Source organism: Bacillus sp. FG16, assembly GCF_057809515.1.
Genome location: NZ_JBMDKC010000023.1, coordinates 1 through 57,671, shown reverse-complemented (window position 1 = coordinate 57,671; position 57,671 = coordinate 1). Strand labels below are relative to the sequence as shown.

58 protein-coding genes, 1 pseudogene and 2 other annotated features (1 of these 61 running past the window's edge) are annotated in these 57,671 nt (G+C 34.1%); of the genes and pseudogenes, 10 read left to right on the top strand and 49 right to left on the bottom strand.

The genetic code is table 11. The features are described from left to right. The 5 genes from ACODS7_RS11200 to ACODS7_RS11180 all read right to left on the bottom strand — a co-directional run. A protein-coding gene (locus ACODS7_RS11200) for a DUF6366 family protein (RefSeq protein ID WP_016081995.1) crosses the window boundary here: on the bottom strand, positions 1-72 show its beginning. 138 nt of this gene lie to the left of the window's left edge; 72 of the gene's 210 nt are visible here — the first part of the coding sequence; the start codon lies at positions 70-72; the stop codon falls past the left edge of the window. Between the two features lie 131 nt (positions 73-203). Next, positions 204-1,097 carry a homoserine kinase gene (thrB, locus tag ACODS7_RS11195; RefSeq protein ID WP_016081996.1) on the bottom strand — a complete coding sequence of 298 codons (894 nt, stop codon included), beginning with the start codon at positions 1,095-1,097 and terminating at the stop codon, positions 204-206. Continuing rightward, complete coding sequence (gene thrC, locus ACODS7_RS11190) at positions 1,094-2,152, bottom strand: threonine synthase (RefSeq protein WP_016081997.1); 1,059 nt, start codon at positions 2,150-2,152, stop codon at positions 1,094-1,096. Before thrC ends, thrB begins: the two co-directional genes overlap by 4 nt. Then, positions 2,145-3,440: a homoserine dehydrogenase gene (locus ACODS7_RS11185; protein WP_016081998.1), complete on the bottom strand. Its 1,296-nt coding sequence runs from the start codon at positions 3,438-3,440 to the stop codon at positions 2,145-2,147. Before ACODS7_RS11185 ends, thrC begins: the two co-directional genes overlap by 8 nt. Before the next feature lie 155 nt (positions 3,441-3,595). Continuing rightward, positions 3,596-3,827 (bottom strand) — a binding site (T-box leader). Between the two features lie 115 nt (positions 3,828-3,942). Further along, positions 3,943-4,174 (bottom strand) — a binding site (T-box leader). Between the two features lie 382 nt (positions 4,175-4,556). Then, positions 4,557-5,195 carry a pyridoxamine 5'-phosphate oxidase family protein gene (locus ACODS7_RS11180; protein WP_016081999.1) on the bottom strand — a complete coding sequence of 213 codons (639 nt, stop codon included), beginning with the start codon at positions 5,193-5,195 and terminating at the stop codon, positions 4,557-4,559. Positions 5,196-5,276: 81 nt separating this feature from the next. Here ACODS7_RS11180 and ACODS7_RS11175 point away from each other — a divergent pair, with 81 nt between their 5' ends. Further along, a complete protein-coding gene (locus ACODS7_RS11175; RefSeq protein WP_016082000.1) occupies positions 5,277-5,885 on the top strand; it encodes an NUDIX hydrolase in 609 nt (202 codons plus the stop codon). A gap of 47 nt (positions 5,886-5,932) precedes the next feature. Here ACODS7_RS11175 and ACODS7_RS11170 read toward each other — a convergent pair whose 3' ends face one another. From ACODS7_RS11170 to ACODS7_RS11145, 6 genes and pseudogenes are all read right to left on the bottom strand, one after another. Next, the gene (locus ACODS7_RS11170; RefSeq protein ID WP_000638559.1) at positions 5,933-6,274 is read right to left on the bottom strand and encodes an SdpI family protein; all 342 of its coding nucleotides are present in this window, start codon (positions 6,272-6,274) and stop codon (positions 5,933-5,935) included. 68 nt (positions 6,275-6,342) lie between these two features. Then, positions 6,343-7,170, bottom strand: a complete 828-nt coding sequence (locus ACODS7_RS11165) for a peptidoglycan-N-acetylglucosamine deacetylase (protein ID WP_098630043.1) — start codon at positions 7,168-7,170, stop codon at positions 6,343-6,345. Between the two features lie 117 nt (positions 7,171-7,287). Then, the gene (locus ACODS7_RS11160) at positions 7,288-8,160 is read right to left on the bottom strand and encodes an aminoglycoside 6-adenylyltransferase (RefSeq protein WP_243168373.1); all 873 of its coding nucleotides are present in this window, start codon (positions 8,158-8,160) and stop codon (positions 7,288-7,290) included. Positions 8,161-8,304: 144 nt separating this feature from the next. Next, positions 8,305-8,562: pseudogene (locus tag ACODS7_RS11155) on the bottom strand (ASCH domain-containing protein); the annotation flags it as partial. 104 nt (positions 8,563-8,666) lie between these two features. Further along, on the bottom strand, positions 8,667-9,338 hold the full coding sequence (locus ACODS7_RS11150; protein WP_000579239.1) for an O-methyltransferase: 672 nt from the start codon (positions 9,336-9,338) through the stop codon (positions 8,667-8,669). 148 nt (positions 9,339-9,486) lie between these two features. Then, positions 9,487-10,206 carry a 3-ketoacyl-ACP reductase gene (locus ACODS7_RS11145; protein WP_000818985.1) on the bottom strand — a complete coding sequence of 240 codons (720 nt, stop codon included), beginning with the start codon at positions 10,204-10,206 and terminating at the stop codon, positions 9,487-9,489. A 190-nt stretch (positions 10,207-10,396) separates the two neighbouring features. Here ACODS7_RS11145 and ACODS7_RS11140 point away from each other — a divergent pair, with 190 nt between their 5' ends. Further along, complete coding sequence (locus ACODS7_RS11140; RefSeq protein WP_002162839.1) at positions 10,397-10,987, top strand: DUF3139 domain-containing protein; 591 nt, start codon at positions 10,397-10,399, stop codon at positions 10,985-10,987. Positions 10,988-11,010: 23 nt separating this feature from the next. On the opposite strand, the gene hitS is transcribed toward ACODS7_RS11140, so the two are convergent. From hitS to ACODS7_RS11125, 3 genes are all read right to left on the bottom strand, one after another. Then, positions 11,011-12,084 carry an envelope stress sensor histidine kinase HitS gene (gene hitS, locus ACODS7_RS11135; protein ID WP_001225395.1) on the bottom strand — a complete coding sequence of 358 codons (1,074 nt, stop codon included), beginning with the start codon at positions 12,082-12,084 and terminating at the stop codon, positions 11,011-11,013. Then, complete coding sequence (gene hitR / locus ACODS7_RS11130; protein ID WP_000612415.1) at positions 12,081-12,758, bottom strand: envelope stress response regulator transcription factor HitR; 678 nt, start codon at positions 12,756-12,758, stop codon at positions 12,081-12,083. Before hitR ends, hitS begins: the two co-directional genes overlap by 4 nt. 85 nt (positions 12,759-12,843) lie before the next feature. Beyond that, entirely contained in the window at positions 12,844-14,604 is a 1,761-nt protein-coding gene (locus ACODS7_RS11125) for an ABC transporter ATP-binding protein (RefSeq protein WP_016082006.1), read from the bottom strand. 240 nt (positions 14,605-14,844) lie between these two features. Between ACODS7_RS11125 and ACODS7_RS11120 the strand changes: the two genes are divergently transcribed. Continuing rightward, complete coding sequence (locus ACODS7_RS11120) at positions 14,845-15,609, top strand: alpha/beta fold hydrolase (RefSeq protein ID WP_001194305.1); 765 nt, start codon at positions 14,845-14,847, stop codon at positions 15,607-15,609. A 98-nt stretch (positions 15,610-15,707) separates the two neighbouring features. Here the strand turns inward: ACODS7_RS11120 and entFM are convergent, their stop codons facing one another. Continuing rightward, entirely contained in the window at positions 15,708-16,994 is a 1,287-nt protein-coding gene (gene entFM, locus ACODS7_RS11115; protein WP_063675233.1) for an enterotoxin EntFM, read from the bottom strand. Positions 16,995-17,672: 678 nt separating this feature from the next. Between entFM and ACODS7_RS11110 the strand changes: the two genes are divergently transcribed. After that, entirely contained in the window at positions 17,673-17,843 is a 171-nt protein-coding gene (locus ACODS7_RS11110; RefSeq protein WP_001244280.1) for a hypothetical protein, read from the top strand. Between the two features lie 39 nt (positions 17,844-17,882). On the opposite strand, the gene ACODS7_RS11105 is transcribed toward ACODS7_RS11110, so the two are convergent. After that, entirely contained in the window at positions 17,883-18,485 is a 603-nt protein-coding gene (locus ACODS7_RS11105; RefSeq protein WP_103629770.1) for a nitroreductase family protein, read from the bottom strand. A 246-nt stretch (positions 18,486-18,731) separates the two neighbouring features. Continuing rightward, the gene (locus ACODS7_RS11100; RefSeq protein ID WP_001080878.1) at positions 18,732-19,685 is read right to left on the bottom strand and encodes a D-alanyl-D-alanine carboxypeptidase family protein; all 954 of its coding nucleotides are present in this window, start codon (positions 19,683-19,685) and stop codon (positions 18,732-18,734) included. 206 nt (positions 19,686-19,891) lie between these two features. Between ACODS7_RS11100 and ACODS7_RS11095 the strand changes: the two genes are divergently transcribed. From ACODS7_RS11095 to ACODS7_RS11085, 3 genes are all read left to right on the top strand, one after another. Beyond that, entirely contained in the window at positions 19,892-20,893 is a 1,002-nt protein-coding gene (locus tag ACODS7_RS11095; RefSeq protein WP_243168371.1) for a S66 family peptidase, read from the top strand. 142 nt (positions 20,894-21,035) lie between these two features. Next, positions 21,036-21,377 carry an EamA family transporter gene (locus ACODS7_RS11090; protein WP_000805130.1) on the top strand — a complete coding sequence of 114 codons (342 nt, stop codon included), beginning with the start codon at positions 21,036-21,038 and terminating at the stop codon, positions 21,375-21,377. Further along, the gene (locus ACODS7_RS11085; protein ID WP_001089874.1) at positions 21,370-21,708 is read left to right on the top strand and encodes an EamA family transporter; all 339 of its coding nucleotides are present in this window, start codon (positions 21,370-21,372) and stop codon (positions 21,706-21,708) included. The genes ACODS7_RS11090 and ACODS7_RS11085 overlap by 8 nt, the downstream gene beginning before the upstream one ends. A gap of 35 nt (positions 21,709-21,743) precedes the next feature. Here ACODS7_RS11085 and ACODS7_RS11080 read toward each other — a convergent pair whose 3' ends face one another. The 15 genes from ACODS7_RS11080 to ACODS7_RS11010 all read right to left on the bottom strand — a co-directional run bounded on the left by ACODS7_RS11080 (position 21,744) and on the right by ACODS7_RS11010 (position 37,910). Continuing rightward, complete coding sequence (locus ACODS7_RS11080; protein ID WP_000695205.1) at positions 21,744-22,190, bottom strand: DUF6376 family protein; 447 nt, start codon at positions 22,188-22,190, stop codon at positions 21,744-21,746. A gap of 90 nt (positions 22,191-22,280) precedes the next feature. After that, the gene (locus tag ACODS7_RS11075; RefSeq protein WP_000459105.1) at positions 22,281-22,502 is read right to left on the bottom strand and encodes a hypothetical protein; all 222 of its coding nucleotides are present in this window, start codon (positions 22,500-22,502) and stop codon (positions 22,281-22,283) included. 215 nt (positions 22,503-22,717) lie between these two features. Beyond that, a complete protein-coding gene (locus ACODS7_RS11070; RefSeq protein WP_029442030.1) occupies positions 22,718-23,284 on the bottom strand; it encodes an acyltransferase in 567 nt (188 codons plus the stop codon). Continuing rightward, on the bottom strand, positions 23,277-24,407 hold the full coding sequence (locus ACODS7_RS11065; protein ID WP_029442029.1) for a DegT/DnrJ/EryC1/StrS aminotransferase family protein: 1,131 nt from the start codon (positions 24,405-24,407) through the stop codon (positions 23,277-23,279). Before ACODS7_RS11065 ends, ACODS7_RS11070 begins: the two co-directional genes overlap by 8 nt. A 19-nt stretch (positions 24,408-24,426) precedes the next feature. Beyond that, complete coding sequence (locus tag ACODS7_RS11060; protein WP_016082014.1) at positions 24,427-26,988, bottom strand: glycosyltransferase; 2,562 nt, start codon at positions 26,986-26,988, stop codon at positions 24,427-24,429. 107 nt (positions 26,989-27,095) lie between these two features. Beyond that, positions 27,096-28,244, bottom strand: coding sequence for a hypothetical protein (locus ACODS7_RS11055; protein WP_029442027.1), 1,149 nt, complete (start codon positions 28,242-28,244; stop codon positions 27,096-27,098). A gap of 132 nt (positions 28,245-28,376) precedes the next feature. Next, on the bottom strand, positions 28,377-30,101 hold the full coding sequence (gene cydC / locus ACODS7_RS11050; protein ID WP_048563982.1) for a thiol reductant ABC exporter subunit CydC: 1,725 nt from the start codon (positions 30,099-30,101) through the stop codon (positions 28,377-28,379). Then, positions 30,098-31,819, bottom strand: a complete 1,722-nt coding sequence (cydD, locus tag ACODS7_RS11045; RefSeq protein ID WP_043935023.1) for a thiol reductant ABC exporter subunit CydD — start codon at positions 31,817-31,819, stop codon at positions 30,098-30,100. Before cydD ends, cydC begins: the two co-directional genes overlap by 4 nt. After that, complete coding sequence (cydB, locus tag ACODS7_RS11040; RefSeq protein ID WP_000950083.1) at positions 31,819-32,835, bottom strand: cytochrome d ubiquinol oxidase subunit II; 1,017 nt, start codon at positions 32,833-32,835, stop codon at positions 31,819-31,821. Before cydB ends, cydD begins: the two co-directional genes overlap by 1 nt. Then, positions 32,822-34,225: a cytochrome ubiquinol oxidase subunit I gene (gene cydA / locus ACODS7_RS11035; RefSeq protein WP_000448870.1), complete on the bottom strand. Its 1,404-nt coding sequence runs from the start codon at positions 34,223-34,225 to the stop codon at positions 32,822-32,824. Before cydA ends, cydB begins: the two co-directional genes overlap by 14 nt. A 592-nt stretch (positions 34,226-34,817) precedes the next feature. After that, positions 34,818-35,873 carry an LLM class flavin-dependent oxidoreductase gene (locus ACODS7_RS11030; protein WP_098630041.1) on the bottom strand — a complete coding sequence of 352 codons (1,056 nt, stop codon included), beginning with the start codon at positions 35,871-35,873 and terminating at the stop codon, positions 34,818-34,820. A 120-nt stretch (positions 35,874-35,993) separates the two neighbouring features. Beyond that, the gene (locus tag ACODS7_RS11025) at positions 35,994-36,437 is read right to left on the bottom strand and encodes a MarR family winged helix-turn-helix transcriptional regulator (RefSeq protein ID WP_098630040.1); all 444 of its coding nucleotides are present in this window, start codon (positions 36,435-36,437) and stop codon (positions 35,994-35,996) included. Positions 36,438-36,598: 161 nt separating this feature from the next. Then, complete coding sequence (locus tag ACODS7_RS11020; RefSeq protein WP_048563984.1) at positions 36,599-36,910, bottom strand: carboxymuconolactone decarboxylase family protein; 312 nt, start codon at positions 36,908-36,910, stop codon at positions 36,599-36,601. After that, on the bottom strand, positions 36,900-37,319 hold the full coding sequence (locus tag ACODS7_RS11015) for a tautomerase family protein (RefSeq protein ID WP_088115747.1): 420 nt from the start codon (positions 37,317-37,319) through the stop codon (positions 36,900-36,902). Before ACODS7_RS11015 ends, ACODS7_RS11020 begins: the two co-directional genes overlap by 11 nt. A 42-nt stretch (positions 37,320-37,361) precedes the next feature. Further along, complete coding sequence (locus ACODS7_RS11010; protein ID WP_088115746.1) at positions 37,362-37,910, bottom strand: DUF4865 family protein; 549 nt, start codon at positions 37,908-37,910, stop codon at positions 37,362-37,364. Between the two features lie 120 nt (positions 37,911-38,030). On the opposite strand from ACODS7_RS11010, the gene ACODS7_RS11005 reads away from it, so the two are divergent. Beyond that, positions 38,031-38,819: a LysR family transcriptional regulator gene (locus tag ACODS7_RS11005; RefSeq protein ID WP_088115745.1), complete on the top strand. Its 789-nt coding sequence runs from the start codon at positions 38,031-38,033 to the stop codon at positions 38,817-38,819. Between the two features lie 93 nt (positions 38,820-38,912). On the opposite strand, the gene ACODS7_RS11000 is transcribed toward ACODS7_RS11005, so the two are convergent. From ACODS7_RS11000 to ACODS7_RS10970, 7 genes are all read right to left on the bottom strand, one after another. Beyond that, complete coding sequence (locus tag ACODS7_RS11000) at positions 38,913-39,866, bottom strand: branched-chain amino acid ABC transporter permease (RefSeq protein ID WP_016082023.1); 954 nt, start codon at positions 39,864-39,866, stop codon at positions 38,913-38,915. 49 nt (positions 39,867-39,915) lie between these two features. Beyond that, entirely contained in the window at positions 39,916-40,776 is an 861-nt protein-coding gene (locus ACODS7_RS10995) for a branched-chain amino acid ABC transporter permease (RefSeq protein WP_000382788.1), read from the bottom strand. 21 nt (positions 40,777-40,797) lie between these two features. Next, a complete protein-coding gene (locus tag ACODS7_RS10990) occupies positions 40,798-41,499 on the bottom strand; it encodes an ABC transporter ATP-binding protein (RefSeq protein WP_088115742.1) in 702 nt (233 codons plus the stop codon). Continuing rightward, positions 41,477-42,250, bottom strand: coding sequence for an ABC transporter ATP-binding protein (locus ACODS7_RS10985; RefSeq protein WP_029442018.1), 774 nt, complete (start codon positions 42,248-42,250; stop codon positions 41,477-41,479). The genes ACODS7_RS10990 and ACODS7_RS10985 overlap by 23 nt, the downstream gene beginning before the upstream one ends. Positions 42,251-42,341: 91 nt before the next feature. Continuing rightward, entirely contained in the window at positions 42,342-43,559 is a 1,218-nt protein-coding gene (locus tag ACODS7_RS10980) for a substrate-binding domain-containing protein (RefSeq protein WP_029442017.1), read from the bottom strand. 262 nt (positions 43,560-43,821) lie between these two features. After that, positions 43,822-44,745 carry a CobW family GTP-binding protein gene (locus ACODS7_RS10975; RefSeq protein ID WP_029442016.1) on the bottom strand — a complete coding sequence of 308 codons (924 nt, stop codon included), beginning with the start codon at positions 44,743-44,745 and terminating at the stop codon, positions 43,822-43,824. A 106-nt stretch (positions 44,746-44,851) separates the two neighbouring features. Beyond that, positions 44,852-46,288 (bottom strand): flavin monoamine oxidase family protein, encoded by a 1,437-nt coding sequence (locus tag ACODS7_RS10970; RefSeq protein WP_016082028.1) that lies wholly within the window; start codon positions 46,286-46,288, stop codon positions 44,852-44,854. Positions 46,289-46,489: 201 nt separating this feature from the next. On the opposite strand from ACODS7_RS10970, the gene ACODS7_RS10965 reads away from it, so the two are divergent. Further along, entirely contained in the window at positions 46,490-47,434 is a 945-nt protein-coding gene (locus ACODS7_RS10965) for an L-lactate dehydrogenase (protein ID WP_000715327.1), read from the top strand. Positions 47,435-47,523: 89 nt separating this feature from the next. Here ACODS7_RS10965 and ACODS7_RS10960 read toward each other — a convergent pair whose 3' ends face one another. The 7 genes from ACODS7_RS10960 to ACODS7_RS10930 all read right to left on the bottom strand — a co-directional run bounded on the left by ACODS7_RS10960 (position 47,524) and on the right by ACODS7_RS10930 (position 53,504). Beyond that, positions 47,524-48,537 carry an AI-2E family transporter gene (locus tag ACODS7_RS10960; RefSeq protein WP_016082029.1) on the bottom strand — a complete coding sequence of 338 codons (1,014 nt, stop codon included), beginning with the start codon at positions 48,535-48,537 and terminating at the stop codon, positions 47,524-47,526. Between the two features lie 182 nt (positions 48,538-48,719). Then, a complete protein-coding gene (locus ACODS7_RS10955; RefSeq protein WP_098138257.1) occupies positions 48,720-50,330 on the bottom strand; it encodes an amidase family protein in 1,611 nt (536 codons plus the stop codon). Between the two features lie 111 nt (positions 50,331-50,441). Continuing rightward, positions 50,442-50,573 (bottom strand): hypothetical protein, encoded by a 132-nt coding sequence (locus tag ACODS7_RS10950; RefSeq protein ID WP_000997344.1) that lies wholly within the window; start codon positions 50,571-50,573, stop codon positions 50,442-50,444. Between the two features lie 126 nt (positions 50,574-50,699). Next, on the bottom strand, positions 50,700-51,302 hold the full coding sequence (locus tag ACODS7_RS10945) for a nitroreductase family protein (protein ID WP_001277021.1): 603 nt from the start codon (positions 51,300-51,302) through the stop codon (positions 50,700-50,702). A 57-nt stretch (positions 51,303-51,359) separates the two neighbouring features. Next, positions 51,360-52,010 (bottom strand): DsbA family oxidoreductase, encoded by a 651-nt coding sequence (locus ACODS7_RS10940; protein WP_016082031.1) that lies wholly within the window; start codon positions 52,008-52,010, stop codon positions 51,360-51,362. A 71-nt stretch (positions 52,011-52,081) separates the two neighbouring features. Next, on the bottom strand, positions 52,082-52,513 hold the full coding sequence (locus ACODS7_RS10935; RefSeq protein ID WP_098630039.1) for an Rrf2 family transcriptional regulator: 432 nt from the start codon (positions 52,511-52,513) through the stop codon (positions 52,082-52,084). Between the two features lie 121 nt (positions 52,514-52,634). Then, a complete protein-coding gene (locus tag ACODS7_RS10930; RefSeq protein ID WP_016082033.1) occupies positions 52,635-53,504 on the bottom strand; it encodes a LysR family transcriptional regulator in 870 nt (289 codons plus the stop codon). A 97-nt stretch (positions 53,505-53,601) separates the two neighbouring features. On the opposite strand from ACODS7_RS10930, the gene ACODS7_RS10925 reads away from it, so the two are divergent. Further along, positions 53,602-54,507 (top strand): DMT family transporter, encoded by a 906-nt coding sequence (locus ACODS7_RS10925; RefSeq protein WP_098630038.1) that lies wholly within the window; start codon positions 53,602-53,604, stop codon positions 54,505-54,507. Between the two features lie 42 nt (positions 54,508-54,549). Here ACODS7_RS10925 and ACODS7_RS10920 read toward each other — a convergent pair whose 3' ends face one another. The 3 genes from ACODS7_RS10920 to ACODS7_RS10910 all read right to left on the bottom strand — a co-directional run bounded on the left by ACODS7_RS10920 (position 54,550) and on the right by ACODS7_RS10910 (position 57,603). Beyond that, complete coding sequence (locus ACODS7_RS10920; RefSeq protein WP_098630037.1) at positions 54,550-55,170, bottom strand: YcnI family copper-binding membrane protein; 621 nt, start codon at positions 55,168-55,170, stop codon at positions 54,550-54,552. 34 nt (positions 55,171-55,204) lie between these two features. Beyond that, a complete protein-coding gene (locus ACODS7_RS10915) occupies positions 55,205-56,854 on the bottom strand; it encodes a copper resistance CopC/CopD family protein (protein WP_105433881.1) in 1,650 nt (549 codons plus the stop codon). Positions 56,855-57,183: 329 nt separating this feature from the next. After that, the gene (locus ACODS7_RS10910) at positions 57,184-57,603 is read right to left on the bottom strand and encodes a VOC family protein (RefSeq protein WP_000750855.1); all 420 of its coding nucleotides are present in this window, start codon (positions 57,601-57,603) and stop codon (positions 57,184-57,186) included. Positions 57,604-57,671: the final 68 nt, after the last annotated feature.

Below are 57,671 nucleotides of genomic sequence, written 5' to 3'. Positions count from 1 at the left end.
ACCAGTAAGATTACTTTTTAATTCACTTTGTCTCATACGCTCTCTTTTTTCTTCTGGTGAATCTTTATTCATTTAATCACCCCCAAAATGAATGCACTCTTTGCTACATTATTCAAAATTAACATTTGTTTTATATTTTTCCCGAAAAAACCTAATTTAAAATAGGTTTGCAACGTAAAGAAAGCTAGCCATGCCAGCTTTCTTTATAATCCAATATGCTCTTCCTTATTTACAATAATACCTTTATGGTCGATTTCAAGCTCACATACTTTCATATCTGTAAATACTCTCGCTAATTGCTCAGCGATTTCTTGACGTTTCTCATACGGCGTTAAAATAAAAATAGATGGTCCCGCACCGCTAAGTGCTGTGCCGTATGCACCAAATTCTTTTGCACATTTACGAATAGATGGTAATAACGGTACGAGTTCTAAACGATACGGCTCGTGAAAATGATCTCTTTCCATCATTTCACCTACAACTTCCCACTTCTTTTGACAAAACGCAGCTACTAATACGTTGCTGATTGCACTAGCCTTAACTGCTTCATGAAACGGAAACACATCTGGTAATACAGATCGGCTTTCCTCTGTATTTAACTCTTCATTCGGAATAAGAGAAATTACACCTAATTCCTTACTTTCAATTCTTACAACCGAAACATTCTTTCCATCAAGTGCTCCGATTACAGTTCCTCCTAGAATGGAGGCAGCAACATTATCAGGATGTCCTTCAAAATTTGTAGCAATTTGAACTTTTTGATCAGCAGTTAAGTTCAAATTGCCTAGTTGATTCGCAACCTCTATCCCAGCTACAATCGCTGATGCACTACTTCCTAGCCCTCTTGTTAATGGAATATTACTAGTAACTTCTATTATATGGGGTGATATAGAAGGACATACTTTACATGCCGTGCTAACGATTAAATTTTTATCGTCTGTCGGAATTGATTCTTCAAAGGAATGGATTACTTGCCATTTATCAGCTTTTTCTTTGACCACCACATCTAAATACAATGACAAAGCTATTCCAACTGAATCAAATCCAGGACCAACATTTGCCGTACTAGCAGGGACACGAACGCTTAATGGTATCACGACATAATCACCCCTTTAATATGATCTTTAATTTGTTCTATATCATTTGACAAACTTGCGATGTCTAGTTGATTTGAAGAAATAGCGATATCAGGATCCTTCAAACCATTTCCAGTTAATACTGCAACAACTGTTTCTCCCTTTTTGATTTTTCCAGATTTAACATGTTTAATTACGCCGGCTAATGAAGCATTTGATCCCGGTTCAGCGAAAACTCCTTCAGTTTTTGCCAATAACCTATACGCATGTAAAATTTCTTCATCTGATACCATATCTATTTCACCACAAGACTGCTCGGCAGCCTCTACTGCATACGACCAACTTGCTGGGTTACCAATGCGAATTGCTGTTGCAATTGTTTCAGGCTCTTCAATTACATGCCCTTTTACAATTGCCGCTGCTCCTTCTGCTTCAAAGCCATGAATTCTTGGCTTCTTATAACCTTTTTCTTTCTCATATTCACAGAAGCCTTTCCAATATGCTGTAATATTCCCTGCGTTCCCAACAGGGATAGCTAGAACATCTGGTGCATTTTGCAATTGGTCACAAATTTCAAATGCTGCTGTTTTTTGTCCTTCAATTCGATAAGGATTCACTGAATTTACTAATGTAATCGGCTCTTCTGCAGCAATATTTCTTACAGCCTTAAGTGCATCATCGAAATTCCCTTCTATTGAAATAATTTCAGCTCCATAAGCGACCGCTTGCGCTAATTTTCCATGCGCAATCTTTCCTTCAGGGATGACGATTATACATTTCATCCCAAGGCGTGCCGCATATGCTGCAGCTGATGCTGATGTATTACCTGTTGATGCACAAATGATTGCTTCTGAACCTTCTTCTTTCGCCTTAGCAACTGCCATCACCATACCACGATCTTTAAAAGAACCTGTCGGATTCGCTCCTTCGTACTTACCATATAGCTGAATCCCTAATTGCTTTGATATATTTAACAACGGAATAAGAGGTGTGTTTCCTTCCATTAAGCTGACATTAGGTGTGTTTTCATTCACCGGTAAATAAGAAGCATACTGTTTTAATAGTCCTTTATACATATTGTTTTTCCTCCTCGATAATGTAGTAACTGTTTATTTCACTTGCGACATCTTCTATCGCTCCTAAAACTCGTTCGAATTGATACTTTGAAGTTCGATGTGTCACAACAACAACTTCTGCCAGTTCACGGTTTAAAGGTAATTGAATAACTTCTTTTAAACTTACAGAGTAATTAACGAAACATTCTGTTATTTTTTGCAACATCCCAGGCTCATCTCGTAATGAAATACGCAAGAAATATTTCGAAACTACTTCTTCATCACCTTGTAATTCATAAGGAACTGGTTCTTTTAACGCACTTTTATTTTTCGGCACTTGATTCATATTTTTAACGATGGAAATAATATCACTTACTACAGCAGAACCAGTTGGCAACTTTCCAGCTCCAGGTCCGTAAAACATTACTTCTCCTACCGCTTGACCGTGAACATATACTGCATTAAATTCATTATTTACATTCGATAATGGATGACGACTTGGTAAAAGTGTCGGTTCTACACTTAAATGAATGGCTGATCCTTGTTTTTCTGCTTTCCCAATTAACTTCATAGTAAATCCTAACTTTTCAGCCATTTGTAAATCTTCTTTTTCAACCTTTCGAATCCCTCTTACTTGCACATCATCTAATGAAACATTCATCGAAAAACCTAAGTTTGCAAGAATTGCTACCTTTCGCGCCGCATCTAGTCCATCTACATCTGCTGTCGGATCCGATTCTGCAAAACCTAATTTTTGAGCTTCCTGTAAAGCCTCTTCATAAGACCACCCATTTTGACTCATTTTTGTTAACATATAATTTGTTGTACCATTTACAATTCCCATTATTTTTTCAATTTGATCTGATGCTAGCCCGTCAGTTAGTCCTCTTAACACTGGAATACCACCTGCTACGCTCGCTTCATAACATAAATCACAATCATTATCGTTCGCCAGTTGAAGAAGCTCCGCACCATATACAGCCATTAAATCTTTATTTGCTGTTACGACATGTTTTTTATTTCGTAAAGCCTTAACAATATGCTGTTTTGCTTCTTCAATTCCGCCCATTACCTCTACTACAATATCAATATTTGAATCATTTAGAACTTCATCTGCATGACTTGTTACTGCAATTCCATCAATACAAACATCGCGTTCTTTTTCCAAATCACGTACAACGACTGTTTTCACTTTCACTTCGTATCCTGTATCAAGAGCGATTTTTTTATAATGTTCTTTCAAAATATGAACAACACCACTTCCGACCGTACCTAAACCTAATACCCCAACATTTATAACGTTATTCATCTTCTAATCTCCTCCTAAAAGTTTAATTGTTACACCTATAAATCACCTTATCCTGCTCTTTGGCCATGCAGGTGGTGGTTATTTCCGTACGTACAAATTGTTTCATGTTACAAGCACCTCCTTTCAAAGTAATAAAAAAACACACTCATCCCTAGGAAAGGGACGAATGTGTTTTCGTGGTTCCACCCTTGTTCCAACCTAGACGTATCTCCTTCTAGATTGCTCAAGTTCAGATAACGGCTGATACCGTCAATAATTACTAGATTACTCGTTCACTATTGAAGTTCAAAGGTGGTAAAATCATTTCTCGTGTTAGGAAGCTCACACCCTAGACTTCCCTCTCTGTAAACCGTAAAAATGATTTCTTGTCCTTATCGTTACTTTTTCGTTCATGTTTATTTGTTAACTCATTATACTCGCATAAAAAACAAAATCAATACTATTTTTTAATCATTTTAAATTTTCAATCTCTAAGGTCGTAAAAAAACACACTCACCCCTAGGAAAGGGACGAATGTGTTTTCGTGGTTCCACCCTTGTTCCAATCTAGACGTATCTCCTTCTAGATTGCTCAAGTTCAGATAACGGCTGATACCGTCAATAATTACTAGATTACTCGTTCACTATTGAAGTTCAAAGGTGGTAAAATCATTTCTCGTGTTAGGAAGCTCACACCCTAGACTTCCCTCTCTGTAAACCGTAAAAATGATTTCTTGTCCTTATCGTTACTTTTTCGTTCATGTCTATTTGTTAACTTATTATAGTTATCAACTTTTTAAAAAGCAAGCCTATTTTTACTAACTATTTTCAAGAATTTTTTTATTATATTTTACAATAGCATTATGCAACCGCCACTCAATTTACCTATTTTGTTACTTCTCCAGTTTATAAATCAACGGTTCATATATAAAGTGAAACTTTAATCAGTGGGGATTTTGTTCATCCCCACTGATTATTAGTCGAACCAATCGGGCTTTTACGGGCAGTTGATACCCACCTAACTTCTTTACTTACGCTGAATTTTAAGGTAGGGGTCTTACTGCCCGTTAATGCGGGATAAGTTCCCCATTCTAAAACCCGTACATATCCACCTTACAAAACTATATCAATAAAATTTTCAATACAATCTTTTTGTATAACTTTCCTCTAAAGAACGAGCAACATCTTCTTCTGAAGTATTCACTTTCGCATGCTCCAGCAACATTTTTGCTGCTGAAGGTAACTCTTTTTTATTTAACCAAGATTCTGAATCCCACATCTTAGAACGAATAAAAGCTTTTGCACAATGAATATAACACTCTTCTATTTCAACAACAATTCCAAGCAACGGATTACGTCCATTCGCCTGCATTTCTTTCAAAACTTCTTCGTCGTTTGTAATATACGCTCGGCCATTTATCCGGAGCGTCTCCCCAAGACCTGGAATAAAAAAGATTAGTCCTACACGTGGATTTGAAATAATATTCAAAATGGAGTCTATACGACGATTGCCCGGTCTTTCTGGAATGATAATTTTATTATTATTTAATACGTATACAAATCCAGGTGCATCTCCTCTCGGCGAAGCATCACACTCTCCTAATTTATTTGCAGTAGATAATACTAGAAAAGGAGATTTAGACAGAAAATCTACGCAATGGTGGTCTAATGATGAAATAACTTTCTTTAACGCTCGCTCACTTGGTTGCCCCAATATTTTCCGTAGCTCTTCCTCTGTTGAAATAATCGATTTTATTTCCGCACGCTCTATCCCCACTTATAACCACTCCTTTTTCTTTATTTTCCCAAAATTCAATACAAATATTGTATAATGAAATTTGCAGAAAGGGGAATTAAAATGACAGAGTGGTTAACAATATTTGATCCTGAAAGAAATACACTTGGGAAGAAATTACGTGATGAAGTGCATCGTGACGGTGATTGGCACGAAACATTTCATTGTTGGTTTGTAGAAAAAGATGCTGAAGATATGTTCTTATATTTCCAATTACGCTCTAAAAATAAAAAAGAAGCTCCATGTATATGGGATATTACTTCAGCTGGACATATTATGCATGATGAAGATGTACAAATTGGTGGCCTTCGTGAAATCGAAGAAGAATTGGGGCTTTCCTTTCAAACTACTGATTTAATATACAAAGGCATCTTTAAAATAGATTATGAAATTTCAAATCTTACTGATCGTGAATTTTGTCATATGTATTTTCACAATGTTATCAATCCACTTCCATTCGCACCAGGTGAAGAAGTAGACGATGTGATGAAAGTACATGCAACTTCTTTTCTACAACTATTAAAAAGAGAAATTTCATCTTTAAAGACTATTTCAGTCTTAAACAATACACCGATTACGATAACATTTGAAGATATTTATCCGTATGATCTTGCATACTATGAATTTGTTATAGAGCAAGGAAAAGAAGTATTAAAAAATAATAGTTTATAAATAAAATAGGACTCTCAGCATCATATTGCGTGGAGTCCTATTTTTCATTATTGCTCAAGTACTTTTAATCTACTCTCTACTTGTATAAATAAACGCATAATTAATAACAGCATAACCACCATAATCGCTATCATTGTATGTGGATATCTAAACAGTATACTAATAACACTCCCAATTAACATCATGATGAATCCATTTTGCTTCATCACTGCTGCACTATACCTATTACCCGCATCCCATAATTCCTTATTTTTCATAGATCGTTTCGTACGATAACCATATGCCGCATTAATATCTGTCGGTGGATTTTTTTGAAGGATAAGTGCGGCAAGTATAAATATAATTCCAATCAATATGCTTATTCCTATGTTTACTAGTGCATAAATCAATTATATCCCTCCTAAACTTACACTTTCATTATACGGCATAACCCTATTTTTTCCAATTCATAACACATTCACTTTCTTTCTTTTGATGTCTGAAACATACTTGGAAGTGTTACAAAACGTGCCCCTTTCGTTTTTAACTGCGGAATGATTTTGTCTAGTGCATCTACAGATCCTTGTAAATGCCCACCTGGTGTTGAATGCTGGAGGATGACACTTCCAGGAAATGAATTCCCTAACACATTATTTGTAATCGTATCAGTGCTTACACCTTTCCAATCAACCGTATCAACACTCCACTGTACGATCATAAAATTTTGCTCTGTTGCCCATTTTAATTGATTTTCAAGTATTTCACCGTATGGCGGACGTATAAACTTTGGTGCGTAACCAGCTAAACGATTTAATATTTCTTCCGTTTTTATTATTTGATTATGGTACTCAACGTCATTTACTTTTGCTAAATTCGGATGACTATACGTATGATTACCAATTACATGCCCTTCATTTGCAATACGCTTTACTACGTTTGGATACTTTTCTGCGTTTTCACCAAGCAGGAAGAAAGTCGCTTTCACATTATGTTGTTTTAACTTATCTAATATTTTTGGCGTAAAGACTAAATCTGGCCCATCATCAAATGTAAGGGCTACTTCCGCTTTATTGTAAGAACCTGAAAATGCATACGCATATTTTTCGACCCACGAAAATGGTGTCCATGATCCACGCTCATATGCTTTCATTGGTACTTCATAATTTTGAGGGGTATATACGTAAGGTAATGAGCTTTTATAGTCTCCATAATAAAATGAGTTATATGGCATATAAGCATACGAAACATCTCGTTCTAGTCCCCATTGATATGGAACGAACATTTCTGGCGAATAAAAATAATACATGATAAAAACCTCCCTAAATTTTCATATGTGATTCATCTGCACTTTGTTAGAGAAATTGTTATTCATAAGCAAAAATAAGACTGTCCGTTAACAGGACAGTCTTACTGCTTTATATTATTAATAAATCAATGTACTATCTTTTGGCAAAGCTTTCACATGTTTTAAATAGTTCGTCACTTTATCATCATCATCTTGCGGATATTGATATCCATATGTGTTAGCAATTTCATTCGCCACTTCTCTAAATAAATCACCCATGACAAAGAATGAGCCCCATATGTTTTCGTATTCTGCATTAGAAAATGTCTTTTTAAATTGCTTCCACATATCTTCTTCAACATATTGCTCGAAATTCTTTCCAAACTTACCTGCATTAACTGTAAAATCTGTTTTCATACCAACATGCCATTCTAGCATTACGATGAACATATCTCGTACTGGACCATCAAGCATCCCTTTCGCATAAGAAAGTTCTTCTCTCCATAGTCCTTTCCCTACATTCGTACTACACCACCAAAATTCATTACAGCAATCTAAAAACTCTTTTTCTGTAGGCTTTTTTATTAAGTAGTCTTTATCGCTTGCTGGTGGAAATTCAACAATACAATTATCTTTATCAAGAAGCAGCTTACTTAAACTATCTTGTCCAACGAACTTATTTATCAAATCAAATGGAACGAGCGTTAAATCAATTCGATTTCCATCCATAAACTGCATTAAATACGGAAATTTCCCGTCTTCGTCCGCTGGAATTAATGACATTTCTTCTGGCATTTGTACAATCATTATTTCTCCAAATCTATGAATCCAATTATGATTAGACGTAAAAGATTGTATATCATGTACAACATACATAATATCGTAGTCTTGAAAACAATCTCTCTTCACATTTGAATTTACACGTGATCCATTCATGATAACTGCTCGGATTCTTTCATCCTCTTTTGCTGTATTTATAATTAAGTCTAACATTTCTTTTTCAGTTCTCATCTATTCCTAACCTCCAATTTTTATATAAACTTATATTTCCAAGTATGTTGGAGGTCCACGAGGTAGCTGCGTTGTACAAGATACATGTTATAATTTTTGAAATTTCTTTTTCATTTTCTCTCCTCCTATTTTTTTATATCTTTCATCCCCTTCAGCAATTGCAAACTCTTCTGTAATTTCATTCATAGGTACTATTGTTACTTCAATTGTTTTTACAATTGCTACCGGATTTTCATCGTAATCCAAAATAACAGAGTAGTCCTCTGTAGTTGGTAACGGTACATTCTTTAATTCATAGAAGAGATATGCAGAACAAGTTGCCGTTTTCGTTCCGTCAACTACTTGCTTAGCAAGACGATTTGCGGTATCACCAAATTTCCAAGCACTCACCGTTTTTGGTATCTAAGCATCTTTCCAATACTCCGCCCAGTATTGGAAAGATGCTTCATTCATTATCTCTCACTCCCCTAAAGTCTACTATAAATATAATAGACTTTCGAACGGTATCACTCTTTTACTACTGCCATTACAAACCCATCGTATCCTTTACTTCCGACAGTTTGAAGCGCTGTAGCACTAACACGTGGCTCATCAGCTATTAATTCATAGAAACGACGTATCCCTTGTACACGAGGATCGGTACTAGTATTGTCAATAACTTCTCCTTCACGTACTACGTTATCCCCAATAATTACAGTACCCGGTCGTGATAGTTTTAGTGCCCATTCAAAATAAGCAGGGTTATTTTGTTTATCAGCATCTATAAAAATAAAATCAAACGGTTCATACTTCTCGTTTTCTATTTGTTGTAAAGAATCTAACGCTAATCCTGTTCGTATTTCAATTTTATCAGTCAAATTAGCACGCTCAATATTGCTACGTGCAATTTCTGCATGTTTTTCACTTGCTTCCAATGTAACAACTCGGCCTCCAGATGGCAATGCTCTAGCAATCCATATCGTGCTATATCCGCCTAGCGTACCAATTTCTAAAACATTACGGGCCCCTTGAATTTGTACTAATAGTTGTAAAAACTTACCTTGCGTTGGTGATACATCATGTGCTGGCAAATTAGCTGCAGCATTAGTTTGAAGAACCCCTTCTAATGTAGAATCTTTCGGTATTAATACATCACTCATATATTGATCAACAGCCGTCCATTTCTCAATTCCAATCATGCAAATACCACCCCTTTCAATTTTCCAATGCTTTCTACCATTCACTTTTGATTATACAGAAAATTCTTTCTTAAACACAAAAAATAAAGAAGGGACATCTATCCCATTACAGAATAGATATCCCTTCTTTTATTAATAAATGTAATTCTTATGGATTAGTAGACCAAAGTCCAGCTGATTTAATAAATGTACGTTTATTTAATTTCAGCTGTGCTACGATAAATTCTGCAATATCTTCAGCTTGCATAACTTTATCAGGATTTCCGTCAGTTAATCCTAAATCAACAGCCATATCAGTTGCTACTGTACTTGGTGTTAAAGCCGTTACACGAATGTTATGCTTACGAACTTCCATCGCTAACGATTCTGTTAAACCAAGAACACCAAATTTAGAAGCACTATATGCACTTGTTACAGGTGCACCTTTTTGTCCTGCTGTAGATGAAATGTTAATGATATCACCAGATTGTTGTTCAATCATGCTTGGTAAAGCAGCACGAGTTGCATAATATACACCCATTAAGTTTACTTGAATGATTTTTTCCCAATCAGCAACATCTAATTCTAAAAACTTACCGAACTTAGAAATACCAGCGTTATTAATTAAAATATCGATAGATCCTAAACCATTTTTTAACGTTTCAATCGCAGTAGTCACTTCTTCGTATGAAGAAACATCAGCAGTTGCAATAACAGCTTTTACACCTTCTGCTTCTACTTCTTTCGCTACTGCTTTTAAGTTTTCTTCTGAACGAGCTAATAGTCCTACATTTACGCCTTCTTTCGCTAATGCGATTGCGACAGCGCGACCAATCCCTCTACCTGCTCCTGTAATTAAAGCATTTTTGCCTTGTAATAATTCTGCCAAGTATAACACTCCTTAATCATCTCAGTTATGTATTATATTAAAATTGTATCTATGTTTATGTAAAAAGGCAATGATGCACTTTCATGTGCGTAGGTTACTTGTAGGTAACTATAAAAAGTTTTTATTTATAAGTATCATGTTTTTTCCATTATTCATATAAAATAAAAATAAATCCAGCATAGGAGCGTGTATGTGTATGAAAAGAAAAAAATGGTTCTTATCACTAACTGCAGTCGGACTATGTATCATATTTTTGGCTATGTATTTTATATTTGGTAATCCACTACATTATAAAGTAATAGAAAAAGATACTAGCGACTATCTCCATACTATAAAAGGATATAAGCAAAAAGAAATACAAAGCATAACCGGAAAATATACTCCCCTTTATAATATCGGCTATTATGCAACAGTAGTATATAAAGACGAACCCTATTTTACATACTCTTATACATACGATAATAATAAAATAATACAAGACGAAGGCATTTTAGGAAGACATACTGAGTCATTTGAAAATCTTAATTTAAACTGGTCATTGTTTGACGAGTTAGTAGACAGTATACATAAAAATTTGCAAGAAAAGGGATTAAGTGAAAAGGAAGATTATTCTATACGATCCGTTCAATTCATTGATATAGATGATGATAAAAACGGTGCAGAAGCGTACGTTGACTTTAAGAAAGATAAAGAATCAGATTACTCATACCGTATGAATAGCGAAGGAAGAGCTTATCAATATAGCTGCAACAATGGTAAATGTATTTATAAAGAGAAATAGTGTTAGAAGATATCACCCTAACACTATTTCTCTTTATATTTAGGAATACACACAATAAATTCAGTACCATTCCCTTCCTCACTCTCAACTTTTATTTCCCCATGATGAAGATCGAGTACTTTTTTTACAATAGCTAAACCTAAGCCACTTCCTCCATAAGCACGATTTCGTGAAGAATCCGCTTTATAAAAACGCTCAAAAATATGTTGTTTCTGTTCTTCAGATATACCAATTCCTGAATCACGGATACGCACTTCCACTACTGTTTCATGTTCCTTTAACTGAATAATAATCGTACCACCGCTTGGAGTAAATTTAATACTATTATGAATTAAATTAATCCACACTTGACTCATACTTTCTTGATCAGCAATAACATGTACTTTTTCTAAATCTAGTTCTAACTCAATTTCTTTTTCAGCCCAGAGTGGTTCACTATTTAACACAATTTGCTTTAACTGCTGATCTAATCGATAACTCACTCTTTCTGGTATATACTCTTCTGATTCTAAAAGAGTTAGCTTTAATAAGTTTTGACTTAGTTTAGATAATCTCGTTGTTTCAGTTTCAATAATGGTAAGATAATGCTTTCTTTTTTTCTCAGAAAGATTATCGTCTTGTAGTGCTCTAGCAAATCCTTTTATAGAAGTTAATGGTGACTGTATTTCATGAGAAACATTCGATACAAATTCTTGTCTCATTTTCTCCATCGTATTCAGTTCATCTGTCATATCATTTATACTTTTTACGAGCACGCCAATTTCTCCATCATACTTTTCTTCATTTCGTATTTTTACGGAGAAATCTCCTTTTGCAATTTTTTGTATCGGTTCAATAATAGTCCAAATCATTGCCTCTCGTTTTGGCCTCATTAATATTCCAATTAATGTCCAAATAAGAATAATAAATACAAAACCGACCATATCACTAATTAGAAAGGCAACAAATGGCGATACGTTTACGTCAAAAGCATTCAATATACTAGTTGCTACATAAAATGCGATAGACCAAATGATAGTAAGAAAAGAAAAGAGCGCTAATACCGCTCCAAATACTTTCAGCATCTTCAACTTACTCATTCGTTTTCCTTTTCTCATTTACTTACCTCTAAGCGATACCCTAATCCTCTTATTGTTTTAATACTAAATTTCGACTGCTCTTCTTGAAACTTCTCACGTAACCGATTAATATGAACGTCTAGTGTACGTTCATTCCCTTCAAAATCATATCCCCATATTTCTTCAATTAATTGCTCTCTCGAACAAGTTCTTCCCGATTTAGACCCTAAAGTAAAGAGCAGCTCAAATTCTTTTAACGGTAACGTAACCGTTTGTTCTCCAGATGTAACTTCGAATGTTTTACGATTTAATAATACATTTCCAACTTGAATCGATTGTGAAACTGTAATTTGGTAACGTTTCAATAATGCCTTTACTCTCACTACTAGTTCTATAGGATCAAATGGCTTTACAAGATAATCATCTGTCCCAAGGTGAAATCCTTTTACTTTTTGTGATGTTTCTCCTTTGGCAGTTAGCATCAGAACCGGGATATCATAGTATTTTCTTAATTCAAAACATACATCAAATCCATCCATATTTGGCATCATGATATCAAGAATAACCATATCGACTTTTACGTCATCCATTTTCCGAAGTGCATCTACTCCATCAATTGCCTCATATGTTTGAAAACCTTCTCGTTCTAAAAATACAGAAACGAGTTCCCTAATGTGTGGATCGTCGTCTACTATTAAAATTTTAGGTATCAAAGGAACCATTTCCTTTCTACTTAGCATCTAATATATTTTTTTAAAATGAATCATCAGTGGAGTAAAATCCCACTGATGATTCATTTTATAATGCACCCTCTTTAATTTTCAATTGTTGCGTTGCAAACTCGCGATACATATCATGCGTCTGTAATAATTCATCATGCGTACCACTACCTGTAAGATTCCCTTTTTCAATAAAGATAATTTTATCTGCATCTACAACAGTAGAAAGTCTATGCGCGATCACTAACGTTGTTCTGCCTTTCATTAAGTTATTTAACGCTTTTTGAACGACAGACTCAGATTTACTATCTAAGCTTGAAGTTGCCTCATCGAGCATAAGAATTTGCGGATTTCGAAGTAACGCCCGGGCAATGGCAATTCGCTGTCTTTGTCCACCAGAAAGCTTCACACCGCGTTCTCCAACTTCTGTTGCATAACCGTTTGGTAAGTCATGAATAAATGCATCAACATATGCCATTGCTGCTACTTTTTCAATTTCTTCATCCGTTACTTCGCCTTCAACGCCGTAACAAATATTATCACGAATCGTTCCATCGATTAACGGACTATCTTGTGATACGTAACCGATTTGACGTCGCCATGACTGTAATGAATAACTCGTAATTGATTCTTTTCCTAATTTAATGGCACCGCTAGTTGGCTCATAAAAACGTTCCAGTAATGAGAATAACGTTGTTTTCCCACTACCACTTGGTCCTACAATCGCTGTCACTTTTCCTGATTCAATTGTGAAATCAATATTTTTCAAAACTTGCTCTTCTTCGTTATACTCAAAATGTACATTTTCAAGAACGATCGGCTGCTTAGCATTTGTCACTTTCACACCAGTTTCATGATCTTCTACTTTATATTCTAAAATCGTACTAATTCTTTCCGTTGCACCAATTGCCTTTTGAAATTGTGTAAAGAACATAGATAATTGACTCATCGGCATTATAATTTGAACTAAATACAAAATAAACGCTACAAGTTCACCAGTTGTTAATGCACCGCTAGAAACTCTCATCCCGCCATATCCTACGATAATAACAAGTAGTGCCATTAAAACAAACGACATAACTGGCGAAATTAATGCTTGCACTTTTCCTTCTTTCAAACCAAATTGTAATAACTTTTGTATACCTGTATTACCCGTTTCATATTCTCTTTTTTCTGTATTTGAAGATTTCACTAAACGAATTTCTGATAACACTTGCGTTAACACGCTTGTAAAAGATGCCGTTTCATCTTGAAGCGCTTTTGAAATCTTATACATTTTTCGTCCAAGTGGAACTAAAATTAATACAGACAACGGAATAACCGTTAAAAGTAACGCAGTCATTTTCCAATCTAACACAAATAATACAATTAACGATCCAACAATTGAAATACCACCTGTTAATAAGTTTGACAAATGCTCAGAAATTAACGTTTTCACAACACCTGTATCATTCGTCATACGGCTAATAGTATCACCTGTTCTATTTTGATCGTAATAAGATACCGGCAAGATAAGTACCTTTTTCCACAAACGTTCTCTTAGTCCCGCTACAATCTTCTGCCCAATATAATTTAGTAAATATATAGACAACCCTGCCGCAATAGTTTGCATTACAAAGAAAGCAACTAACCCAACAATTTGTCCTGCACTAATTGAAGAAAGCGAAAAATTATCTACTAATCCTTTTGTCAGCATAGGAATAAATAAACTCGCTCCCGTAGAAAGCAAACTCATTAATAACGCAAAAATTAAAATTCCTTTCGGAGGATTTGTATCTTGAATAAGGCGTAAAAACTGCCTCCAGCTCCCTTTTTTCTTCATTTCATTTCTAACTTCCATTCCTGTTCATCTCCTCGTGTTAAACCAAACTGTTCTTTCTAAAATTAGAATACGATACAAATGTAAACCGAATGTAAACACACTTTTTCTATTTTTACAAAATATACATAAAAACTCATCTTTACAACAGATATAAACATCTGATATTATTACCTGGTACTTAATATTATTCTATGTAAATTATAGATAAATAATTTACAACACGATATAAATCTCCAGTTAGTGAAAGGAGTATCCTTTTTGCAAACAAATATACATTCTGAAAAGGAAACAATTATTTTTATTCATGGATTAGTTGGCAATCGTCGCGCCTTCAAAAAGGAGCAAAAACGATTTTCTGCCTCCTACAACATTATAACTTATGACTTATTAGGTCACGGTGATGATAAAGGAGAAGCAATCGACTTTTCATTACAGCGCCTCGTAGATCAATTATTAAACTTATATGAACAAGAAGGTATTAAAAAAGCTCATATTTGTGCGCTAAGTTACGGCTGTTACATCTCTACAATTTTTGCACAAATGCATCCAGAAAAAGTATTAAGTATTTGTCATATTGGAGGACATTACAATAATCCTTCTCGCTTATATAACGTATTCCAAAAATTTTGGGAGAAACGAGGAGATGAATACTCTAAATGGCTCTCTCAATACGCAAATACTATTTTTCCAAGTGGTATACTAAAATCAAATCCGTTTGCAGTCATTTCAAGAAATATTTACTACCGTTTCGGATTACAATTACATTCATCCATTATTGCCCAGTCATTACGACATCGGTTAGAATTCGATTTAAAGTCTAAATTAAAATCACTTCCTCACCCTATACTATGGGTAATGGGAGAGCATGATCATCTCTATAAATCTTGTCTATTTGATTTGAAATCTATTTTACCTAACGTTCTATACAAGGAAATACCTTTAGCAGGACATGCAGCTAACTTATTTCGTCCTAACTATTTCCACGACTTATATGATCGATTTTTAAATGGAAAGCTAAAATAAAAACTATTAAACTTCCAATTCATTCAACCATAAAAAGGCTTCCCAAGTTTCCTTGGAAAGCCTTTTCTCTATACGAAAAGTATATAAACTACTTTTTCTTAGTATGCTTTTGTGTAACCTAAAATGTGCTTGCTCCAGTAAGAGTTACTTACAGAACTAATACGTACACCAGTTGCATCTGTTTCTGCACTAATGAACTGACCGTTTCCTAAGTAAACACCCATGTGAGAAGGACCTGATTTATAAGTATTTTGGAAGTATACTAAATCACCTGGTTGTGGATTGCTAGTTTTTGTTTTAGAGCTCCAGTATCCAGCAACTGTTTGACGAGCGCCTTTATGACCAGTTTGATTTAATACGTAGTGAATGAATCCACTGCAGTCAAAACCAGCAGGTGTTGTACCAGCAGTTCTGTATGGTGAACCATTTAAAGATCTAGCGAATCCAGCGATTGAAGATGTATCTCCACCTGTTGTTGGTTTTTGTACATCTTTACCTGGTTGTTGAACGTTATTTGTAACGTTATTGTTATTGTTATTTGTAACGTTGTTTACTCCACCTTTTACAAACTTAACGAAGTCTGCACTTACGTAACCCGTGCGGCCGTTATGGTTAATTTTGTACCAACCATTTTCAGCACCAGTAACGTTTAATACTTTACCATTTGTTACTCCACCGATTACAGCGTTGTATGTAGCTGGGCCTGTACGTACTTTTAAAGCACCAGTGTTAACAACATAAGAACCACCAGTTTGAACTGTTGTAGTATTGTTGTTTGTAGTTGGTTGTTGTGTTTCGTTAGATACAGCAGAACCACCTTTTGTTACGAAGTCTTTGCTTACGTATCCAGTTCCACCATTGAAGTTGATTTTAAACCAATCTTGTACTTCACCTACAACTTGTACTGTTTTACCTTTGTTTACAGAACCTAATACTGTATGAGATGTACTTGGGCCTGTACGTACGTTAAGTGAAGAAACGTTTACTGTGTAAGTACCTGTTCCTTGTTGAACAGTCGTTCCTGTTTTGCCACCAGTCGTTACGAAGTCACCACTTACATAACCTGTTTGACCATTTACGTTTACTTTGAACCAACCATTTTCTTGTCCAACTACTTGTAGCACTTGACCTGATTTCACTTTAGAAATAACGTTATGTCCTGTACCAGCACCTGAACGAACATTTAATACATCAGCAGTTACTGTGTATTTTAATTCAGAAGTTGTTTCTACAGTTTTTGTTTCAGTTACAGTCGTTTGAGTTTGAGTTTGTCCATTAATTTCTTTTAGCGCTTCATTTGAAACTTGTGCATGAGCAGAATCCATTCCTGGAACTGCAACGCCAGCTACAGAAGCTGCTGCTAAACCTGCAATTACTTTTTTCATAAGTTGTCTTTACTTCCTTTCCCTACTATCCTCTTAAAAAAAAACTTAAAACTTTAATACTTTACAATATTATCAAAGTAAAATATTCATCCAGTTCCATTTTTTAGCAAGAGTTTTATTTTTCACACAGAGTTCATTTTAAATGAACAAAGTGAAATCCGTGTGAACTTCATGTGAACTTTATCATTAAATATAGTGTTTTTGCAATGGTTTTTTCAAATTTCTTATATATCGCATGAAAATTCGACATTCTATTTAATATTTTAATATAAAATATCCCTTTTCTATCTATTACAAAAAATTCTATTAACCTAATACAAACTAAAGTATGTATTTCCTTATAAAGCTCCTTAAATGAAGTATACTTTCATCATGACAAAAATCACTCTATTTATCAATAGTATAATATTTTTAGAAAACTAATTTTCTATACTATCTACAATTTTGAAATAATTTGACGAATTGTAAGATTTATTTCACAAAAGTCATTTCTCCTTTAAAGAAAACACACACTATATCAACTGTTCTCTTTTTCCGATAATGGAATTTATAGGATGTTTATAGTATTATATACATATCTTAATAAAAAAGAATTTTAGCGAACTGATTATTAACCCTCACCACTCGGGTTGCCCATTAATGCGGAGTTTTATTTGAATAAAAAGAGGAGGCATATTTATGAGAAATATAATAGATGATCCAATACAAAAAAATATAGAGCTATACTATGCTTTTATTCAATTCGTTTCAATGATAACATTACAAAAAGTATCAGCGATTGTAACACGTAAAAATGAATTAAAGAATCAGATGAAAAATGCCGAACAAAAAAACCCTTACTACTTATAAAAGGTGAACAGGTTATATTCCTGTTCACCTTTTATCAAATTATTTATAAATTTTCACACGGTTTTCTAACGGTTGGAATTCTTTTTCACCAGCCTGTACTACCGGTTTACCAAATGGCATTTGCGCAGTTAGTTTCCAATTCCCTGGGATATCCCACTCTTTTCTCACTTCTTCATCAATTAGCGGATTGTAATGCTGTAACGTAGCACCAAACCCTTCAATTTCTAAAGCTGTCCAAATTGCAAATTGTAACATTCCTGATGATTGCTGAGACCAAGTTGGGAAATTATCTTTATATAATGCAAAGTTTGCTTGAAGGCCTTCCACTACTTCACTGTCTTCAAAATATAAAACCGTCCCATAACCACTTTTAAATGCATTCATTTTTTCTTCAGTAGGTGCAAAGTTATTTTCAGGTACAATTTTTCTTAACGTTTCTTTCGTAATATCCCATAATTTATCATGTTGTTCTCCTAATAAAACAACAACACGAGCACTTTGAGAATTAAAAGCTGAAGGTGTATGTTTTACAGCATGATAAATCACTTCTTGAATTTTCTCATCAGAAACTACTTGCTCTTTACTAATTGCATAAATAGATCTTCTGTCTTCAATTGCTGAGTAAAAATCTTTTGCCATCATAATTCCCTCCAATTTTCAATTGAGGCTATTTCATATGTATACATCATATTACGCCCCTCAAACTTATTATTAATAAGCTTATAACTTTATAATATCACAGCAACAAATAAACTCAAATGATAACACTTGTATTTAGAATCTTTTTCCTTTTTAAAGTTAAAATAAAAAGACTGTTTATTGTTATCTAAAATTAGTAACAATAAACAGCCTTACTTATGTAGCGATCTAGATTGGTATTTTACTTACTTAATTAACTAATCCAAATGCATACGACATTAACTTATTCGTCTCTGTAAAACGTTTTGTTTTACTTGAGGTCCCCATGACTACTGTAATAATTCTGTTATCACCTTGCTTGGCAGTCCCAGTAAAACAATATCCTGCACTATCTGTAAATCCTGTTTTTAGTCCGTCCATTCCTTCTATATATAAACTTTTATTATTTTTGTTTAACATGTCGTTTGTGCTTATAACATTAATATTATTAAATGCTAGCTGACTTTGACGCAAGTGAGTCACTTCTAATATTTCCGGATAATCTTTTATAAGATGATACGCTAATTGTGCTACATCAGCAGCCGTCATTTTTGTTTCACTTCCATCTGGCTCTTGTAATCCAGAAGCATTTGCAAATTTAGCATGTTCCGACATTTTTAACTGTTTCGCTTTTGCATCCATAAGCTGAACGAAATCTTTCTCCGATTTTGCCATATGTTCTGCTAAAGCCACAGCTGAATTATTAGCTGACTCAATCATTAATGCATGATATAAATCTTTAACAGTTAATGTGTCATTAACTTGTACTGGGATTCTCGCTCCCTCTGTTTGTGCCGCCTTCGCACTCATTTTAACTGGATCTTCCCAGCGAACTTTCCCGTTATGTATACTCTCTAGTAGGAGATACGCTGTCATCATCTTAGACATACTAGCCGGTGCAAAAGCTTCATTTTCATTATATTGATAAATAATATCTCCATCACTCGCATCGATAATCATAGCCGCTTTTGCGTTAATTTCTGGTGGGATGTACTTTGGCGGGACTACTTTTTCAGTAAATCCTGCTTTAGGTAGTTCTGCCACTTGCAAAGGTTGTCCTTCTACATTCGCTACGCTCTTTTGATTTCCTTGGAATAAGAACCAACATATCCCTAAAATAATGACTAATAGGACTGTCATCCTTCCCCATTTTAACCGATTCATTTCAAAACTCCTTTAGCAAACCTTTTATACACTCACATTTAACCTTAACAACAATTCCTTTATACAGTCAAGGTAAAAAGTATATTTATTCATATACAGTAATTATTATTTTAATTTGTTTATGTTACACTTATAATACTGAAATATAAGAATATTCAACAATAAAATCTTGTAAATAAACTATTTAATAGAAGGGATTCATACAAATGCTACTTCCAAAATCATTAAAATATGGAGACACAATTGGGATCTACTCCCCTTCTTCACCAGTAACCTACACTTCTCCAAAAAGATTTGAACGAGCAAAATCTTACTTACAACAGAAAGGGTTTCGTATATTAGAAGGTTCATTAACAGGTCGATATGATTTTTATCGTTCTGGTAGTATACAAGAGCGTGCTGATGAACTAAATGCCTTGATAAGAAACCCTAATATTTCTTGTATTATGTCAACAATTGGTGGGATGAATTCAAATTCAATATTACCTTATATTGATTATGATGCTTTTCTAAATAACCCTAAAATAATGATTGGATATTCAGATGCAACTGCTTTATTACTAGGAATTTATGCTAAAACAGGAATCCCTACATTTTATGGGCCCGCTCTCGTCCCTTCCTTTGGCGAATTTGAACCTTTTGTTAACTGCACATACAAATATTTTGCAGAAACTTTACTACATGATCAATCTCTTCCTTATCATATAAAACAACCATTATTTTGGTCAGATGAATTTATTAATTGGGAAGAAAAGACGAAGGAGAAAGAACTTCGACCAAACAATTGGATTTCAGTAATTGACGGAAAAGCTACTGGGCGTATTATTGGCGGGAATTTAAACACGATACAAGGAATTTGGGCTAGCCCCTATATGCCACATATTCAAGAAGGCGATATTCTCTTTATTGAGGACAGTTCAAAAGATGCAACTACTATCGAAAGAAGCTTTTCATTCCTTAAAATTAACGGTGTATTTGATAAAATTTCAGGTATCATTCTTGGAAAACATGAGCAATTTGATGATTGTGGTACAAATCGAAAACCTTTTGAAATACTGTTGGAAGTACTTCAAAATCAAAGAATTCCTTTTCTAGCTGACTTCGATTGTTGTCATACACATCCAATGATTACTATACCTTTCGGTGTTCAAGTAGAGTTGGATGCAACAAATAAAACGATACATATTGTAGAATCTTGGAAAAAATGAATGCATGACTTCTATTGTTTTACAATAAAAGCCATGATACTATATAATTTGGAATGTGAAAGATTAAACAAAATATATTTCTATATCTATCATTAAAAAAACAGATATAAATAGATATTTATATGTAAAAGAGAGTGAATAAATGAAACCAACTATTAAAAATTATGTATTTTTACATGTAGCTTTTTTGATATATTCTATCATTATGGTTTACATGAAATGGGCAGCTCAATTTCCAATTGCTTCAATCTCATTTTTTGTTGCTTATTTCGGACTAGTTATACTTTTATTCGGATATGCAATTTTATGGCAACAAGTAATTAAACATTTCGAAATTTCAAAAGCATATTCACATCGAGGGATTATTATACTATGGTCAATGCTTTGGTCAGTATTTCTATTTGGAGATACAATTCAGTGGAATCATTTACTTGGTGCAGCTATTATTATCGTCGGAATTGTGGTGGTGACAAAAGATGAATAGTTATATGCTATTGTTTATTTTCGGGATAATTTTAGCAAATTACTCACAAATATTATTAAAAAAAGCTACTTTACAACAATACGATTCTAGAATAAAAGAATATGTGAATCCTTATGTTATTATCGGTTACTCTTTATTTGTACTTAATGCTGGATTAAATGTAATCGCCATGAAGGGCATGGAATTAAAACAAGCATCAGCATTAGAATCCTTAAGTTATATCATCATATTAATTTTCGGTTGGTATTTCCTAGGGGAAAAAATAACGAAACGTAAACTCATCGGCAACATGATTATTATCGTTGGTGTAATCGTTTATTGTATCCAATAACAAAAAGCTCCGTTTGTTACAAACGGAGCTTTTTGTTATTGACCTAAATTTTGCACCTTATCTTTCAAATCACGAACTTGATCTATCGTCTGCATGAGCTCTGAGTTTTTAAATTGCTCTACGTCCATTTTTCCTTCCTCTATCTTTTTCATAGACGTATCAATTAACGAATTTAGCTTTTCATTATATCCAACGATTTGTTGATGAAGATCCTTCGCTACATCTGGTGGCGTTAATTCATTGAAAGCTGGTATATCTTGTTTAATTTCATTCAGCTTCGTTTCTAATTCTTTTCGAGCTGTCCCATCGTTAATAGCTTTCTCTGCTAGTGCCGGTGCTTCATTTGCAAATGCGCTTATTTCATTTACATAGTCTGTCGCCTTTTGAGCATAATCTATGGAGTTCTTTCCTTCCTCCACTATTGAACATCCCATTAAACCAATTGAAACTATAAATACTAATAAAATTGATTTTATTTTCATTTCAGACTCCCTTCGTCTTTATAATTGTCTATAATTTTCTCTATCATAACTTCTAGCTAAATTGCTTACAACCTTTTTTCAAATAGCTATTTATACTCTTACATGCCCTATTATTGTTACAACATCTATTTCTATATGTACGCTTATAATATCTTCAATTATATCCATATATCCTTGTCCTATAGCTGCTCCATAGTGTAATGTAATCCCCTTCTTTTCATACACTGACTGTGGCACTGAAAAAATAAATCTCCTCAAGTTTCTTTCATCAGCTGGTTCCATAATTAAAACAATCCCATCCTCATCAAACATATACGCTCGCCCTCCAACTTTACATTCACTATGGCTCAGTATTGCCTTGGTCAGCAAAATTTAAAACATAATAAGTTAAGATACACTCTGCTCTATCATAAAGTGAAACTTTAATCAGCTCCCACCTAATTTCTTTGCTTTCGCTGAATTTCGAGGTGAAGTCTTACTGCCCGGCAAATAGCGGGATAAAAATAAAAAGCATTCATTCTTTTTTATTAAGAATGAATGCTTTTTAAAAAATCAATTTCCAACTCTAGCATCTTTTTTTGACGAGGTTTTACTTTCCTTACGGGAACTCCAGCGTAAATATACCAATCATCTAAACTCTCTTTTACCATACTCATCGCGCCGACTGCCGTACCTTCTCCTACAGTTACATTTGGAAAAATAATAGAATTAGCACCAATAATCACATGTTTTTTAAAAATAACTTTTCCTACTTTCACATTCCTATATTGATTCGGGACGGTTGGCCCCATTAATGTATTTCCACTGAAATCATCAAGTACTGCATATACGATTGTTTTAGCTGAAATGTTTGCAAAGTCATGCATTTCAATCCCAATTTCCCCTCCATATAACGCTGTATACGCCGAGATGTGCGAATAACTTCCAATTGTGATTTTGCCACTTAAAATGCAAAAGTCATCAATTCTTACATTATTGCCAACTGATATAGCACCCGGATTATATATACTTGCTTTTTTACTAACCAATACATTTTTCCCAACAGATAAAAATCCAATTTTCTTTAGTTCTTCTTGACTATAAAAACTATTCATCTACCAACACCACCTTCTGCTCTAAACAGATTACAATTTGCTCTACTAGTTCTTTCGTCATTCCTTCCCATAAAGGTAAACTTACAATTCGTTTTGCTATTTTATTCGTTTTTGTTAAATCTGTAGACTTATATTTTCTAAAAAGAACTTGTTGGTGGCAAGATGGTGAAAAGTATAATCTAGCTTCTATTTTCTGTTTTTTCAGTTCTTCTATTACTTGTATGTTGTGAACTTCTTCTGGACAAATGATAGGCATAAATTGATGAATAACCGCTTCTGTCTTTTGGACTTCCCACCCTTTTTTCATTAACCCAGTACTTTGCAATAACTGTTTATACCATTCAGAAATACGGGTGCGTTCTTTTAATTTTTGATCCCATCTTTTTATAGTCGCTATCCCAATAGCTGCTGCGTATTCAGACATTTTACAATTAAACCCCATCATCGTGCATTCACGATTTTTATCAAATCCGAAATTCCCCATTCTTTTAATACGTTGTATATCTTCTTCGTTTTTACTATATATGAGCCCTCCTTCACCAATTCCGAAAGGCTTTGTTGCATGAAAGCTATATACGATCATTCCACTAAAATCCTGACCGTAATGCATACCACTATTCATTAATCCAAATCCCGGTGCCGCATCTACGACAACCGGAACCCCGATTTTCTCTAATTCTTCATATTCTTCTAAGTCCATCCATGATCCAAAAGTTGCGTACGGGACAACAATCGCAACCTCTTCTTTTAATTCTTCTATCTTATCCAAAAGTACGGTTTTATCCATATACCAATCATCGATTGAAATATCAATAAAATAAGGTTCCAATCCACACCAAATAGCCGCTAAGACAGTCGCAGGGAATGTAAAACTAGGCATAAGAGCATACTTTCCCTTTCTTCTTTTCTTTAGTTGAATAGCCGCCATTAACCCTAACGTTGCATTTGCTACTGTTGTAACAGCTCCCCTGTTTTGAAAAAATGCCGACATAATTGTTTCCTCAAAACGTTGATTTATAGGTCCATAATTCGTATATATGTGAGATGTATCAATTTCCTTCAATTCGTCCAAATACTCAATTACAGGTACAGTTGAAGCACGTAAAAAAGGAATATTCTCCATATCTATCTATTCCTTTCTATCATTTTCGGACAATATAGAGCATATCTGTTTCAGATAATCCAAATTTCCTAGCACTTTTCATTCCTTGTTTTTCCGCTATGTTATATAATTCCACCTTAAATCCTGCATTCATTAATCGTTGAATAAATCCCGATTGATTATAAATTCTCACATGATCTTCTTGACCAAAAGCTAATTTCCTCAATTGTGGTGTTACAATTAATTCATTCTCTACAATAAAATCTACATTCATTACGATTGGTACTTGAATAATTCCCCATCCATTTGGCTTTAACACTCTATATAACTCTCGCATTGCTTTGTCATCATCAGGAACGTGTTCTAACACATGGCTACATAATATTACATCAAAAGTATTACTATCATATGTAATCCTTGTAACATCAATTTCCTTCATTAATGGATCCTTTGGTTCTAAGTCACCACATACATACGTAATATTTTTATACTCGTTAAACCAATCTCTTAACTTCGCTTCAGGTGCAATATGAAGCATAGTATAGTTTCTATTTAACAAGTCTGTTTCCGTTTCAATGTATGTACGATACAATCTTTCACGATCCATCGAATTACAAACTGGACATATCCCTGTATCTTTATTCCACATCTCAAATTTATATTTCGGAAAATCATAATGTGCTGGCCAAGGTGAAAATTTTTCAAATTGTTGATTGCAATATTGACAATAACAAAATTCTTTCTCAAACATGTGAGCAACTAATTTGTGTAACCCTTTTTTTATCTTTTCATTATAAATTTGATCTATTTCGCCATTTCTTACTGCATCCTTAACTATAAATCCCGCATTTTCTAAACAATAAGATAAACTCTCTTTATACTCACTTTCAGAACTTAAAAATCCACTATTATATGCATCTATAATTAATTCAATCCACTCTTCAATTGTCATTAACATAAAATGCATTTGTTTTTGATTTTGTCCACTATGTTGTCTAAAATAACTAAGAGGTTCTTGTATATAAACTACTTTTCCTTTTCTCATCATATCTATCCAAGTTGCAATATCATTAATAGCAGAATAAGCCTTTCCTTTAAAATACCCAAACTTACCTTCAAACAAATCCCGATTAAACAAAACAGTTGTCGGCTCACCAACTATATTTTTTAAGTTTTTTAACATATAATTCCCTAATTCTTTTCCTTCAAAAAGTGTTGTTTCTTTCGCGATTTTCATATTCAATGTTGACGGTGGTAATATCTCTCCATTCTCATCAATCAGTTCACGATATGACGTCACAAATGAAATGTTTTCTAATGCCAAAAAGTATTTCATCATTCTCTCGATCTTTTCATGATGAAATAAGTCATCATCTAATAAAAAATTTATATAATCCCCATTCGCAAGTTCTATACACTTATTAAAGTTTTCGGCAACTAATGGCGTTTCATTTTTAACATATGTAATACACTCATATTCACGTAAGTACGGTTGAATCATAACATTGACTTCATTATTTGTACTGTCGTCAGAAATAATAATTTCTATATTTTCATATGTTTGATTCAGAGCACTGTTGAGCGCTAATTCCAAGTAATAAGGTCTATTGTATGCAGGAATAAGTATACTTACTTTCGGTAAAGAAGAATTATTATTTATATGCTGTTTTTTCTTTTCTATATTTATTTTCTTTCCTCTAATTTTTTGGTAATAGTCTAATGTATATAATATCGATGATGGAACTATCCTTCTTGCATAATCTAGAAAATTAGTTATCGCTTTGTCTAAATCTTTTTCGTTGGATAAGAAACCATATTTTTCTCCCGCTATAATACTGTGTGAAAAATCTTCTAACCCATCCATCATTTTATTAGATTCATTTAACTGTTGATCTGGATGTAATCGAAAGTAACTAAGTGTCTCTGCTATATATACTGCTTTTCCTTCACTTAATAAAGATAACCATGAAGCTATATCTACATTACATAAATACCGCCTCTTATCAAAAATCCCATACGGTTCTTGTAACTCATTTTTACGAAATAAAACTGTTGTTGGTTCTCCAATATAATTTTTTTGATCCACAATTACCTTATTTCCTAATTCTATTCCCTCTATAATCGTATCCTCTTCAAATAAACGGACAGTTGAATAAATATGTCGTAGTTCTTTCCCTTTATCATCAATTACTTGACGATGAGATGTTACTAGCTTAATTTCATTATCTAGATCATTGAAAAAATACTTCATCATCTTTTCAATTTTATTCACATGAAATATATCATCATCCATTAAAAAATTTATATACTCACCGTTCGCTTCATGAAATAACATTAGCGCATTTTCAAATTGTCCGAGAGTTGATCTGTTTTTTATATAAATAATATTTAAATGATCACATAAATATTTTTGTAACACCTTTTCTGTTTCGTCATTCGTGCTGTCATCTCCAACTATAATTTCTATATTAGGGTACGTTTGTTCTAACACACTACATAACGCCTTTTCAAAGTAGCGAGGACGATTATACGTAGGAATTAACACACTTACCAACGGAAGTTGCTCTACGACCTCTTCAATTCTTTCAATACGAGTTCTCATTTTAACTCTCTCACCTCTTCGCATATTATTTATATACGCGACACAAAAATCACATTACTTTAACTGTATGGAGCCTATATACTTTTATGCAAACATGAAACAAAATATCATACTTTTCGTTCCTGAATAAACATATTTAATAACGCGGACATTTTATTTGCACCTTTTTTATTCATATGATCACTATCATAAAAATCATCCTCACAAAATAATGGCGAATCAAATAGATCTATGATTTGAAAAGAATATTGAGTTTGAAACTCATTTATAACTTTATAAAAATCTTCTTTTAATTTCTTACTACTACAATTGAAATAATGTGAAGTAACAGGGAATACAACAATTAATGGCTTTATATCGTTTTTTAATAGTAATTCTAAATATTTCTTAAAAATCATTTTATTTTCAACTAAAGTATGAGGATACGCCAATTTAGCGTGTGAAGCTGCTCTTATTTTCCCGTGTTCTTCAAAAGGAATGTAAAGAGGAGTAGTATTCCATTCAGCATTTATCCAAGGCAGTACCAATGATTCATCTTTTAGTTCATCTAATAAAATATATTCAAAATGCAAATTAAAAATAGAAAGAAGTGGTTTCGGAGTATTTAGATGTGAGAATCCATCAGTGGGTAGAGGAGAATGAACTACAGTATGATGACCATCTTGAAACAATGGATAATATACTTTGTGAATTCTATATGATTCAGATGATAACGACATATCAAAGAAAAACGAGAAATAGGCTATTCCTATTAAACAATATTGAAATGAATGAGTGTTTGATAGAAGTTGTGACGCTATTAAATAATCATAGTATAGATCTTGCGATGGAAGTGTTAATTTTATTGACTTTTTTGAGAGGAGCTCCGTACTTATGCCACAATGCGGATAAGACAAACCGGTAGCAAACAATTCATACGTCGGATCACTCTTTGCTTTTTTCATAGAAATGTATAAAGACATAAGCTCTGGATTTATTTGATAGATAGAAATTAATTTATCCTTCCATTCATACATGTATTTTGTTAAATTAATAATTTTTGAACTTTGCACGCCCCTATTTATCAAGTCATTTGTAAGTTTTTCTGCGTCCACTCTCCAAATGACTATATATTGAAAAGAATTTTCTATTCGAACAACATCTGAAACGTCTACAACATGAACTATTGTTTTACATTTATTTTTGTCTAATGTATTTCGAATCCTCTCCCCGGATAATTCATCACTTAAAACAATGATTTTATACTGCTCCTTCATGTGCATCCCCTCCATTATATGTATAATATGAAATTCATTTTTAATTCGTAACAATCATATACACCTGCAATCTAACAAAAAAATAGCTCCACCATTAGGCGTAGCTATTTTTACAATTATTGCTTATTCAAATCATATTCCTTTATCTAACTCATAAAGTTTACGATACTTTTCATTTTCTTTCAAAAGTTGTTTATGACTACCTTGCATGACAATTTGGCCACGATCAAGGAATATAACTTCGTCTACATGTTCTATTCCTACAAGATGGTGCGTAATCCAAATAACCGTCTTTTCTTCCGTTGCAGAAAACATTGTTTCAATTAAAGACAATTCTGTTTTCGGATCTAAACCGATAGTCGGTTCATCAAGTACAATGATGGGTGTTTCTTGCATAAGAGTTCTAGCAAAAGCAACCCTTTGTCTTTCACCACCAGAAAACCGCTTTCCCATTTCATGCATTTTTGTTTGTAATCCGTCCGGAAGAGAAGTAATATGTGAAGCTAATTGTGCTTTCTCTAAAGCTTTCCATATCTCTTCATCCGTCGCCTCTGGTTTGCCAATTCGTACATTATTTCCAATTGTCGTATCAAACAAATGGGGCTTTTGATTTAATACAGAAATATATTTAGATAAAAGATTCGTATGAGCTCGTTCACCATTCAATACAACTTGGCCGTTTACTGGGCTTAACGCCCCTGTTAACAATTTTAGTAAAGTAGATTTCCCTGTCCCACTTCTGCCTAAAATAGCAATTTTCTTCCCTGCTTTTATTTGTAATGATACGTCTTTTAATACAATCTCATTACTATCTGGATAACTATACGATACGTGATTCAGTTCAATATCTACATGTCTTGGTTCAACGTAATCATTATCTCCATACAAATCCATTTTATCATGTAAAACACTATCACTTTCTACGCCATTAAGACGATGGGTAGATTCTACATACGACGGGATTCGATCGATGGCATCTGCAATAGGAATAAGCGCATTCGTTACAGATAAAGTCATTAATACGAAAGCTGCGATAACTGTAGGAGCAATTTGCTCACTTGCCGCTTCATTTCCAGTCCATATAATCATCGAAATAACTACAATACCTACTACTAATTGAATGATACTGTCCCGAATATGATACCAGCGTTTCACTCTCTTTTCGATTTTTAACAACTGATCATTTTGTTTTACATACTCATTAATAAATTCACCTTTACGACCACTTGCCTGCCAATCAGATAATCCAAAAACAGCATCCGTCAGTTGTTGATACAAACGGCTTCTGCCTTGCTTTAAAGTAACATGGTGTTTCTTCATCAAAAGTAATGATACAAATGGAAGAAGAAACACGATAATAGCTAACATACAACCTACAATAAATGCAAACACAAGGTCAAATGCACCGATAACAAGTACGAAGATACTATAAACAACTAGCGCTAATATACTAGGAAATATTGTACGTAAATATAGGTTTTGCAAATGCTCTATATCTTCGGATAACACTCCTAACATATCACCCGTTTGAAATCGAGAACGGAAAAATAACGCCTGTGGTTCTACTATTCTATATAGCTTCGTTCTCATTTTTTCTAATATACGTAGTACGACATCATGTCCGACTAAGCGCTCTATATAATGAAACACAGCTTGCCCTATACTAAACGCTCTTGTTGCAACAATAGGAACATATACAGCCATTACATTTTCTGGTCTAAGGGCAGATTTTGAGATTAAATAACCTGAAATAAAAAGTAACATCGCTCCTGAACTAACTCCAAGAAGACCAAGGAAAATAGTTAAAGTCATTCTACCTTTATTTTGTTTTATATAAGGTTTAACCCAGTTACTCATTTCTCTCCCCTCTCTTCCCTATGAAAATGTAATGTCTCACTCTCTAAAAGTTCTTCATACGTCCCACTTTCTATCATTTCCCCTTTATTTAAAATAAGGATATGGTCCATTTGTTTCATCCAATGTAGACGGTGAGTTGCTAAAAATACTAACTTTCCATTAAATAGACGTAACATCGCTTGCTTTATTTCAAATTCGGTTTCAATATCAAGATGTGCCGTAGGCTCATCTAATAAAATGATTGGTTTTTTACTTAAAAGTGCACGCGCCATAGCAACACGCTGTTCTTGTCCGCCACTTAGCATACGTCCACCTTCTCCAATTCTTTCGTGCATCCCATTTGGAAGTGATGTAACGAGTGAACGAAGGCCGACTTCATTAATAACTCTTTCAACTTCTTCATCTGTTGCTTTTGTTTCATAAAAACGAATGTTATCCTTTAATGAAAGCGGAAAAATATAAGGTTGCTGCGGAATGTAAGCAATATTTTTTTGCCAATCTTCACGAGTAGATCCATCAACTTCTAGACCATTTACTAACATCTTTCCACTCGAAGGAGATAAAAACCCGGCTAATACGTCGATTAACGTCGATTTCCCCGCACCACTTTCACCAATAACACCAATAGCACCGTTACCTTCCCAAGTAAAATTAATTCCTTCTAATATAGCCTTTTCAGATTCAGTATTATTAACTTTGATATCTTGTAATTTCAAGCTACTAGAGGCATTCCATACTATATCTTCATTTAAATCTTTCTTTTCTATTCCTTTTTGTTGTTGCAAAATCTCTTCTATTTGCTCCATCGCAATTTGTCCATCTAATGTCGCATGATAATTTGCTCCCACTTGTTTAATCGGCAGAAAATATTCCGGAGCTAAAATCAAAATTGTAAGGGCTGGTAATAGTATAATCGTTCCATCTATTAAGCGTATCCCTAATCCAACTGCCACAAACGCGATTGATAAACTCGTAAAGAAATCTAATGCAAAAGAAGAAAGAAAAGCAACTCGCAAAGTACGCATCGTTGCTTTTCTATATCTTTTACTTACTTTTTCAATCTTTCCTTCGTGCTGTTCACTTTTCCCTAAATACTTTAATGTTTCTAAACCTTTTAACGTATCTACAAAATGGTTCGAAAGTACACGATATATCTCATACTGACTATCTGCCATTTTTTGCGCTGCTAATCCGAGAAGAATCATAAATATGATCACGATAGGAATCGTTACAACTAAAATGATTCCAGACTCAATATCTAGCGTAAAAACATATAGTACAATTAGACCTGGAACGATACTACTTCTAATCATTTTAGGAATCGTTAATTCAATATATGTTTTAAATTTCTCAATCCCCTCAATTGATAAGGTAACCAGATGACCCGTTCCAACCGTTTGAACATATCTTGGACCTAATGTGAAATATGCCTCTATCAATTGTTTTCTTAGTAACGACCCTGTTTTTTCGGCAAAACGTTCCACTAATATTTGTGATGTTCGAACTACTATGTTACGCGCTGCAAACGCGATACCAAAATAAACAATTTCACTTAATATTGTTTGTACTGTCTCTCCATGAAATAAAAACGTAATAGCTCGTGCTAAAAAGATTGTTTGCGCAATAATACTAAAAGCTTCTAAAATACTAATAATCGTTAACGCTACATATAAAATACGGCTACCGGGATAAGACGGAAGTCCTCTTTTTCTTTTCATTAGTACTCCAAATCGTTGTCTGACTTAACAGGTTGTCTAAATACATAATAACTCCATATTTGACTTCCGATAACGAAAGGCAAAATAGCAATCGCAAAGTAAGTCATAAGTTTTAATGCATAAGCTCCTGATGCTGCGTTGTAAATTGTCAAATCATTCATTGCTCCTAAAGAGCTAATCATAACACGTGGGAACATACCGATAAATACACTCGCACTTAGTAAAATGATTGTTAAACTCGTCATAAAGAAAGCCCAACCATCTCTTCTTCTTTTATTTAATAACGTGGACACTAATAGTGCTACAAAAGCTCCGATTGGTACCATAATCCATTCTGTTCCATGAGCAGTGAAAATGTCGGTTTTCCATAACCCCACACCAGCAAAAACAAGAAGTGTAATTAATGAAAATGGTGCAATTTTTATTGCAGCAATTCGTGCACGTTCTCTCAATTTACCAGTTGTACGTATCGTAAGAAATTGTAATCCGTGAACAATACATAGTAGGAGAAACATTACTCCCCCAAGTAACGCAAATGGATGAAGTAATTGCAGGAATCCACCTACAACATTTTTGCTCTCATCAATAGGTACACCTACCATAAAGTTTGCAATCGCAACTCCCCAAAGGATAGGAGGTAACATACTTCCAATAAACATCCCCCAATCCCACGCACTCTTCCATTTATGATTATCTATTTTCGCACGAAATTTAAAGGAAACACCTCTTAAAATTAAAGCAAGAAGCATAAATACAAACGGAATATAAAAACCACTAAATAAAGTTGCATACCAGTGCGGAAATGCCGCAAACATGGCTCCACCAGCACAAACAAGCCATACTTCATTCGCGTGCCAGAACGGTCCTATTGTATTTAAGTAAACTCGTTTTTCAAAATCATTCTTTCCTAAAAACCTCGAAACCATTCCTACCCCAAAGTCGAAACCTTCCAGTACGAAGAATCCAACAAATAAGATTGCAATAACTAAAAACCATAACTCATTAAGAGATAACATACTCTTCCTCCTTATCAAATGGATCATGGCTTTGATAATCCTTTTTCGTTTTCTTATTTGTGTGGCCCTTAATGGTACGAACAAATAAGTACACACAAATTCCACCCATAATTAAATACATTGATGTGAATGAAATAAGTGAGAATAATACTTCACCGAATGTTACATTTGGTGATACAGCATCTTCTGTTTTCATTACACCAAATACAACCCAAGGTTGACGACCCATTTCAGTCATAATCCATCCTACTGTATTACCGATGAATGGAAGAGAAATTGCATACACCATTAATTTTAAATACCACGTTTTTTCAGCTAAACGATCTTTTCTTGATAAGAACCATCCGTAAGCTCCTAGAAGAAGCATGAATGTTCCACTCATTACCATCGCTCTAAAACTCCAAAACATTGTATGCACTGGAGGAATATAATCCCCAGGTCCATATTTTTCTTCATATTGTTTTTGAATTTGATTCATCCCTTCAACTTGACCGCTAAACTTATCATACGATAATAGACTTAGCATATAAGGGATTTGAATTTCAAACGAATTTTCTTTCTTCTCTGTATCAATTTTCGAAAATACTGTAAATGGCGCTGGATCCTCACTTGTATTCCATAGTGCTTCAGCTGCCGCCATCTTCATTGGATGTGTCTTAATTAATTGTTGCGCTTGTGCATGACCGAAGAATAATACAAGCGCCGTTGTAATTGTTCCAACAATGATAGAAATGCGGAAAGATTTTTTAAATACTACAGTTTCTTGTCCTTTTGTAATTTTCCATGCACTTACACCCGCAATAAAGAATGCACCTGTTGCAATTGCTGCTGTAATTGTATGCGGGAATTGTACCCATAGTTGTGGGTTTTGAATAATGGCTAAGAAATCATTCATTTGTGCACGACCATCAGCTGCCATTTCATACCCGACAGGTGACTGCATAAATGCACTTGCAGTTAAAATCCAAAATGCTGATAACATCGTTCCAATTGAAAGGAGCCAAATACACATTAAGTGAATTCGCTTCGGTAATTTATCCTCACCGAATACCCATAAACCTAGGAATGTAGACTCAATGAAAAATGCCAGTAATCCTTCAATTGCAAGCGAGGGACCAAATACATCACCTACAAAACGTGAATACGTTGACCAGTTCATACCAAACTGAAATTCTTGTAAAATACCTGTTACTACACCTACTGCAAAGTTAATAAGGAATAATTGCGTCCAAAACTTTGCCATCTTCTTATATACTTCTTGTCCTTTTACCACATACAACGTTTGCATTATCGCAATAATAAAAGCTAAACCAATTGACAGCGGAACAAAAAAGTAATGGAAAATCGTTGTTGATGCGAACTGTATTCGTGCCAATTCGAGCGTTTCCATACTAAAATCACTTCCTTCATAGTTTTTATAATAAAAGTTAATTGAGCAATCTTATCAAACTCAATTATTAAGAAATACGAAAAGACAAAAACATTTTGTATGTATTGTCGAAAAATATGAAGTTTCAGTTTTTCAAACTATTGCAATGCTAATTTTTACCTTTTCACTATTTCTGTAGTGTTTTATTCGTTAATCGAATTGTATAATATACCTACATAGTAAATTCAGGTTATTTTTGACGTATTATTGACATCATTTTGTCTGAAATATGTCTTTTGTCATTTTTTTGAATCAGATTTTCCTCATTAGTAAAATGTATTTTTTCAATATACGGCTTACTTTTATATCTATAAAACAATCGTGTTTTTCTTCATACACTTGACTTTTAACCGAAAAAATGTCCTCGCATCCACCCTCGATAAATGCTTGTTTTTTGTCAAGAGAAAAATGTATTTCCAAAATTCAAACTCGAAATAATGTTATTCAAAAATAGAAAATAACTTCCCTCTTCCTCGATTAAAAGTTCATTTTTTTGTCATTTTTCCATAACAAATAAAAAACTGAGAGTCAATTAGACTCCCAGTTTTTTTATTTATTTTGCTGTATGTTTTCTAACGGCTGGTAAAATTTCAGTAGCAATTAATTCAATATTTTTCTCAATTTTATCAAATGGTACACCGCCAAAATCAATTTGTGCCATAAAGCGTTGTTGGCCAAACAATTCATATTGGTAAAGCATTTTCTCAATGATTTGTTGTGGGCTACCAACCATTAAAGCATCACGGTAATCTATTGCATTTGTAAATTGCTGTTTCGGATACCCACCACCGCGCAGTGTAAGCATACCAGCATTAATGTGAGGGTAATATTCACTAAGTGCATCTTGTGAATTTTTTGCCGTATAAAATAAACTCGTTGTCGCAACTGGTAAACTAGCTGGATCAAATCCACTTTGCTGAGCAGCCTCGCGATAAGCATCTACTGACACTTTAAAGTTAATTGCTGGGCCACCAAGTGTTGTTATCATCATTGGCACACCTGCACGTCCTGCTTTAATTGCACTAGCTGGCGGTCCACCAACCGCACGCCAAATTGGCAGGTTATTATTTTTAGCTCTAGGGATAACTGAAGCATACTCAAGTGGTGCTCTGAACTGCCCATTCCATGTTACATGTTCCTCTTTATTAATTTTTAATAAAAGATCCATCTTCTCTTCAAATAACTCTTCATAATCATTTACATCGTAACCAAGTAAACTATATCCTCCAATACGAGATCCACGACCAGCTACGATTTCAGCACGACCATTAGAAATCAAGTCAATGGTAGCGAAATCCTCATATACTCGAACTGGGTCAGATGTACTTAATATCGTTGCGGAACTTGCAATTTTTATATTTTTCGTAGCTTGCGCGACCGCACCTAAAATAACTGTATGAGCTTGCGTTGTAAAATGCGTTTGATGACTTTCGCCTACAGCAAACACATCAAGCCCTGCCTCATCTGCTAACTTAGCTGTTTCAATTAGTTCGTGAATTCTTTTTTCTGGCGTAATTTTCTCCCCATTATGTGGATTTAAAACATGATCGCCAATTGAATATAACCCAAACTCAATTCCTTTTCTTGTATCTATACGGTATTTTTCCATAGTTACTCTCCCCTTTAATAATGTAGTATTAGTTTTTCTTCTAAAAACGTTGGTAAGTCAAGTATATCTCCGTATTACCTACCTCATCACTTGATTAGTCAATTGATGAGGTAAAAAAAATTACTCTTGCGGTAATTCTTTTTTTTCACTATGTTTATGAACTTTCGTCATCAGCTCGTATAATATTTTCTGCTCTTCTTCATTTAATACATCATCAAAAAACGAAGATTGAAATGCAAGTTGCTCTGGCAAGGCTCTCTCTAAAGCTGCTTCTCCTTGCTCTGTAAGACTAATTATTTTCGTTTTCCAATCTTGTTTTCGTACAATATATCCTTCTTTTTCAAGACGAGTTAACATTCGAGAAATGCCACCTTGTGTAACAGTTACCTTTTCAGCTAACTCCATTTGTGTTAGTGGTTGATACGTACGTATTTGCAAAAGCACATCAAATTGAGCTGTCGTTAAATCAAAACGTTTTAAAAACTCATTTGACATTTGATTACTTTGGTTCGTAAATCGTATTAAACGTAACCATATTAATGATCCTATCGTATTATCACGCATGTTTCATCACTTCCTAGCGTTCATCTTACTATCACTTTACTACGCAAGTGATGAAAAAGCAAGAGAAAATGTAATAAATATAGCGATAGAGTATTGCATAAATAATGATAAGTAAGAATTCATGTAAACATGAATTCTTACTTATCATTATTCTTAACTTTTCATTTCATTACTATATTTAAAGCTGCCATAGCTTTTGGCCAACCAACGTAAAAAGCCATATGTGTTATTAATGCAACCAATTCATTCTCCATAACCCCATTTTGTTTAGCTAGCTTCAGATGAAATGGTAATTGTTCTGTATTACCGAGACTGATTAGTGCTGACACAGTACACAAACTTCTTTCTCTTAATGTTAAAGTGGCATCCCGCCACACTTCCTCAAACAATATCTTTTCACTATAATGAGCAAATGCAGGTGCCATTTCTCTCATTTTCTTTTTAATCTGTACTTCAATAAGTTCATTCTTCATTTTTTTCTCCCTTTATTTTCACCATTTGTGCTATTCCTTGACCAAATGACCAGTTTTCAGCAGCTGTCTCATTTAGTGTAATAAAAATATCCGAAACTTTAACGTCGGAATATTGCGGGATTTTTAAGGATACAGATTGATACAAATCTTTTTTCTGTTGCACCGTTCTTCCCGGTCCACATGTAATAGAAACATATATCATATTCTCTGTTCTCTTTTCTCCTCTTTCCAACAAATAATATGGATTATATAAAAATTTGTTTTGTTGATAAGGTAAGAACATTTGAAAATAATCATTTTCAGGGATGTTAAAATGTTCAATTAATGAAAGATGGATACATTTACCTATTTCCCCCAACTTTTCCTCATTTAATATGTTTTCAGGATAATAAACCTTCACAAAAGGCATAGATTTTCATTCCTTTTCTTAATTTTAATATACAACAAAATTTCATCGTGAAATGTGTAAAATCTCATATACTGTAACACCCTTAGTCACTACAATATCAGGCTTCTCTTCATAAAACTCAAACCTACTGTATCCCCATTTATCCGGATTATAAACGATTACATTCCCTAAACACTTTTCATTGTTTTGTACATTTTCATTCATCTTGTTTAATTCAGTCCCAATCAACGTTTTACTTTGAGAAATACTTCCTGCATATTCAACAACATATCTACTTTTCTTAAATCCATCACTTAGATTAACAACTAACGGAACACCTATATTTATTTGTTGCCACCCAAACGATTGTAAAATATTATCGTAATACCCTTCAAAGATAAATTTATTCATCCCTTCATGACCATTCCAAATATATAAAGGTGCATAGCAGTTATAAAAATTCCCGTTTTTCTCCGTTTCCGTAATTAAATAAGCTTTAAAATTTAGTTCTTGGAAACCATCAGTTTTATAGCCATTATCCTTTACCCTTTTCTTAATAATCTCCATGTCATAATCCTTTGGAAGAATGACCTTATATTGCATTCCAATCATGTTTATCACTCACTTTCAATCTTATATACATTATGATAAATCGATAAGTGGCTAACGTAAAATAGGTATAAATTATGTTTGGTATCATTTATAATGATAGTGCATAAGGGGCTGAGATACTTGGAAATAAATGATCTTATTATATTCAAAACTGTAGCCAGTGAGGGTTCTATTAGTAAAGCTGCTAAAGAGTTAGGATATGTTCAACCGAACGTAACTGAGCGAATTAAAAAATTAGAACAAGAGTTAGAAACACCTTTACTACATAGAGATAACAAAGGCGTTTCCTTATTACCTGCTGGTGACATTTTATTAGATTACACGAATAAAATATTAACTCTATTAGAAGAAGTAAAAGATGAAATTAAAATGAGTGGTTCTTCTTATATAATAGCGACGTCACAATCTATTTTGACAAATTATTTAAGTAAGCGTATTGCAGAAAACTTCAGAAATTATCAAATATATGTAGAAAGTAGTAGTCATTTGCAAAAATTACTGCAGCAACAAAAAGTTGATATGGTCATAACTTATGAGGATTATCCTGACGCATCGTTTAAAAAAGTGTTCACGACCTCAATTTCTGTAGGCTTATTAAAAGCGAAAGAAAAATGTACCATTGATTATTCAAAAGAAATTTTCTTCGTTAGCAATGACAAAAAGTGCCCTTTTAGGAATAAGACAATACAATTCCTAAAAGAAAACAATTTATCTCAGCGCCAACTTCAACAGTTGGATTCTTATTCGCTTATGGAAGAGTTTATTAATGATGGAAAAGGAATAGCTTTTTTACCGATTAAAAATGATACATTAGTAATAATTGCAGATGTTCCCATTGAGAATTTCGCTGTTCATTTTTTTACGAATCAAACCTTTCTAAAGCATATCCCTGATGAACTATTTGATTAATAAAATGACTTCGTTGACAAACTTTTTTCAAAATAAAAATCCCTCTTTAACGAATCTAAAAGAGGGATTTTTATTTTGAATACAATTGATTTTTCACACGTTTTGCTCCACTTCTGTACTTTTCTCCTTCTTATTCCTTTTAAAACCCTTCAATTTCTTAACCGTCCCAACCAATCCTTTCGGAAAAACAAGTAGCACGATAATATACAATAAACCTAGAATAATCGTCCATCTTTCAAAAATCGGATATTCCGTCGCTAGTTCTGATAAATAATATTTTAGTGATTCAATAATCCCAGATCCAGCAATAGCTCCAATTAACGTTCCGACCCCTCCAATCATCGTCATCAATAATGCATTTAATGTCATTTCAATTGAAAATACAGTCGTATTGACAAAGCGTAATGTAATAACAAATAAACCACCGCTAATTGCAGCTACTATTCCTGCCACTACACTTGCGATTATTTTATAATGGAGGACTTTATATCCAAGTGCTTCAACACGTTGTTCATTTTGTGAAATTGCTTTTAATACTTTCCCAATAGAAGACTTTGTAAAAAGACGTAATAGAATAAAAATGAAGAGTAAACATATAAGTGATACATAATAAAAAGTAAAACGATCACGGAATATTTCTGGTACCCCAAATGTAAAACCATCTCCTCCGTGAGTAAGCCCACGCCATTTTTCAGCAAGTACGAAAAACAACTGTGAAATAGCAAGTGTTAACATTGCATAAAAATGACTTTTCAACCGTAAAGAAAGCAAACCAATTATATAACTAACGATTGCTGAAACAATAATTGCAGCTACTATCCCTATTAAAAAATTCGTTATTGATACGCCTTGCCGATCAAATAAAAGCGCTACCCCATATGCTCCTATCCCAAAGAACATACAATGACCGAACGATACAATTCCTGTATATCCAAGCAATACATCAAAACTCATTGCAAAAATAGCAAAGATGAAGATTTGAGTGAACAAAATTAACAGGCTCCGTGAATCATTTACGAACGGAAATACACTTAAACAAATTAGCATACATACTCCGAAGTATACTTTAATTCGGTCCGATGTGTTGTTCACCATTTCACCCCTTTTCACCAACAAGCCCAGTTGGCTTTACTATTAAGAAAAATAGTAACATTAACATATTAATTGCAAGTGATAAATCTGGTATAAAATACGCTGTAAAAGCACCAGCTAATCCGACAATTAAAGAAGCAATAGCTGAACCTTGTACGCTTCCTAATCCTCCGATAATTACTACTATAAAAGCTAAAATTGCATACTGCATGCCCATCTCGGCGAAAATAACGCCCGAATACGGTGCTAATAAGAAACCTCCCAAAGCTGCCATCCCTGCTCCTAATAAAAAGACGAAAGAAAATATCGCTTTTACATTAATACCAAGCGCTTGAACCATTTCTTTATCCATTACACCTGCACGGATCATAAGACCTATCTTCGTCTTTTTGAGTAATAATAGTAGTGCAATGTAAATAATTATCCCAATCAAAATAACAAATAGACGATATTTAATTAATATAATACCTCCGGATGTAAAACTTCCTTGTAACCATAACGGTAATTTTGCACTAATAGGGTTTGGCCCCCAAAATATTTTAATACACTCACTAAGAACGAGCATTCCTCCAAGCGTAACGAGCAGCTGTCGAACATGATTTCCATATACTGGTCTAATAAGAAACCTTTCTAAAATAAATCCTAGGAACATTCCCATAGCTACTGCTCCAACTAAAGCTAATATATAACTTCCTGTCATATTAAATAACCAAACACCTGTAAATGCTCCCCACGCAAATAAACCACCGTGTGCAAAGTTTAAAACGCTCATTAGACCGAAAATAAGTGAAAGACCTGATGCTAACAAAAAAATGAGCATCCCTGTTGAAATCCCATTTACAAATAAATTTATTAACACATCCATCCTTTTCACCTCGGGTTCATGTTAAGAGATTCCTAAATATTTATGACACATTTCCTTATCCTTTTTTAATTCATTCATAAAACCGTTATGAACAATTCGTCCGTTATCCATAATGTAAAAATAATCGCCAATTTGACTAGCCATTATAAAATTTTGCTCAACAAGTAAAACTGTTGTTTTCTCTTTCATCTTCAAAATAGCTACCATTAATCTCTCCACCATTATCGGGGATAGCCCTTTGCTCGGCTCATCAATAAGTAATAATCCATCACTATTAATAAACGCTCTTGAAATAGCCAACATTTGCTTTTGCCCTCCGCTCAAGAGCCCACTTTTCTTATTCCAAAACTGCTTTAAATCCGGAAATAGTTCCAGCATCCACTCTATTTTCCCTTCTACTTCTTCACCTTTTCCCCTAGCAAGAGCGAACGTTTCTTCTACTGTCAAATCATGAAAAATACCTTGATTTTCTGGTACATACCCTATTCCTTTCCTTGAAATTAAATGTGTAGCTAATCCACTTACTTTTGCACTATCATAATAAATTTCACCATCTGCAATCCGGTGAAACCCCATAACTGAACGTAATGTCGTTGTTTTCCCTGCCCCGTTTCTACCAAACAGTACAGTAATCGTCCCTTTCTCAACAGCAAGAGATACTCCTTGCAAAATATGAAACTGATCTAAATACGTCTCTATATTATTCACTTGTAATAGTGCCACTATATAATCCCCCTAAATAAGCACTTTGCACACGCTCATCTTTCATAATTTCTTCTGGCAATCCTTCAGCTAATAACTCTCCATGAAATAAAACGATAAGATGATCTGACAAACCTAATATCATATCCATTTTGTGTTCAATAAGTACAATTGTGCTCTCTGGATGTTTCTTAATATTTTCAATCACTTGTAATATAGCAGGTACTTCCTCAACCGAAATACCTGCCGTCGGCTCATCAAGTAATAACACATCCGTTTTTAAAGCTAATAACATCGCAAGTTCTAGCTTTCTTTTCTCTCCATGTGCTAAATCTTTCGCTAATACGTTCTCTTTCTCGTGAAGTAATACTGTTTTTAAGAAACGTCTCGCCTCTCCAACTTGTTGCTTTAATTTTGCTAGACTCGGGAAAAAACTATAGTAATCTTGTACGAATGATTGAACACTTAAACGGACATTTTCAAGTACCGTTAATTCGGGGAATATGTTTGTAAGTTGAAAAGAGCGACCGATTCCTAAGCGTGTTCGATCTGAAATCGATAGTTTTGTAATATCTTGCCCTTTAAAATACACTTCACCTGTTGTGGGTGAAATCTGGCCACTTAGTAAATTAAACAATGTTGTCTTCCCTGCACCGTTTGGCCCGATAATAGAAATGAGCTTTCCTTTTTGGACAGTTAAATTCACATCTTTAATAACATGATGTTCACCAAAAGATACGCTAAGATTTTTCGTCTCTAGCAAATGTGTCACGAAATCCCTCCCTTTAAAGCCGTGAGTTTGAAAGAAATACATATAAAGAGGGTCCCCCCTCTTTATATAATAAAACAACAGAAAATTCAGTCTATTTATTTTGAACTGGTGGTTCTGTTTCTTTCATCGTTAATTCTCGCTCTAACACCGGCACCGGATAATCAACACCATCTTGCTTTTTCAATGTGATAGAATACAGCGTCTGCATCGCTTGGTGGTCCTTCTCTCTAAACTTCATCTTTCCTTTCGGTGTATCAAATTCCATTCCTTCCATTTTCTTAATCAAGGTATCTACATCTGTATCACCTTTTGTTTTCTTTAAGGCTTCTACAATAGAAATTGCTGCTGACATTCCTCCCGCTGTAAACAAATCTGGTACTGCACCATTAAAACGTTTTTTATGCTCTTCAACTAGCCAATCATTCACTTTATTTTTTGGAAGTGTGTGATAATATACAGAAAAACCTTGCATACCTACTAATGCATCCATTGTTTTTAATGCTGGTATATCTGGCGCACCTGTAGAAATTTTAATACCTTGCGCTTCCACATTCATATCTTTCAACTGTTTCCAAGGTGAATTTGCCCCTGCCCAAACGATAAATAAATAATCTGGTTTTGAACTAATGATATTTTGAATATTCGCTGTAAAATCTGTTGAATTTGTATCCGCGTATTGCTCATTTACAATGTTCGCACCTAATTTTTTCGCACCCGCTTTAAATGCAGCAATCCCTTCACGACCAAAAGCGTTATCTGGGGCAAATGTCGCAATCTTTACATCTTTTTTCGCAATTGCTGCTGCTCCTGCAATCGCATCTTGTGAGGAACTTCTTCCAGTTCTAAAAATATATTTATTCCAGTTCTTCCCGGTAATACTATCCGCAACTGCCGGTTCTACAACCATAATCTTTTCATATTCTTCAGCCAGTGGTAAAACCGCTAACGTATCACTTGAACTAGACGATCCAACTAAAAAATCAACTTTCTCTTCTTCTAATAACTTCGTAGCTTTTTTAACTGCTACATCCGCTTTCGTTTCTGTATCTTCTACAACAAACTTAATCTTTTTCCCATCTACTTTCCCAGTTCCACCAGTTGCATAGTCTAACCCTAATTCAAATCCGTTCACTGTTTGTTTTCCATACGATTCTAATGGACCTGTTAATGAGGCAAGAACCCCTACTTTAATCGTTCTTTCATCCTCTGTACTTGTTTTCTTCCCTGAACAAGCTGCCGTTATTAATAATGAACCTAGAACACAACCAGTAAACATCGTCTTTAGCCACTTACGTTTTTTCATCGACATTGTGATCCTCCCCATACTTTACTTTCTGATAGAATCAAACACGCCAAAATCCCCTGTCCGTAATCATGACTAACTAATTCGATAGATAATGGAAAACTCTTGTAGTACCCTCTACATTCGGCACAAATATATAATCACCTTCCTATGTAATGGAAACGGACATACAATCAATATATATTCTGCAATCCAATTGAAAATACTGTTTCATTTCAGTAATGACCATACAAAAAGACTAACTTATTTTTAAGTTAGTCTTTTCCCCTTAATTAGAGTTAAGTTCTACTTTCTCTAACCCTTCAGCCAATTGTTTCTTATCTAGTCCTTCTCCTATTACTACTAAGTTTGTCGGGAAACCGAAGTCTTGTTCTAGTAAAGTCGGTACTCCGAAAGAATATTGGAATAGGTGAGGGTATTTATCTCCATGGAATTTCACAAAACCTTTCACTCGATAAATACTATCTGGTAAATTCGAAAGCCATTCATATAATTTGTCTTGATCGATCGGTTTCGTAAATTGATACGTCATCGTTTGTATATGTAAATGCTGTTTGACATGTAGTGTCTCATGTTCCTCATCATTTGTAAATTCTGCTTCTTCTATATCTTGTAAAGATATATTACAATACTTCGTCTCATATATTTTCGCATGATCATTTATTGCCTTTACTTCTTCAAGTACTGTGTTCTTATCTTCATCTGTTAGTAAATCTGCTTTATTAACAAGAATATGACTACCAAATTTCAGTTGCTCATGCAATAGCTGTTGTACATTTGCACTTAATATACTTCGGTTTAACCACCTTACTGCATCTAAAACGACTACAATTGATTTCACTTCCAGGAAAGGAGCTAAAATTGGTGAGACACACGCGTCTAACACTTCAATTGGATGCGCAACACCTGTCGTTTCTATATAAATTACATCTGGTCTTTCTTGTTGGTATAACGAATGTAATTGTATTTCAAGCTCTTCTTTTAACGTACAACAAATACAGCCTTTAAGAAGTTCTCTTAAAACATTCTCTTTTCCAATAATATCTGTATCTACCGAGTATTCACCAATTTCATTCATTAATACTGCAACTTTTCTATTCTTCTTTTTCTCTGCTAACAATAAATTTTGTAATAATGTTGATTTTCCACTACCTAAAAAACCACCTAATATATGAATCTCCACTTTATTCATTCAACCGACCATCCATTTCTTTACTTCAAATGTATTCAAAGCGTAATAATTACGATTTATATTTATCATTTTATTAAAAGAATGACCATTTGTAAATATAAGAGATTCACTGTTCATTTACTTCATATGCAACTCTAACTCCAGACTCAATTGCTCCTTGCATCCATCCATGTGTTAATGTCGTATGCTCACCAGCAAAATGGACTTTCCCTGCCGGTGATGTCATATATGGGAATAACTCTAGCTCTTGCCCTGGTTCAAAAGCTGTAAATGCTCCACAAGAATACGGATTCTTACTCCAACTAAATGATGTACCAGTAACAAATTCACTATAAACTACATTTCCATATATTTGTGCTAGATTATTTAATGCATACCGCACACGTTCCCCATTAGGTAAACTATCCCAAGTTAAAGCCTCATCCGCCCACGTATAACTAGCCAACATAACAGCCGGTCCCGGCGTATGAATGCCATAACTCGGATAATATGTAAATCTTATAGGCAAATCAGTAATAGACTTACCTCCGCACTGCCCTTCTCTTTCCCAAAATCTACTTCGAAATTGTATTGCAATTTTAGTCGCAGCGATATAATTTAATTCGCGGATTGCGCGTCTTTTAAAATAAGAAAATAAGTGATACGGCTGGATTTCTACGAATCGTAACGCGGAAAATGGAATGGTGACAATCGCACTGTCACCTGTAATTATAAACCGCTTTAACGTTTCTCCGTTGTTTACTTGCATCATTACTTTATTATCTTCTTGTATGATTTTATCAACCTTATATGGCATTAAAATATGTTCCCTTAATTGTGGTAAGAATGCATTCGATAACTTATCCATTCCACCAGTTATTTCATAATATTTCGTTGTTGAAGTAAAGAAAATCATTTCACGTAATACTTCAATTAAGGACATTCCCATATAAGCTTCCATATCAAGAAGTACCCCGATCATATCTATTGCACCATCTGAATAATACTCTGTTAAAAATGACCCAAGCGAGTATGTTTTATATTTTTTTTCTACGATAATCCAGTTTGTATTAGGATCTTTTTTAATAAAATTAAGTATGGGTTCTAATACCACTAACATTAATTCTTCTGCCGTTTTTCCTTTTTCATTCTCTAAAACTGGATATTTAAGTACACTCGGATCGTTTTCAAACACACTCAGTCTCGTTCTAATATTATTCGTATAAATGATATCTAAAGGAGTTTTATTAATAAAAAGATTTAACGGTAGTTTAAATTTACGAATGTAAGCTAAAGTTAACTTATGAGTTTCAGGAATCCTCATTGGTCCTGCATTAAAATATAAACCATCGCTAAACGATTCACGAATCGTATATATTCTCCCGCCTATTCGGTTATTCGCTTCTAAAATCGTTACTTTATGACCTGCTTCTTTTAATAACGATGCTGCAACTAACCCTGAAATTCCTGCACCAACAATAATAATCTGCTTTGGATTGTTCGTTTTAACGAGCCCCACATTAATAATATGAAGCATTCTTTCCATCGTTAATGGCTGCTCCATGTCCTTTTCCCCTTTTATAAAGGATTTTACTGAATTATATTCGGTTACCTTCATTCCTATGTTTTGGGCAAGGAATTACACGGATACATTTTCAAATACTTGAATATCTTTTATAAAATGTAATAAACTAGATATGACTCTATAGAAGTAAGACGTATTATCTTACATAATAAAATCAATGAAATTGCGAGGAATTTTGAAATGAAAAAAGGTATTAACCGTGTTGTATTAGTAGGAACAGGAGCAGTTGGATGTAGTTATGCTTACTGCATGATTAACCAAGCCGTAGCTGAAGAATTTGTTTTAGTCGATGTAAATGAGGCAAAAGCTGAAGGGGAAGCAATGGATTTAAGTCATGCTGTTCCATTCGCACCAGCTCCAACTAGAGTATGGAAAGGCAGCTACGAAGATTGTAAAGATGCTGACCTTGTAGTTATTACAGCTGGATTACCACAAAAGCCAGGCGAAACACGTTTAGATTTAGTTGAGAAAAACGCTAAAATCTTTAAACAAATCGTTCGCAGTATTATGGATAGCGGATTTGATGGCATCTTCTTAATCGCAACAAACCCTGTAGATATTTTAACTTACGTAACTTGGAAAGAATCTGGTTTACCGAAAGAACGTGTAATTGGTTCTGGTACAACACTTGATTCTGCTCGTTTCCGCTATATGTTAGGTGAGTACTTCAATATTGGCCCACACAACATTCACGCTTATATTATCGGAGAACACGGCGATACTGAACTTCCAGTTTGGAGTCATGTTTCCGTTGGTATCCAAAAACTACAAACACTGCTTGAAAAAGACAACACGTATAATCAAGAAGATTTAGACAAAATTTTCATAAACGTCCGTGATGCAGCTTACCATATTATTGAGCGTAAAGGCGCAACTTATTATGGTATCGGTATGTCACTTCTACGTGTTACAAAAGCAATTTTAAACGATGAAAATAGTGTATTAACTGTATCAGCTTACTTAGAAGGTCAATATGGTCAAAAAGATGTTTACATCGGGGTACCTGCTGTTTTAAATCGCGGCGGTGTTCGTGAAATTTTAGAAGTTGAACTAAGTGAAGAAGAAGAATTAAAATTCGATCACTCTGTTCAAGTATTGAAAGAAACAATGGCTCCAGTTCTTTAATTAAGATAAAAAAGCAATCCAATTTATTTTGGATTGCTTTTTTTATTTTCATTATCCCCTATGACTTTTTAATGATTTTCTATCATTTCTTATTTTCCAGTCGTATCCTCATTATTTATATCAAACACATCTAATAAAAAAATAAAGATTGGTATGCCGATAATAAGCCCCCATATTCCGAGGAAATGCTCTGAGAAGATGAGAATCATAAATGTATAAAAGATTGGTAAATTTGTTTTTGCAGACATAAACTTCGGATTTAAAAAATAACTTTCAAGAGCATGGATGACTGTTATGAACACGATTATGTATACTACGTACATAACCCCGCCTACGTTGTAAGCAATGATACAAAGTGGAAACAAAGAAATAATCACACCTGCAACAGGAATCAACCCTAGTAAGAAAATCATAACAGCTAATACGAGTAGCTGTGGAAATCCTAAAACGATTAATGCAATGACAGTAAGAATACAATTTACAACGGCAATTAAAAACTGAGCTTCAATTACTTTACCGAACGATCTTGCAAATCTTTCACCAAAATATGCAATTTCCTCATAAAAGATCTTTAGCTTACTGTCTTTAAACTTAGATGTAAATGTAATAATACGCTCTTTTTCTAATAAGAAAAATAAGCTTAAAATTAGAGATAATAATATTTGTAAACTTACCTTCCCTATATTTGCTATTGATTGATATATGACATCTACACCTTGTTCTATATATTTTGATACTTCCATCCCATTAATTGTCGAAAGTGCATATTTAACGATTTCATTATCAGGTGGATTTTGAAAAAACAGTTTAAATTGATAAATTAATTGTGAAATTTGTATCGTCAGCACAGGTAAATATTTATATAATGTTGTGCCTATAAAGGAAACTAGTATTATATACAAACATGCAATAACAATTTTCCGGTTTACTTTCAATTTTCTTGAAATAAAACGTTGAAATCGATCCATTAAAAACGTCAGTATAAACGTAATTAATATTAAATTGATCATACTTTTTAATGCATATAATACAAGCGCTACTATTATTAAAACGAGAAACCGTTGAAACCCTCTACTTCGAAAAAAACTCTTTACTTCATTCATTAAGAATTAACCTCCCCCTTCAATGGATGGAAATTGAATATATTACATTTTATGAACTCCTATAGACAATCTTTCTTACTAATTGAGAAGAATCCTTTTTTTCTTTTCATATTGTTAGATTCGTTTAACTGAGATCCACCAACATATTTCGGTGGATCTCAGTTATTTTTCATATAATCTTTTTATAAACTAGGTGATTTTCTATTTTTAGACTGCTGTTCATACGCATATCCAATATTGAAAAGCTCTTTTTCACCAAACTGTTTCCCTACAAACACTACACCGATTGGTTCTCTATTTTTATCATATCCAGCAGGAACCGCTAATTCCGGATAACCAGCTACAGCTGATAGAAGAACTTCATCGTTATTAATCATAACTAGAGCATCCAAACCTTTTTCTACTAAATACCTATCTAGCTCTTTTTTTGCATTTTCTTGACTCGTTTGCACTACGTTTTCGAACTCTTCTTTCGTTATAGCAGATTTTTCAGACCCCTCAATTAATGTTTGTCCGTATTTTATTCGTCTTTTACTATCCTTTTTATTAAACGCTATAATCTCTTCTAACGATTTTACCGGTACATTTTTTTGCTGTGAAAAATAGTCGTTTACATTATGCTTGAACTCATATTCTAATGTTTGCAAATTATCTACACCCTCAGCACTTAACTGGATATTATCAGTTAATATCGCACCTGCATCTTGAAGGTCTTTTCTAATTTTTTCTGCTACTGCTTTTCTATTTTCATCTTGTTGGTCTATAGAAAAAAGAAGCCCTATCTTTTTCCCTTTTAATCCATCTATTGATAAATCCTTTGTATAATCAATCCTTTCTTTATCTTTCATTTTTTCTGTCATAACATCTTTTTCGTCATAACCTATCATTGCATTAAATAACGTTGCTGCATCTTTTACTGTTCTTGCCATAGGTCCTGCTGTATCAAGAGTTTCAGCTAATGGAATAATTCCTGTTCTACTTACCATACCTAAAGATGGACGTAACCCAACTACTGATTGCTGCGTTGCAGGTGCAACAATCGATCCCGTCGTTTCTGTTCCGATTGCAAGCGGTGCAAAATCTGCCGCAACTACTGTAGCAGATCCTGAACTTGATCCTGAAGTATCGAATGTAATCGGACCGTACGGATTTAAATTTTGTCCTTTCTTCCCACTATATCCACTTGGCATTGTAAAAGATAAATAGTTCGCCCACTCAGACATATTCGCTTTTCCTAAAACAAATGCTCCTTCTTCTTTCAACTGCTTCACAATTGTTGCGTCTTGATCTGCAATCCAATCTTTTAATACATAAGTTCCTGCACTAGTCGGCATCACTTTTTCCGTCTGTACATTATCTTTTACAACGACAGGAATACCATATAAATTCGAATTTTTGTTTCTACCCCGCTCTTGATCTAACTTTCTTGCTTCTTCCATCGCATTAGGATTTATCTCTGTAACAGAATTTAATGTTATTCCATTTTGATCATGTTCTTGTATTCTAAAGAGATAAATACTCGTTAATTCTTCATATGACAACTTTCCATCATCAATCATTTTTTGAAGCTCATCTACAGTCGCATTTACGACTTCTTTTTCTTTTATCTTTACATTTTCTATATTGATTCCTTTAAGCTGATTATGTATCGGTTGTAGCACTCTTTCTTTTTCATATACAATACGCTCTGGTTCCTTTGGAAAATAATTTTTATACACGTAATATCCGCCGGCACATGCTAATAAGACAATGCCTCCAGCGATAGACAGCGTTACCTTTACCCATTTCTTCATGTTGTTTCCTCCACTCTATAAGGTGCTTCTTTATACGAAAAAGAGAGTTACCTTTTACTTAACTCTCTCCAATCAAAATGCTAAATGAAAAAATGAAAGATTTCAATCTAATTACTTCTTTTTTTGCATTTGCTTCGCTAACATTTCTTTCACTTGATTATACGTTAACCCTGAATTTTTATTTAAACGCTTTACTTCCTCAACATCAGTACCTACCACTGTATATTTTTTCTCATCATTCATTTTTCTAATTCCCTTCTCACCGGATTATTTCTTATATTTCTTCCCTAAATGCGTATAAATTAACACCACTACAAAAAAGGAAGCTGTTTTTAAGCACAGCTTCCTTCTCGTTACATATTGTATTTCTTAATAAAATTTCACTACATCTTCAGTAGGCAAGAACGTTCTTTCTGCTGGTTGTTCGTTTGGTTCACCAAATGGCATTTGACCTACTAAGCTCCACTCTGCCGGAATGTTCCAAGTTTCTTTCACTTCAGCATCTACGATTGGATTGTAATGTTGTAATGACGCCCCAATTCCTTCAGCAGATAATAGCATCCACACAGTGTGTTGTAACATCGCATTTCCTTGATGAGACCAGAATGGGAACTGATCTTTATATAATGGTGCATTTTCTTGCATTTTTTCTACAGTTGCTTGATCTTCAAAGAATAGAACTGTTCCTACACCTGCATGGAAGCCTTTTAGTCTTTCTACAGTCGCTTCAAAGTTTTCTGCTGGTACGCGAGCTCTTAGTGTTTCTTTAACAATATCCCAAAACTTTTCATGCTCTCCATCCATTAATACAACCATACGACCACTTTGCATATTGAAAGATGTTGGTGCGTGTAAAGCTGTTTTTAACACTTCTTCAATTCTTTCTTTCGTAATTGCATCGTTTTTTGTTACTTTACGAATTGAACGGCGGTTCACAATTGCTTCTTTTAAGTTTGTTGTAGTTGCTGACATTTTAATTCCTCCAAATGTTTGTTGTATAATTTATTTTGTTATTTCATAACAAGCGAATTAGCAATATCCATCGGTATTACATTGCATACCTTCAAATGAATTTGTTTTATCCTTTTCAATTTCTTTATCAATGACCCTTTCTAGTGTTTCTTTACTAGCAAGCCCTTGAATGACTTCATCTCCAATCATGACAGTTGGAACAGCCATAATATTCGCTTCATCATATGCGTGCTGAATTGCTTCTTGATGTTTTTCTTTATATTTACGAGTTACTAAAGCATCTTTAAATTCTGCTTCAGGAAGTCCTACTTCTACCGCTAATGTTGTTAACACATCAATATCTTCAATGTTTTGCTCTTCTTGGAAAAATGCTGTGAATACGCGGTGATGATACTCATTACCTAGTCCACGTTCTTTCGCAAATTGACATCCTTCGAAAGCTAAATGCGTATATGGATGTGGTGAAACACGTGGCAAGCGCATATCAATTCCTAATTTCTTCGCTGTCGGAAGAATGAAAGCATCCCATGAACCTAATTTTTCTGGCTCATTCCATGGATCAATTTTTGAATATGGACTTGGACGTAATTCAAATGGCATCCATTCAATCTCTACATCTTTCTCTTTCGCTACCTCATCTAGTGGACCTTTTGCTAAAAAACAAAACGGACATATAAAATCTGAGTATACTTTCATTTTTACAGTCATAATTTTTACACCTTACCTTCATCGTTGTAATTGAATCGGTTACATTAATGGTAAAAAAATATAAATATTATTTAAGCATTCATTTTTTCTTGCAAAGTTTCAAACAATTGCCCCATCGTAATAGTTCTCAAAACTTCTTCCATCGCGGATTGCGCTTGAATTAAAATAATTTCTAACACCGCTTGAATATTCGCCCCAATTGGACAATCTGGATTTGGTTGCTCGTGAATGTGAAATAGCTTGTCTTCTTCTACTACATTCACTGCATGATACACATCTAACAATGTGATTTCATGTAAATCTTTTAGTAATCCCGCGCCACCTGGTCCACGATTTACATAAACAAAGCCAGCTTGTTTCAAATACGACATAATTTTACGAATGACTACTGGATTTGTATTCACACTCTCAGCCATATAGTCTGAAGTGCATAGTGAAGATGGATTGTTTTTTAAAATAGATAAAATATGAGCAGCTATAGAAAAGCGGCTACTAATTTTCATCGTAATCACCACCTTGATGTAATCATTATAGTTACAACAAAAAGATAAGTCAATCCTTTTCATAGATTTTTTTATAAGTAAATTAAAAAGTGTCCCATTATAATATATGAGACACCCCTTTTTATTCTGCAAATAGCGCTTGAAATTCTTCAATAAATAGCTGCACAGCGATTGAAGAATCCTTTAATGAAGGAACAGCTAAAGCAATTTCTCTCCATACTTGTGGTTCCAATTCTCTCGTTTGCACATTTTTTGGTAAATTTGTTAAAGATAATTCAGCTAATATTGCAATGCCTAATCCTTCTTGAATCATATTTAAAGCTGTAGTAACTGTCGAAATTACATACTCAGCCCGAAGTGGTACGTTTGCTTGTTTAAACATGTCAATAATAGGTGGTTCGTATCCGCCCTTACATAATATGATTGGTTCATTCTCTAAATCACTAATGGTAATAGAGTCCTTCTTACAGAGAGGATGATCCTCTCTTAAGATAGCAACCATTTTCCCCTTCGTTAATGGAACAATCTCCATATCTTTATTAGGCAAAATAACAATTCCTATATCAATAACCCTCGATACTAACCAATCTTCAACTTCTTTAATCGTTCCTTCACAAAGAACTACTTCTAAGTTCGGATACTTCTCCTTAAAAAGGTTTATCATTTTGGGTAAGAAATGTGCAGAGGCACTCGGAAAACTACCAATTCGAATCGTCCCAACTTCGTGTCCTTTCTCCATCGCAACTTCTTGTTCAATCTTCTCTACACCGTTCAAAATCTCTCTAATATGTACAAGAATCCTGTTTCCTACATCCGTAATGAGGAGCCCTTTTCGTTTATCACGTATAAGAATAGTAACGCCTAACTCTGACTCAATACTTGAAATCGCATGACTAACAGCTGGCTGCGTCATATTTAATACCCTGGCGGCCTTCGTAAAACTACCTAACTCAACAGTTTTTATTAATACTTGCAGTTGTGTAATAGTCATAACTAATCACTTATACTCCTTATAAAAAAGATTCATTTTATTTATTACATTCGATATCATATCATAGTGAAATGAATAACAACAAGGAGGTCTTACCGTGACACAGCTTTCTCGAACTAAGACGGCCATAATCCTTACCTTTCTCGTTTTCATGTGGGGAATCAATTGGCCTTTATCTAAGTTTGCCCTGCATTATACACCACCCGTTTTATTTGCAGGCGTTCGAACTTTAATTGGAGGATTCATTTTACTCCTTTTCGCTCTACCCAAATATAAAGAATTACATTTAAAAGAAACGTGGCATTTATACGTTATTTCTTCTTTACTTAACATCATTATATTTTACGGGTTACAAACTGTTGGTCTTCAATATATGCCTGCTGGGTTATTTTCCGCCATTGTATTTCTACAACCAGTTTTACTCGGTATTTTCTCGTGGATATGGCTTGAAGAATCAATGTACGGCTTGAAAATTTTCGGGCTTGTTCTCGGATTTATTGGTGTAGGTGTTATTAGCTCTAGCAGTTTAACAGGACATATTTCTATTATTGGAATCCTTCTCGCGTTAGGATGCGCTATTGGCTGGGCACTTGGCACAGTATTTATTAAGAAGACTGGTCACCGTGTTAATGCCATTTGGATGGTAACACTTCAGCTTATTATTGGTGGCCTTTGCTTAATCGGATTTGGTTCAGAGTTTGAAAGCTGGTCTAGTATCGCTTGGAGTATACCATTTGTTAGTGTACTACTCTTTATTTCATTCTTTGTTATTGCAATGGGGTGGCTTGCATACTTCACACTCGTTGGAGCTGGTGAAGCGAGTAAAGTAGGGGCTTATACATTCCTTATTCCCCTTATCGCTATTATTGTAAGTTCAATCTTCTTACATGAAGCCATTACAATGAGCTTATTTATTGGCCTATTATTTATTGTTGTGAGCATTTGTTTTGTAAATATAAAGCCGAAAACACTTGCTGTAAGGCAGCGGGTTGAAGTGAAATAAACGTAAGAAAGAGCCTACTGTTTGTAGGCTCTTTCTTACGTCTTACTTTTTACGACGTACTACAAAAACACACGCACTTACCGACGCTACAATCGCCAAAATAGATAAAATAATTGCTATCAATTGCATATTACTAGCACCTTCATTCTTTTCTACACTAGACACTTCACCATGTTCTCCTGTTAATGACGTACCTTTTGCAATTGTAGTAAGTGAATGCGGTTTTTCAGCTTTTTCATCACCTGTCCATTCAACAATTTCTCCGTCTTTATATTGTTGATATGCATCCCAAGCTATTTTTTGCTCTTTATCCGGATTTTTAGCGACGAAAGTAAATCGCTGGAACTGGCCCGTTAAAATCCCTTCTCCTGTCGCTTCCCATACTACAGTTTTAACTTTTCCGGCTGTATCTTTTTGCTCCTCAATTTTCCATCCTGGCACTGGTTCATACTGCTGGAACTCTACTCCAGACGGTATTTTCAGTGTAACTTTTGTCGTTGCTACATTTTTTTCAACTGGTACTTTTATCGTATAAGTCTCCCAAGAACCAATGTCAGAAGTTGCTGGTTTTACAGTGACGTGCGCACTAACAGGTAACGAAAAAATCCCCATTGCAATAATTGTTGCGATCATTGTTGTTCCTAATTTTTTTATACGTTTCATTTTCTATTAGCTCCTTTTCATACATAGCTTCTTTTTATCTGCCACCGACAATAAATTTAAAATCTGTATCGAAACTATCAAGAGATTTTGTTAATCCATGAACATGTATATTCCAGTTTCCTGTCATGTTAATATACATACCTTCTGCTTCATATTCTCCCGGTGAAACTACCGAAACTTTAAATGAACCTTTTCCCATGTTCATATCTAATGATTGAGTCGTCAATATCATTTGTTCCATATCAGTAATAGGCTGTCCCTTTTCATCCTTTAGTGTAATATGGAATTTATTTTGTCCTACCTTATTCGGACTTACATTTAGCGTAAGTTCATATCCATTATCTAATTGCTTACTCTCTGTAAAAGGTCCAGTAGGAGGCATCGGTGGTGTTTGTACGTTTGTCATAAAAGCTACGATTACGAAAATGATACTTCCAATGACAAACTCTACTTTCACCGTAGCTCCTAATCCTTGCTGCGCTCGCATTCTCCCTTTCACATAATGAATAATTCCCAATATCCCCATGAAAATGAATAAAAGTATCTTTGTTAATAAAGCCAATCCATACTTCGTATCAAATAACGAGTGGATTGTTGGAATAAAAAATGTACTGTTAAAAAGGCCTGTTATTAAAATCACGATGACAGCACCTGTTGCCCACGGTGAAAAACGCTTAATCATATCCCAATACATATGCCACTTGTTATCCTCTTTACGTAAAAGAAGAATAATAGATGATAAACCACCAACCCATAATGAAGCTGCGAATAAATGTAGAAAATCCATAACGACAGCAATCTCTTTAAACTTTAAACCATATGCGTGACTATTAAATGCTTTCATAACAAGTAACCCTATAAATAATAGTATTGGAATACTCCATACTTTAAACGACGAAAACTTCTCATACTTCACCGCAAAATACGTAACAATTATAAGCGTACTAATGAGAACCATTTGAGTGATCCATATATAACCAAAAACAGAAAGCTGTAATGTTTCTTTTAATAGTAAAGGGTTGAATGCTTCTAGCCACAAAACATCAGCATTTATTTTTGCTTGCAATGGTAGGTTGAATAACAAGCTAATAAATATCCCAAATAAGGAGATCCATATTATGTTCTTACTCCTTGATCGAACCGAGGTTGCATTCCCTTTATACATAATAAGATTAAAGAAGAGAACTCCTAAAAATAGCGAGAAACTCGTATATAGAATCCCCCGTTCCATAATCATATCGATTTGCGGGACATACCCCATCTCTTCCACTTGTACATCGTCTGCTCCCGCTTCCGCTAATCCAATACGGAATGGAATAACCCCTTGAATTGGATGTCCATCAGCTGAAATAGCTTTCCACTGAATGGAGTAAAGACCATTTTTGAGATTGTCTTTTAATCCAGCTTCTAATAGCTTTTTATTTTTTTTATCAATATGAGCATCTTTTAAATCGACTCTTTTACCTGATGTATCTCTCACGTACAATGTATTAAAACTTGAAACTTGTATGTCCTCATCGAATTCGATTTTTACAACAGATGGTGCTTTCTTCAATGTTTCATTTTCAGTAGGGTTTGATTTCACAACGTACGCATGAGCAAATGCACTTTGCGGTATCAATATGATAAGCACACACACAAGTAATAGCCATATCCCTAATCTTCTCATTACTTTCACACTCATTTCACTTCTCTCTTCCTCATTGCTCTATTTTCATTACTTTAACTTCCAAAGTTTGATTCTCCGTAGAAATATTAACCTGATTAAATATAAATTTCTATAAAGTATAACTCTTTATTTCTCTTCCACCTCTAAACTTCCAATATAATAGTAACTATTATGATAGATACAACTTACATTTTTAAAGCCGATTGTTATTATATCATAAAATATATTTATGTAAGTTATTAAAGAAGAAAAGTTATCGTGAATCATTTGTGAAGAAAATGTGAAATACATAAATAAAAAGGTGTTACGTTATTACGTAACACCTTTTTAAAAATACCCTTCTTCTATTTCTCTTCCGGATAATCACAATACTCGATAATCGTTCCTTCTGTATCCGCTGGGTTAAGATAAATTAACCTTCTACCGTGCTTATTAATGCGCAGTGTATGCTCTAACGTTCGAATTCCTTGTTCTTTCAATTCCTCTAAAGCTACATCTAAATCATCTACTCGATACGCAACGTGATGTACACCTTTACCTTTTTGTTTTATAAATCGGGCAATTGGTGAAGTGGTGTTATTTGTCGGCGCAAGTAATTCAATTCTATCTCCATCCACTTCAAGAATGGCTACTTCGCTTTCTACACCTGGTGCCTCACTTACGTAACGATCTATTAATTCTCCTGATAGAACCTGTTCATAAAAACGTATAGTACTATCTATATCACGAACTGCGATTCCGATATGATCAATTGTTTTTTTCATTTTATTTCCCCTACTATATAAGTTCCGTTTAATGTTTTAACATCGATAAAAGTGTCTATACTGCTTAT

What these genes read in the sequence shown, in the direction of transcription:
- thrC (WP_016081997.1), bottom strand. Translation starts at nt 2,152, where the DNA reads ATGTATAAAGGACTATTAAAACAGTATGCTTCTTATTTACCGGTGAAT.
- ACODS7_RS11185 (WP_016081998.1), bottom strand. Translation starts at nt 3,440, where the DNA reads ATGAATAACGTTATAAATGTTGGGGTATTAGGTTTAGGTACGGTCGGA.
- ACODS7_RS11175 (WP_016082000.1), top strand. Translation starts at nt 5,277, where the DNA reads ATGACAGAGTGGTTAACAATATTTGATCCTGAAAGAAATACACTTGGG.
- ACODS7_RS11165 (WP_098630043.1), bottom strand. Translation starts at nt 7,170, where the DNA reads ATGTATTATTTTTATTCGCCAGAAATGTTCGTTCCATATCAATGGGGA.
- ACODS7_RS11160 (WP_243168373.1), bottom strand. Translation starts at nt 8,160, where the DNA reads ATGAGAACTGAAAAAGAAATGTTAGACTTAATTATAAATACAGCAAAA.
- ACODS7_RS11150 (WP_000579239.1), bottom strand. Translation starts at nt 9,338, where the DNA reads ATGATTGGAATTGAGAAATGGACGGCTGTTGATCAATATATGAGTGAT.
- ACODS7_RS11140 (WP_002162839.1), top strand. Translation starts at nt 10,397, where the DNA reads ATGTGTATGAAAAGAAAAAAATGGTTCTTATCACTAACTGCAGTCGGA.
- hitS (WP_001225395.1), bottom strand. Translation starts at nt 12,084, where the DNA reads ATGAGAAAAGGAAAACGAATGAGTAAGTTGAAGATGCTGAAAGTATTT.
- ACODS7_RS11125 (WP_016082006.1), bottom strand. Translation starts at nt 14,604, where the DNA reads ATGGAAGTTAGAAATGAAATGAAGAAAAAAGGGAGCTGGAGGCAGTTT.
- entFM (WP_063675233.1), bottom strand. Translation starts at nt 16,994, where the DNA reads ATGAAAAAAGTAATTGCAGGTTTAGCAGCAGCTTCTGTAGCTGGCGTT.
- ACODS7_RS11110 (WP_001244280.1), top strand. Translation starts at nt 17,673, where the DNA reads ATGAGAAATATAATAGATGATCCAATACAAAAAAATATAGAGCTATAC.
- ACODS7_RS11105 (WP_103629770.1), bottom strand. Translation starts at nt 18,485, where the DNA reads ATGATGGCAAAAGATTTTTACTCAGCAATTGAAGACAGAAGATCTATT.
- ACODS7_RS11100 (WP_001080878.1), bottom strand. Translation starts at nt 19,685, where the DNA reads ATGAATCGGTTAAAATGGGGAAGGATGACAGTCCTATTAGTCATTATT.
- ACODS7_RS11095 (WP_243168371.1), top strand. Translation starts at nt 19,892, where the DNA reads ATGCTACTTCCAAAATCATTAAAATATGGAGACACAATTGGGATCTAC.
- ACODS7_RS11090 (WP_000805130.1), top strand. Translation starts at nt 21,036, where the DNA reads ATGAAACCAACTATTAAAAATTATGTATTTTTACATGTAGCTTTTTTG.
- ACODS7_RS11085 (WP_001089874.1), top strand. Translation starts at nt 21,370, where the DNA reads ATGAATAGTTATATGCTATTGTTTATTTTCGGGATAATTTTAGCAAAT.
- ACODS7_RS11080 (WP_000695205.1), bottom strand. Translation starts at nt 22,190, where the DNA reads ATGAAAATAAAATCAATTTTATTAGTATTTATAGTTTCAATTGGTTTA.
- ACODS7_RS11075 (WP_000459105.1), bottom strand. Translation starts at nt 22,502, where the DNA reads ATGTTTGATGAGGATGGGATTGTTTTAATTATGGAACCAGCTGATGAA.
- ACODS7_RS11070 (WP_029442030.1), bottom strand. Translation starts at nt 23,284, where the DNA reads ATGAATAGTTTTTATAGTCAAGAAGAACTAAAGAAAATTGGATTTTTA.
- ACODS7_RS11065 (WP_029442029.1), bottom strand. Translation starts at nt 24,407, where the DNA reads ATGGAGAATATTCCTTTTTTACGTGCTTCAACTGTACCTGTAATTGAG.
- ACODS7_RS11060 (WP_016082014.1), bottom strand. Translation starts at nt 26,988, where the DNA reads ATGAGAACTCGTATTGAAAGAATTGAAGAGGTCGTAGAGCAACTTCCG.
- ACODS7_RS11055 (WP_029442027.1), bottom strand. Translation starts at nt 28,244, where the DNA reads ATGAAGGAGCAGTATAAAATCATTGTTTTAAGTGATGAATTATCCGGG.
- cydC (WP_048563982.1), bottom strand. Translation starts at nt 30,101, where the DNA reads ATGAGTAACTGGGTTAAACCTTATATAAAACAAAATAAAGGTAGAATG.
- cydD (WP_043935023.1), bottom strand. Translation starts at nt 31,819, where the DNA reads ATGAAAAGAAAAAGAGGACTTCCGTCTTATCCCGGTAGCCGTATTTTA.
- cydB (WP_000950083.1), bottom strand. Translation starts at nt 32,835, where the DNA reads ATGTTATCTCTTAATGAGTTATGGTTTTTAGTTATTGCAATCTTATTT.
- cydA (WP_000448870.1), bottom strand. Translation starts at nt 34,225, where the DNA reads ATGGAAACGCTCGAATTGGCACGAATACAGTTCGCATCAACAACGATT.
- ACODS7_RS11030 (WP_098630041.1), bottom strand. Translation starts at nt 35,873, where the DNA reads ATGGAAAAATACCGTATAGATACAAGAAAAGGAATTGAGTTTGGGTTA.
- ACODS7_RS11025 (WP_098630040.1), bottom strand. Translation starts at nt 36,437, where the DNA reads ATGCGTGATAATACGATAGGATCATTAATATGGTTACGTTTAATACGA.
- ACODS7_RS11020 (WP_048563984.1), bottom strand. Translation starts at nt 36,910, where the DNA reads ATGAAGAATGAACTTATTGAAGTACAGATTAAAAAGAAAATGAGAGAA.
- ACODS7_RS11015 (WP_088115747.1), bottom strand. Translation starts at nt 37,319, where the DNA reads ATGCCTTTTGTGAAGGTTTATTATCCTGAAAACATATTAAATGAGGAA.
- ACODS7_RS11010 (WP_088115746.1), bottom strand. Translation starts at nt 37,910, where the DNA reads ATGATTGGAATGCAATATAAGGTCATTCTTCCAAAGGATTATGACATG.
- ACODS7_RS11000 (WP_016082023.1), bottom strand. Translation starts at nt 39,866, where the DNA reads ATGCTAATTTGTTTAAGTGTATTTCCGTTCGTAAATGATTCACGGAGC.
- ACODS7_RS10995 (WP_000382788.1), bottom strand. Translation starts at nt 40,776, where the DNA reads ATGGATGTGTTAATAAATTTATTTGTAAATGGGATTTCAACAGGGATG.
- ACODS7_RS10980 (WP_029442017.1), bottom strand. Translation starts at nt 43,559, where the DNA reads ATGTCGATGAAAAAACGTAAGTGGCTAAAGACGATGTTTACTGGTTGT.
- ACODS7_RS10975 (WP_029442016.1), bottom strand. Translation starts at nt 44,745, where the DNA reads ATGAATAAAGTGGAGATTCATATATTAGGTGGTTTTTTAGGTAGTGGA.
- ACODS7_RS10970 (WP_016082028.1), bottom strand. Translation starts at nt 46,288, where the DNA reads ATGGAGCAGCCATTAACGATGGAAAGAATGCTTCATATTATTAATGTG.
- ACODS7_RS10965 (WP_000715327.1), top strand. Translation starts at nt 46,490, where the DNA reads ATGAAAAAAGGTATTAACCGTGTTGTATTAGTAGGAACAGGAGCAGTT.
- ACODS7_RS10960 (WP_016082029.1), bottom strand. Translation starts at nt 48,537, where the DNA reads ATGAATGAAGTAAAGAGTTTTTTTCGAAGTAGAGGGTTTCAACGGTTT.
- ACODS7_RS10955 (WP_098138257.1), bottom strand. Translation starts at nt 50,330, where the DNA reads ATGAAGAAATGGGTAAAGGTAACGCTGTCTATCGCTGGAGGCATTGTC.
- ACODS7_RS10950 (WP_000997344.1), bottom strand. Translation starts at nt 50,573, where the DNA reads ATGAATGATGAGAAAAAATATACAGTGGTAGGTACTGATGTTGAGGAA.
- ACODS7_RS10945 (WP_001277021.1), bottom strand. Translation starts at nt 51,302, where the DNA reads ATGTCAGCAACTACAACAAACTTAAAAGAAGCAATTGTGAACCGCCGT.
- ACODS7_RS10940 (WP_016082031.1), bottom strand. Translation starts at nt 52,010, where the DNA reads ATGACTGTAAAAATGAAAGTATACTCAGATTTTATATGTCCGTTTTGT.
- ACODS7_RS10935 (WP_098630039.1), bottom strand. Translation starts at nt 52,513, where the DNA reads ATGAAAATTAGTAGCCGCTTTTCTATAGCTGCTCATATTTTATCTATT.
- ACODS7_RS10930 (WP_016082033.1), bottom strand. Translation starts at nt 53,504, where the DNA reads ATGACTATTACACAACTGCAAGTATTAATAAAAACTGTTGAGTTAGGT.
- ACODS7_RS10920 (WP_098630037.1), bottom strand. Translation starts at nt 55,170, where the DNA reads ATGAAACGTATAAAAAAATTAGGAACAACAATGATCGCAACAATTATT.
- ACODS7_RS10915 (WP_105433881.1), bottom strand. Translation starts at nt 56,854, where the DNA reads ATGAGTGTGAAAGTAATGAGAAGATTAGGGATATGGCTATTACTTGTG.
- ACODS7_RS10910 (WP_000750855.1), bottom strand. Translation starts at nt 57,603, where the DNA reads ATGAAAAAAACAATTGATCATATCGGAATCGCAGTTCGTGATATAGAT.